General features: G+C 46.7%; 61 protein-coding genes and 1 pseudogene (1 of these 62 only partly in view). 19 read left to right on the forward strand and 43 right to left on the reverse strand.

The window, feature by feature from the left end; genetic code table 11:
- On the forward strand, positions 1-262 hold the 3' end of the coding sequence (locus ACY3LV_RS03290; RefSeq protein WP_464863389.1) for a TRAP transporter substrate-binding protein. Its footprint begins 791 nt before the window's first position; 262 of the gene's 1053 nt are visible here — the last part of the coding sequence; its start codon lies off the left edge, out of view; the stop codon is at positions 260-262.
- Positions 263-347: 85 nt separating this feature from the next.
- A complete protein-coding gene (locus ACY3LV_RS03295; RefSeq protein ID WP_087992980.1) occupies positions 348-1169 on the forward strand; it encodes a manganese catalase in 822 nt (273 codons plus the stop codon).
- A 41-nt stretch (positions 1170-1210) separates the two neighbouring features.
- Here the strand turns inward: ACY3LV_RS03295 and ACY3LV_RS03300 are convergent, their stop codons facing one another.
- The 5 genes from ACY3LV_RS03300 to ACY3LV_RS03320 all read right to left on the reverse strand — a co-directional run bounded on the left by ACY3LV_RS03300 (position 1211) and on the right by ACY3LV_RS03320 (position 3896).
- On the reverse strand, positions 1211-1597 hold the full coding sequence (locus ACY3LV_RS03300) for a VOC family protein (RefSeq protein WP_464863390.1): 387 nt from the start codon (positions 1595-1597) through the stop codon (positions 1211-1213).
- A gap of 138 nt (positions 1598-1735) precedes the next feature.
- The gene (locus tag ACY3LV_RS03305) at positions 1736-2095 is read right to left on the reverse strand and encodes a YdbC family protein (RefSeq protein ID WP_464863391.1); all 360 of its coding nucleotides are present in this window, start codon (positions 2093-2095) and stop codon (positions 1736-1738) included.
- The gene (locus ACY3LV_RS03310; RefSeq protein WP_148963041.1) at positions 2089-2430 is read right to left on the reverse strand and encodes a cupin domain-containing protein; all 342 of its coding nucleotides are present in this window, start codon (positions 2428-2430) and stop codon (positions 2089-2091) included. The genes ACY3LV_RS03305 and ACY3LV_RS03310 overlap by 7 nt, the downstream gene beginning before the upstream one ends.
- A 136-nt stretch (positions 2431-2566) precedes the next feature.
- Complete coding sequence (gsiB, locus tag ACY3LV_RS03315; RefSeq protein ID WP_252687358.1) at positions 2567-2938, reverse strand: glucose starvation-inducible protein GsiB; 372 nt, start codon at positions 2936-2938, stop codon at positions 2567-2569.
- Between the two features lie 139 nt (positions 2939-3077).
- Positions 3078-3896 (reverse strand): EcsC family protein, encoded by an 819-nt coding sequence (locus tag ACY3LV_RS03320; RefSeq protein ID WP_464863392.1) that lies wholly within the window; start codon positions 3894-3896, stop codon positions 3078-3080.
- Positions 3897-4012: 116 nt separating this feature from the next.
- Between ACY3LV_RS03320 and ACY3LV_RS03325 the strand changes: the two genes are divergently transcribed.
- The 4 genes from ACY3LV_RS03325 to ACY3LV_RS03340 all read left to right on the forward strand — a co-directional run bounded on the left by ACY3LV_RS03325 (position 4013) and on the right by ACY3LV_RS03340 (position 6676).
- Positions 4013-4465: a DUF2188 domain-containing protein gene (locus tag ACY3LV_RS03325; RefSeq protein ID WP_148963038.1), complete on the forward strand. Its 453-nt coding sequence runs from the start codon at positions 4013-4015 to the stop codon at positions 4463-4465.
- Positions 4466-4542: 77 nt separating this feature from the next.
- A complete protein-coding gene (locus tag ACY3LV_RS03330; protein ID WP_464863464.1) occupies positions 4543-4800 on the forward strand; it encodes a GlsB/YeaQ/YmgE family stress response membrane protein in 258 nt (85 codons plus the stop codon).
- A 227-nt stretch (positions 4801-5027) separates the two neighbouring features.
- The gene (locus tag ACY3LV_RS03335; RefSeq protein ID WP_464863393.1) at positions 5028-6305 is read left to right on the forward strand and encodes an Nramp family divalent metal transporter; all 1278 of its coding nucleotides are present in this window, start codon (positions 5028-5030) and stop codon (positions 6303-6305) included.
- A gap of 104 nt (positions 6306-6409) precedes the next feature.
- Positions 6410-6676 carry a hypothetical protein gene (locus ACY3LV_RS03340; RefSeq protein ID WP_087993072.1) on the forward strand — a complete coding sequence of 89 codons (267 nt, stop codon included), beginning with the start codon at positions 6410-6412 and terminating at the stop codon, positions 6674-6676.
- A gap of 299 nt (positions 6677-6975) precedes the next feature.
- On the opposite strand, the gene ACY3LV_RS03345 is transcribed toward ACY3LV_RS03340, so the two are convergent.
- The 10 genes from ACY3LV_RS03345 to lrpC form a co-directional block, all read right to left on the reverse strand.
- Positions 6976-8700: a pyruvate oxidase gene (locus ACY3LV_RS03345; RefSeq protein ID WP_333561184.1), complete on the reverse strand. Its 1725-nt coding sequence runs from the start codon at positions 8698-8700 to the stop codon at positions 6976-6978.
- Between the two features lie 66 nt (positions 8701-8766).
- On the reverse strand, positions 8767-9216 hold the full coding sequence (locus ACY3LV_RS03350) for an NUDIX hydrolase (protein ID WP_148963033.1): 450 nt from the start codon (positions 9214-9216) through the stop codon (positions 8767-8769).
- A 238-nt stretch (positions 9217-9454) separates the two neighbouring features.
- Complete coding sequence (locus ACY3LV_RS03355) at positions 9455-10297, reverse strand: manganese catalase (RefSeq protein ID WP_333561185.1); 843 nt, start codon at positions 10295-10297, stop codon at positions 9455-9457.
- Positions 10298-10438: 141 nt separating this feature from the next.
- Complete coding sequence (locus tag ACY3LV_RS03360) at positions 10439-12550, reverse strand: cellulose biosynthesis cyclic di-GMP-binding regulatory protein BcsB (protein ID WP_464863394.1); 2112 nt, start codon at positions 12548-12550, stop codon at positions 10439-10441.
- Positions 12551-12555: 5 nt separating this feature from the next.
- Positions 12556-13818 (reverse strand): glycosyltransferase family 2 protein, encoded by a 1263-nt coding sequence (locus ACY3LV_RS03365; protein ID WP_148963030.1) that lies wholly within the window; start codon positions 13816-13818, stop codon positions 12556-12558.
- The gene (locus ACY3LV_RS03370) at positions 13811-15520 is read right to left on the reverse strand and encodes a DUF2334 domain-containing protein (protein WP_464863465.1); all 1710 of its coding nucleotides are present in this window, start codon (positions 15518-15520) and stop codon (positions 13811-13813) included. Before ACY3LV_RS03370 ends, ACY3LV_RS03365 begins: the two co-directional genes overlap by 8 nt.
- Positions 15521-15530: 10 nt before the next feature.
- Positions 15531-16382: a diguanylate cyclase domain-containing protein gene (locus ACY3LV_RS03375; protein ID WP_464863395.1), complete on the reverse strand. Its 852-nt coding sequence runs from the start codon at positions 16380-16382 to the stop codon at positions 15531-15533.
- A complete protein-coding gene (locus tag ACY3LV_RS03380) occupies positions 16363-17451 on the reverse strand; it encodes a lipoprotein YdaJ (protein WP_464863396.1) in 1089 nt (362 codons plus the stop codon). The genes ACY3LV_RS03375 and ACY3LV_RS03380 overlap by 20 nt, the downstream gene beginning before the upstream one ends.
- Before the next feature lie 201 nt (positions 17452-17652).
- Positions 17653-19839: a DNA topoisomerase III gene (locus tag ACY3LV_RS03385; RefSeq protein ID WP_333561190.1), complete on the reverse strand. Its 2187-nt coding sequence runs from the start codon at positions 19837-19839 to the stop codon at positions 17653-17655.
- A gap of 64 nt (positions 19840-19903) precedes the next feature.
- Entirely contained in the window at positions 19904-20338 is a 435-nt protein-coding gene (gene lrpC, locus ACY3LV_RS03390; RefSeq protein WP_333561191.1) for a transcriptional regulator LrpC, read from the reverse strand.
- A gap of 152 nt (positions 20339-20490) precedes the next feature.
- Between lrpC and ACY3LV_RS03395 the strand changes: the two genes are divergently transcribed.
- From ACY3LV_RS03395 to ACY3LV_RS03405, 3 genes are all read left to right on the forward strand, one after another.
- Entirely contained in the window at positions 20491-20691 is a 201-nt protein-coding gene (locus tag ACY3LV_RS03395; RefSeq protein WP_148963026.1) for a helix-turn-helix transcriptional regulator, read from the forward strand.
- Positions 20691-21158 carry a DUF6773 family protein gene (locus ACY3LV_RS03400; RefSeq protein ID WP_333561192.1) on the forward strand — a complete coding sequence of 156 codons (468 nt, stop codon included), beginning with the start codon at positions 20691-20693 and terminating at the stop codon, positions 21156-21158. Before ACY3LV_RS03395 ends, ACY3LV_RS03400 begins: the two co-directional genes overlap by 1 nt.
- Before the next feature lie 102 nt (positions 21159-21260).
- Positions 21261-21551, forward strand: coding sequence for a DUF3817 domain-containing protein (locus ACY3LV_RS03405; protein WP_019257503.1), 291 nt, complete (start codon positions 21261-21263; stop codon positions 21549-21551).
- A 35-nt stretch (positions 21552-21586) separates the two neighbouring features.
- On the opposite strand, the gene amj is transcribed toward ACY3LV_RS03405, so the two are convergent.
- From amj to ACY3LV_RS03430, 5 genes are all read right to left on the reverse strand, one after another.
- A complete protein-coding gene (gene amj / locus ACY3LV_RS03410; protein ID WP_148963024.1) occupies positions 21587-22396 on the reverse strand; it encodes a lipid II flippase Amj in 810 nt (269 codons plus the stop codon).
- 503 nt (positions 22397-22899) lie between these two features.
- On the reverse strand, positions 22900-23322 hold the full coding sequence (locus tag ACY3LV_RS03415) for a pyridoxamine 5'-phosphate oxidase family protein (protein ID WP_087992998.1): 423 nt from the start codon (positions 23320-23322) through the stop codon (positions 22900-22902).
- A 77-nt stretch (positions 23323-23399) separates the two neighbouring features.
- Positions 23400-23951: a GNAT family protein gene (locus ACY3LV_RS03420; RefSeq protein ID WP_333561193.1), complete on the reverse strand. Its 552-nt coding sequence runs from the start codon at positions 23949-23951 to the stop codon at positions 23400-23402.
- 89 nt (positions 23952-24040) lie between these two features.
- On the reverse strand, positions 24041-24544 hold the full coding sequence (lyxE, locus tag ACY3LV_RS03425) for a D-lyxose ketol-isomerase (protein ID WP_333561194.1): 504 nt from the start codon (positions 24542-24544) through the stop codon (positions 24041-24043).
- Positions 24545-24559: 15 nt separating this feature from the next.
- Positions 24560-25420: an SDR family oxidoreductase gene (locus ACY3LV_RS03430; protein WP_148963021.1), complete on the reverse strand. Its 861-nt coding sequence runs from the start codon at positions 25418-25420 to the stop codon at positions 24560-24562.
- A gap of 150 nt (positions 25421-25570) precedes the next feature.
- Between ACY3LV_RS03430 and ACY3LV_RS03435 the strand changes: the two genes are divergently transcribed.
- Positions 25571-26167, forward strand: coding sequence for a class I SAM-dependent methyltransferase (locus ACY3LV_RS03435; RefSeq protein WP_333561195.1), 597 nt, complete (start codon positions 25571-25573; stop codon positions 26165-26167).
- Positions 26168-26186: 19 nt separating this feature from the next.
- Here ACY3LV_RS03435 and ACY3LV_RS03440 read toward each other — a convergent pair whose 3' ends face one another.
- The 4 genes and pseudogenes from ACY3LV_RS03440 to pbpC all read right to left on the reverse strand — a co-directional run bounded on the left by ACY3LV_RS03440 (position 26187) and on the right by pbpC (position 32378).
- Complete coding sequence (locus ACY3LV_RS03440) at positions 26187-27698, reverse strand: class I adenylate-forming enzyme family protein (protein WP_333561196.1); 1512 nt, start codon at positions 27696-27698, stop codon at positions 26187-26189.
- A 211-nt stretch (positions 27699-27909) separates the two neighbouring features.
- On the reverse strand, positions 27910-29994 hold the full coding sequence (gene mtlR / locus ACY3LV_RS03445; protein ID WP_333561197.1) for a mannitol operon transcriptional activator MtlR: 2085 nt from the start codon (positions 29992-29994) through the stop codon (positions 27910-27912).
- A gap of 189 nt (positions 29995-30183) precedes the next feature.
- Positions 30184-30282: pseudogene (locus ACY3LV_RS03450) on the reverse strand (aldo/keto reductase); the annotation flags it as partial.
- An 89-nt stretch (positions 30283-30371) separates the two neighbouring features.
- Positions 30372-32378, reverse strand: coding sequence for a penicillin-binding protein 3 (gene pbpC, locus ACY3LV_RS03455; protein WP_333561198.1), 2007 nt, complete (start codon positions 32376-32378; stop codon positions 30372-30374).
- 151 nt (positions 32379-32529) lie between these two features.
- Here pbpC and ACY3LV_RS03460 point away from each other — a divergent pair, with 151 nt between their 5' ends.
- A complete protein-coding gene (locus tag ACY3LV_RS03460; protein ID WP_087993005.1) occupies positions 32530-32817 on the forward strand; it encodes an antibiotic biosynthesis monooxygenase family protein in 288 nt (95 codons plus the stop codon).
- A gap of 5 nt (positions 32818-32822) precedes the next feature.
- On the opposite strand, the gene ACY3LV_RS03465 is transcribed toward ACY3LV_RS03460, so the two are convergent.
- The 9 genes from ACY3LV_RS03465 to ACY3LV_RS03505 all read right to left on the reverse strand — a co-directional run bounded on the left by ACY3LV_RS03465 (position 32823) and on the right by ACY3LV_RS03505 (position 40242).
- Entirely contained in the window at positions 32823-33068 is a 246-nt protein-coding gene (locus ACY3LV_RS03465; protein WP_087993006.1) for a YczI family protein, read from the reverse strand.
- A 173-nt stretch (positions 33069-33241) separates the two neighbouring features.
- Positions 33242-33883, reverse strand: coding sequence for an SGNH/GDSL hydrolase family protein (locus ACY3LV_RS03470; protein ID WP_333561199.1), 642 nt, complete (start codon positions 33881-33883; stop codon positions 33242-33244).
- Between the two features lie 63 nt (positions 33884-33946).
- Complete coding sequence (locus ACY3LV_RS03475) at positions 33947-34699, reverse strand: IclR family transcriptional regulator (RefSeq protein ID WP_333561200.1); 753 nt, start codon at positions 34697-34699, stop codon at positions 33947-33949.
- A 15-nt stretch (positions 34700-34714) separates the two neighbouring features.
- Positions 34715-35722 (reverse strand): biotin-dependent carboxyltransferase family protein, encoded by a 1008-nt coding sequence (locus tag ACY3LV_RS03480; RefSeq protein WP_333561343.1) that lies wholly within the window; start codon positions 35720-35722, stop codon positions 34715-34717.
- A gap of 2 nt (positions 35723-35724) precedes the next feature.
- Complete coding sequence (gene pxpB, locus ACY3LV_RS03485) at positions 35725-36447, reverse strand: 5-oxoprolinase subunit PxpB (protein WP_148963015.1); 723 nt, start codon at positions 36445-36447, stop codon at positions 35725-35727.
- Positions 36448-36491: 44 nt separating this feature from the next.
- Positions 36492-37283 carry a putative hydro-lyase gene (locus ACY3LV_RS03490; RefSeq protein WP_333561201.1) on the reverse strand — a complete coding sequence of 264 codons (792 nt, stop codon included), beginning with the start codon at positions 37281-37283 and terminating at the stop codon, positions 36492-36494.
- Between the two features lie 5 nt (positions 37284-37288).
- Positions 37289-38503: an NRAMP family divalent metal transporter gene (locus ACY3LV_RS03495; protein WP_087993010.1), complete on the reverse strand. Its 1215-nt coding sequence runs from the start codon at positions 38501-38503 to the stop codon at positions 37289-37291.
- Positions 38504-38517: 14 nt separating this feature from the next.
- The gene (pxpA, locus tag ACY3LV_RS03500) at positions 38518-39291 is read right to left on the reverse strand and encodes a 5-oxoprolinase subunit PpxA (RefSeq protein ID WP_333561202.1); all 774 of its coding nucleotides are present in this window, start codon (positions 39289-39291) and stop codon (positions 38518-38520) included.
- A 201-nt stretch (positions 39292-39492) separates the two neighbouring features.
- Positions 39493-40242 (reverse strand): Cof-type HAD-IIB family hydrolase, encoded by a 750-nt coding sequence (locus tag ACY3LV_RS03505; RefSeq protein ID WP_148963013.1) that lies wholly within the window; start codon positions 40240-40242, stop codon positions 39493-39495.
- Between the two features lie 132 nt (positions 40243-40374).
- Here ACY3LV_RS03505 and ACY3LV_RS03510 point away from each other — a divergent pair, with 132 nt between their 5' ends.
- Entirely contained in the window at positions 40375-40539 is a 165-nt protein-coding gene (locus ACY3LV_RS03510; protein WP_087993013.1) for a hypothetical protein, read from the forward strand.
- A gap of 35 nt (positions 40540-40574) precedes the next feature.
- Here the strand turns inward: ACY3LV_RS03510 and ACY3LV_RS03515 are convergent, their stop codons facing one another.
- A complete protein-coding gene (locus ACY3LV_RS03515) occupies positions 40575-40967 on the reverse strand; it encodes a 3-hydroxyacyl-ACP dehydratase FabZ family protein (RefSeq protein ID WP_148963012.1) in 393 nt (130 codons plus the stop codon).
- Between the two features lie 82 nt (positions 40968-41049).
- Between ACY3LV_RS03515 and ACY3LV_RS03520 the strand changes: the two genes are divergently transcribed.
- A complete protein-coding gene (locus tag ACY3LV_RS03520; protein WP_333561203.1) occupies positions 41050-41658 on the forward strand; it encodes a dienelactone hydrolase family protein in 609 nt (202 codons plus the stop codon).
- A 131-nt stretch (positions 41659-41789) separates the two neighbouring features.
- Here ACY3LV_RS03520 and ACY3LV_RS03525 read toward each other — a convergent pair whose 3' ends face one another.
- From ACY3LV_RS03525 to ACY3LV_RS03540, 4 genes are all read right to left on the reverse strand, one after another.
- The gene (locus tag ACY3LV_RS03525) at positions 41790-42911 is read right to left on the reverse strand and encodes a mannitol-1-phosphate 5-dehydrogenase (RefSeq protein WP_333561204.1); all 1122 of its coding nucleotides are present in this window, start codon (positions 42909-42911) and stop codon (positions 41790-41792) included.
- A gap of 1 nt (position 42912) precedes the next feature.
- A complete protein-coding gene (locus tag ACY3LV_RS03530) occupies positions 42913-43344 on the reverse strand; it encodes a PTS mannitol transporter subunit IIA (protein ID WP_333519225.1) in 432 nt (143 codons plus the stop codon).
- 24 nt (positions 43345-43368) lie between these two features.
- A complete protein-coding gene (locus tag ACY3LV_RS03535) occupies positions 43369-44799 on the reverse strand; it encodes a PTS mannitol transporter subunit IICB (protein WP_333561205.1) in 1431 nt (476 codons plus the stop codon).
- Positions 44800-44965: 166 nt separating this feature from the next.
- Positions 44966-45319 (reverse strand): hypothetical protein, encoded by a 354-nt coding sequence (locus tag ACY3LV_RS03540; RefSeq protein WP_289346471.1) that lies wholly within the window; start codon positions 45317-45319, stop codon positions 44966-44968.
- A gap of 164 nt (positions 45320-45483) precedes the next feature.
- On the opposite strand from ACY3LV_RS03540, the gene ycnK reads away from it, so the two are divergent.
- The 3 genes from ycnK to ACY3LV_RS03555 are packed head-to-tail and all read left to right on the forward strand — an operon-like array spanning position 45484 to position 48343.
- A complete protein-coding gene (ycnK, locus tag ACY3LV_RS03545) occupies positions 45484-46056 on the forward strand; it encodes a copper uptake transcriptional regulator YcnK (protein WP_464863397.1) in 573 nt (190 codons plus the stop codon).
- 35 nt (positions 46057-46091) lie between these two features.
- Entirely contained in the window at positions 46092-47714 is a 1623-nt protein-coding gene (locus ACY3LV_RS03550; RefSeq protein ID WP_333561207.1) for a copper resistance CopC/CopD family protein, read from the forward strand.
- 14 nt (positions 47715-47728) lie between these two features.
- Positions 47729-48343, forward strand: coding sequence for a YcnI family copper-binding membrane protein (locus tag ACY3LV_RS03555; protein WP_333519220.1), 615 nt, complete (start codon positions 47729-47731; stop codon positions 48341-48343).
- 45 nt (positions 48344-48388) lie between these two features.
- Here ACY3LV_RS03555 and gdh read toward each other — a convergent pair whose 3' ends face one another.
- From gdh to gabT, 4 genes are all read right to left on the reverse strand, one after another.
- Positions 48389-49174 (reverse strand): glucose 1-dehydrogenase, encoded by a 786-nt coding sequence (gdh, locus tag ACY3LV_RS03560; RefSeq protein WP_148963002.1) that lies wholly within the window; start codon positions 49172-49174, stop codon positions 48389-48391.
- 19 nt (positions 49175-49193) lie between these two features.
- Positions 49194-50057 carry a glucose uptake protein GlcU gene (gene glcU, locus ACY3LV_RS03565; protein WP_148963121.1) on the reverse strand — a complete coding sequence of 288 codons (864 nt, stop codon included), beginning with the start codon at positions 50055-50057 and terminating at the stop codon, positions 49194-49196.
- A 124-nt stretch (positions 50058-50181) separates the two neighbouring features.
- Positions 50182-51570: a succinate-semialdehyde dehydrogenase gene (gene gabD, locus ACY3LV_RS03570; protein WP_333561208.1), complete on the reverse strand. Its 1389-nt coding sequence runs from the start codon at positions 51568-51570 to the stop codon at positions 50182-50184.
- A gap of 69 nt (positions 51571-51639) precedes the next feature.
- A complete protein-coding gene (gabT, locus tag ACY3LV_RS03575; protein ID WP_333561209.1) occupies positions 51640-52950 on the reverse strand; it encodes a 4-aminobutyrate--2-oxoglutarate transaminase in 1311 nt (436 codons plus the stop codon).
- A 105-nt stretch (positions 52951-53055) separates the two neighbouring features.
- Between gabT and gabR the strand changes: the two genes are divergently transcribed.
- On the forward strand, positions 53056-54498 hold the full coding sequence (gene gabR, locus ACY3LV_RS03580; RefSeq protein WP_333561210.1) for a MocR-like transcriptional regulator GabR: 1443 nt from the start codon (positions 53056-53058) through the stop codon (positions 54496-54498).
- A 1-nt stretch (position 54499) separates the two neighbouring features.
- Here the strand turns inward: gabR and ACY3LV_RS03585 are convergent, their stop codons facing one another.
- Positions 54500-54814, reverse strand: coding sequence for an ArsR/SmtB family transcription factor (locus tag ACY3LV_RS03585; protein WP_087993028.1), 315 nt, complete (start codon positions 54812-54814; stop codon positions 54500-54502).
- Between the two features lie 140 nt (positions 54815-54954).
- Between ACY3LV_RS03585 and ACY3LV_RS03590 the strand changes: the two genes are divergently transcribed.
- Complete coding sequence (locus ACY3LV_RS03590) at positions 54955-55242, forward strand: putative quinol monooxygenase (RefSeq protein ID WP_333561211.1); 288 nt, start codon at positions 54955-54957, stop codon at positions 55240-55242.
- 16 nt (positions 55243-55258) lie between these two features.
- On the forward strand, positions 55259-56008 hold the full coding sequence (locus tag ACY3LV_RS03595; protein ID WP_148962997.1) for an NADPH-dependent oxidoreductase: 750 nt from the start codon (positions 55259-55261) through the stop codon (positions 56006-56008).
- Positions 56009-56124 lie beyond the last annotated feature (116 nt).

Here is a 56124-nt window from a genome sequence, read left to right on the forward strand (position 1 = left end):
GAACGCGCAAACACCGGAAACACGGCGCATTTTGACAGAAGCGATGAAGGAAACGACAGAGTGGAATGAAATGCATGCCGAACAAATGAACAAGGAGCAGCTGGAAGTCATCAAAATGAGTTCTTCTATTCACATCTACGAGCTGTCAGATAAAGAGAAAAAAGAATGGATGAAGCGCCTTGATCCTGTTTACCGGCAGTACGAGCCTATCTTCGGCCGGAAGCTGATTCAGGAGCTTTTAGAGCTGCGAAAGGATTCGTAATCTCTATCTCGATACGCTGTTTTTCGTTTATCTTTCAATTGATCGGAAATATAAAAAGGGATAAACGAAAAAAGGAGATGGAAACATGTTTAAGCACACGAAAATGCTGCAGCATCCTGCTAAACCAGATCGTCCAGATCCATTATTCGCGAAAAAAATGCAAGAAATTTTAGGCGGGCAATTTGGAGAAATTTCTGTTGCCATGCAGTACTTATTTCAAGGCTGGAATACAAGAGGAAATGAAAAATACAAGGATTTGCTGATGGATACGGCAACTGAGGAACTCGGGCATGTTGAAATGATCGCCACAATGATCGCCAGACTTCTTGAGGATGCCCCGCTCGATCAGCAGGAAAAAGCCGCTGAAGATCCGGTCATCGGCTCCATTCTGGGCGGCATGAACCCTCACCATGCGATTGTATCAGGACTTGGCGCCATGCCGGAAAACAGTACAGGCGTCCCTTGGAGCGGCGGCTATATCGTTGCAAGCGGAAACCTGCTGGCAGACTTCCGCGCCAATCTGAATGCGGAATCACAAGGCCGTCTGCAGGTCGCACGCCTGTTTGAAATGACAGATGACAAAGGCGTTAAAGATATGCTCAGCTTCCTGCTGGCGCGTGACACGATGCACCAAAATCAATGGCTCGCCGCCATTAAAGAATTAGAAGCACAAGAAGGCCCGATTGTGCCGGGAACATTCCCGAAAGCACTCGAAAAGCAAGAGTTCTCGCATCAGCTTATTAATTTCTCTGAAGGCGAAGAAAGCGCCGAGCAAACTTGGCTGAACGAAAAAGCGCCGGACGGAGAAGCCTTTGAATATGTAAAAGAAGCGAAAGCGTTTGGAGAAAAACCGGAATTAAAACCAGCACCGCCTTTTGTTCATGATACGCTTCCTGGACGCGAGTAAAGATACAATCATAAAAAGGATAGATCATCATCAACCGTGATCTATCCTTTTTTGCGCGTTTTCTGCCACTCAAGCATCTCAAGACGATTGCCAAATGGATCTAAAACATAGAATCTGTCCGCTCCCAGAAGTTTATTGTCCGCAACAATTCCAATTCCATTTAATTTCAAATGTTCTTTTAAGCCTTCTATATTCATAACCTCAAAGGCGGGGTGTGCTTTTTTAGCGGGAACAAAAGGTTCTACTATCCCGATATGCAATTGTCTATTCCCAAAAGTGAACCAGACCCCGCCTCGGGCTTTTAACTCATCAGGTTTTTCAATTTCCCGAAAGCCTAATATGCCGACGTAAAATTGTCTTGCAGCAGTTTCACAGCCTTTAGGAGCCGCAAGCTGAATATGATCAATTCCCTTAAAATGAAAAGTCATCTAAATCAATCCCCCTGATTCCCCAATTGAATTCCATTTTCTTCATTCTAATTCAATCAAAATAACAGGAGAATATCTACATTGTTATAATGAGTGATAAAATCAGCTTATCATCTTTTTTAAAACGACTTCCCTTAACTAAGCTTTTGTCACGGTCCATCCAGGCTCGTATTCAATTTCCTGGTTGCCAAACATGCAAGCGGCCTCCTCTGCATCAGCCTGAGTAAACGTCACTTCTATTGAATATAACGTAGCCTTTTGCCCGATTTCTTCATAGATAACGTCGTGTTCGTTCTCCATAAAAGCTTCATAAACTTCTCTGTCCTCCCAAACGCTGATGATCTCTGCGGTAAGCGGCCTGTCTGCTGATGTTCGCCAGCCGCCGGCCTGTTTGACAAAGCCGGCCACATGTGACAATGCCCCCCACTGTGACTGCGCTTTTGAAAATGCTTCGGCGTTTGCAGCATCTACTTCACATACAATCTTTTTGATTAGCATGGCAATTCCTCTATGATGACTGTTTTCGCCTGTGTATGCTCGACACAGAGATTCACCGTTCTGACGTAAGAGCGCGTGCGGTGAACCGTTCCTTTCGTGATGAGCAGGCTGTCATTCGCTTTGAGTACCACAGTTTCTTTGTCCTTAAAATCAATCAGCAGCTCACCTTCAAGAACAATGAACAATTCATCTGAGTCTGGGTGATGGTGCCAGTCATATTCTCCCGTAAACACTGCGAGGCGCACGCAATGGTCATTGACCTCTGAAATTGAAAAATTGGCGTGTTTTTCTTTGACTTCATTGGCGATGGCGAGCATGTTTTGGATCTCGGACATTAGTGAAAACCCCTTTTTCACTTATTGTATCGCAGCACCGTTTTAGATCAAGTTATTTCCAAAATAAAAAAGCGATCCAGCTGTTTCGCCGGATCGCTTTTTACCTTCTACAGGTTGTCTGCCTTCATGCTTTTGATTAGTCGTTGTTGCGGGCGTTTCCGCCTTTTGAGCCAATTTCTTGGTAGAATTCTTTATCATGATTTTTGCTTGTTGCCTCTCCGCCTTTACGGCCGATTTCTTGATAGAATTCTTTGTCATGATTTTCGCTAGTGGCTTCTCCGCCTTTTTCGCCAATTTCTTGATAGAATTCTTTGTCATGGTTTTGGCTAGTGGCTTCTCCGCCTTTTTCACCGATTTCTTGGTAGAATTCTTTGTCATGGTTTTCGCTAGTGGCTTCTCCGCCTTTTTGACCAATCTCTTGATAGAATTCTTTATCATGGTTTTTGCTTGTTGTTTCTCCGCCTTTTCTACCTGCTTCTTCTCTGCTCATTTTGTTATCGTCTGCCATTTTGAATTCCTCCTTTAATTGGTGTTGGTTGTTGTATTCCCGCTATCCATCCTTTTAAACAAACAAAACACATTGGGTGTGTTTCCACTAAAAAAAGCAGGCGGAGCGCGGTGTCCGTCTGCTTCGTCTGCTTTTTTTGTTATTCCATCTCTCGTTCTTTTTCTTTCAGCCGCTCAAGAATGCGGCGCTTTTTATACAACATCATGCCCGTTTCGGTAATGTCGTTTAATGTCGAGCGATTGGCTGACGCGCCAAAGACCATTCCCGCGACCGGCACCAGTTGAAAAAGCTTTTTCCAGCCAAACGTGTCGCGATAGCCTAAAACAACTTCACGCCAGCCTTGGATTTGAGAAGCGACATTCTTATATGTACGGTCTTGATCGTAGTCTTTTAATTCATTCAAAATCGATTTTTTGCCGACAACATCAGCCGAAGTCAGCTGCATACATTTTACGATGAAGACCCGCTCCTTTTTCTCCTTTGGGTCAAAGCCGTAAGCAACCGCGATATCCTGCAACGTTTTTAACGACAGGCCAAGCACGGCCGGAATGTCTGCCGCCAGCGTAAACACGCCGCCCACACCCGTTGTCGCGCCTTGAACAGTTGCGGCGTTAATCCTGTTTTTGCCCATTCCTTCCGCAATTTCATCCATGATAGGAAGAGGGGCTTGTTGTACGTCTTCAAGTGATTCGAAGGTCTCCTCCGGCAGTTTCTTTTGAAACATCTTGATAATCTGTTTTTCAGATGTCAGATACTGCCCTCCTGTTTGGACAAAGCTGCCGAGCTCATCCAAGAGCTTGCCGATCTTTTTCTGGATGAATTCCGGTGTCAGCTTGTCCAGTAGCTGAAACGGGAGACGGCTGAGTTTTTCCCAAAACCAGACTTTTTGCTGATCTTTTTCCCATTTCTCTATTTCTTTTAATTGCTGATGCAAGTCTTCTTTTCGTTCTGTTTTCACCCAACCCGCACTTCCCTTCTGTTTTTTCTACTGTATAGTATACCTTCATTTTCCGGAAACGTTTTTATTTTTCACCTGCGGGTACCATTTTTATAAAAGGAAAAGGAGTGATGGACATGCCTTGGTCGATGAAGGATTATCCCGCTTCATTGAAAAATCTTGAGAACCCGGTGAAGAAAAAAGCGATTGACATTGCAAATGCGATGATCGATGAGGGCTACGAGGACGGCCGCGCAATTCCGATTGCGACAAGCAAGGCAAAGGAATGGGCGGAAAACGCCTCGAAAAAAGAAATTGATGATTTCCTCAAGAATGGTGATGAGACAGAACACGATGAAGATCCAAGCAGCGGAAAAGGTTCTGAGCTCATGGATAAAGCAGAACATGTCATCAAGCATAAAAACGGCTGGGCGGTCAAAGCCGAGGATGCTAAACGTGTATCTGAGATCAAGGGTACAAAGAAAGAAGCAATTGAACGGGCAAAGGAGATCGCAGCGCATAAAGGCACTGAAGTGATTGTTCATTTAGCTGATGGCAGCGTGCAGAGAAAGATCAAAACAGGATCATAAAGCGATATGCTATTCGGTGTTTCGGGTTTGGCATGAGCGGTTATTGATTGATAAATCATTTATGAGGAGTGAGCATGATGCTTAGCTTTTTGGTTTCATTAGTTGTTGCTATCCTAATCGGATTAATCGGAAGCGCCATTGTGGGGAACCGGATGCCAGGAGGAATTTTCGGCTCAATGATTGCCGGGCTGGTGGGAGCATGGATCGGACACGGACTCTTTGGCACTTGGGGGCCGAGCCTCGGCGGCTTTGCCATTATCCCGGCAATTATCGGGGCCGCCATCCTCATGTTCTTACTGAGCCTCATATTCCGCGGGCTGCGGAAGGAAGCCTAGACTCATTTTGATACAGGAGGCATCGTTTCGATCTGAAACGATGTCTTTTTATGTGGGACTTTATTTGAATCTTTACATATCATGTGACATAACAGGGGAAAATTTGAAAGTGAATGAACGTTTTCGGTTGACAAGAAACCGGGATGGTCATATGATGTAGATAAAATAATTTGCATTAAGGAAACTCTTTGTTGTATGGCTAAAAACAATCAGAATTCAGGTGAGACATGATGAACAAAGACATCACAGCACAATCTCCCCGTTCCAAAGCAGTCCAAGAGGCGCTTGACGGGAAAACCAGAGGGTTTAGAGGACTGCTTCCTTTTCTAGGCCCTGCATTTATAGCAGCCATCGCCTATATTGATCCCGGCAACTTCGCAACGAATATATCAGCAGGTTCTAAATACGGGTATATGCTGCTATGGGTGATTTTATTTTCTAATATAATGGCGCTTTTAATTCAATCACTCTCCGCTAAACTCGGTATCGCGACAGGCAAAAACCTGCCCGAAGTTGCCCGTGAAGAATTCCCCAAGCCTGTCTCCATCGGATTATGGATTCAGGGCGAGCTGGTCATTATCGCGACTGATCTGGCGGAATTTATCGGAGCGGCTCTGGGACTGTATTTGCTGTTCGGCATCCCGATGCTTGAAGCGTCTATTATAGCGGCGATCGGCTCTTTCGCGATATTGGAGCTTCAGCGCCGCGGATATCGTTCACTTGAAGCCGGCATTACCGGCATGCTGTTTGTGGTGGTGATCGCCTTTGCGCTGCAGACCTTTTTCGCCAAGCCTGATGCCGTGTCAGTGATGAAGGGCCTTTTTGTTCCGGCATTTCAAGGCACTGACAGTGTGCTTCTCGCAGCGGGTATTCTCGGTGCAACCGTTATGCCGCACGCCATTTATTTACACTCAGCACTTACACAGCGGCGGGTTGTCGGGAAAACTGATACTGAACGGAAAAAAATCTTCAGATTTGAATTTATTGATATTTTAATAGCGATGCTGATCGCAGGTGCGATTAATGCGAGCATGCTGATCGTGGCTGCCGCATTATTCTTCAAAAACGGGCTGTTTGTCGAGGATCTTGATGTCGCCTTTCAGCAATTCGGACATCTTGTCAGCCCAATGTCAGCCGTTTTATTCGGGATCGGACTGCTCGTTGCCGGACTGTCCAGTTCGTCAGTCGGCACGCTTTCAGGTGACGTGATTATGCAGGGATTTATCAACTACCGCATTCCGCTGTATGTGCGGCGTTTTATCACAATCATTCCGCCGATCTTGATTATCGCATCAGGCGTCAACCCAACAACAGCTCTCGTCATGAGCCAGGTCGTGCTGTCCTTCGGGATTGCCTTCGCCTTAATCCCGCTTATTATGTTTACAAGCAATAAACGGATTATGGGAGCCCTGATCAACGCCAAATGGGTCACAGTGGTGTCTTGGCTGATCGCTGTATTGATCGTCGCTTTGAACGTGTTTTTAATTGTTGATACATTTCGTTAGAAAAAACCGGCTGCTAAGCCGGTTTTTGATATTGCGCAAAAGCTCATTGATACCCTTTTTGCCAGAAATTTGTTATGATAGAAGAAAAAATCGGAGTTTTGATGATGTCATTATTTATTCTGTTTTATTTATGGATTGTTCCTATTGTAATCGGCATTTTATGTTCTGCTGTTGCCTATAAATCCAAGGGGAAAATGAGAGTCGCGCCCGGCATCGCCATGATCGTGCTCAGTATCATTTCCTTGGTCACCGCGTTTACGGCCGGACACACCAATTTCCACGTGTTTATCGGCGGCATGTTTTTATTCGGAACGTTATTGGTTGGTTCTGCTTTTCCTTTCTTTTTTGGGCTTAAGAAGAAAGAGAAATAAACTTATAGAGACATGAACGCTGTAAGATTTGATAAAAATAAACATATGAAACATACAAGGACAAATGCGCTGATCTTTTTGTTTTGAAAGAAGATGCATTTGTCCTTTTGTCCGTTTTGAGCATGGCGAATATCGTGACAGGCTGCATAGATCATTCCTAGAGATCCCAATAAGTACACCGCTAATTTTATGGATTCAAACATGCTTTCCTCCTATCATTCAATATAATGCTATGATAACTTACAATCCATTTGTTTCCAACACCTAAAAAACAGGGGTCTCACGAGACCCCTGTTTTTTTAGAATAACCGTTTTAAACTTTTCTTCAGTGACGGCATTTCGATTTTTTGGTTTTCGAAGAAATTTTTCAGCATGTATTTGCTGAAGCCTTTTGCCTGCCCGTAGGTGATTTTTCCAGGCAGCGGCGGTTCGTTTCCGATCATAACGTCCACTACGACCGGTTGGTCAGCGTGCAGCGCCTCATGGAAAGCAGGCGCCAGTTCTTCCGTTCTGGTCACCTTGATGCCCTTCGCTCCGCAGCTTTCTGCAAATGCGGCATAGTCGACATTTTGAAGCTTGGTGACATAGTCGATATTGCCTTTGACCTGCTGCTCATACTCAATCATGCCGAGATTTTCGTTGTTTAAAATGACAACGGTAATGGGGAGCTTATATTTAACAGCGGTCGGAAGATCCTGCATGACCATGGAGAAGCCTCCGTCACCGCAGACGGCGATCGCTTGGCGCTCTGGTTCTGACAAGCTTGCGGCGATTGCTCCCGGCAGGCCGCAGCCCATTGTCGCAAGCCAGCTGGAAACGACGAAATCCTGGTTTGCTTTCATTTTGAAATGACGAGCCATCCAGACTGTCACAGTGCCGACATCTACAGAAAGCACTGCATCATCGGCTGCCGCTTCCTCAAGCCGCGCCACGACCTGCTGGGGTTTGAGCGGTGTTGCCGCCTCTGTCTCATCTTTTTCAATTTCGTTCCACCAATGCTGCATATGTTCAGTGCAGGCTTCCAGAAACCTTCTGTCTTCCTTCCGTTCAATAAACTCTGTCAATTCGCGCAGGCCGTGAGCCGAATCACAAACAAGACCCGCTGTCACCGGATAGCGTTTTCCGATTTTCGCCGGATCTGAATCAAGCTGGATCGCCGGCGTGTCATCAGGCAAATAATCGCGATATGGGAATGAAGTTCCGAGCATGATTAATAAATCACATTCCTCCATTGCCTCGTAAGCCGGCTTTGTGCCGATCTGCCCGAGGTTGCCGAGAAAATGCGGGTGCTTATCGGGAACAACGCCTTTTGCGGGGAGCGTGACAACGATCGGGGCCGCGGCTTTGTCCGCAAATTCCAGCAGCTCACGTTTCGCCTTTTTCATTCCCTGCCCCGCCAAAATAATCGGCTTCTTGGCGTTATTTATATATTGCGCGCAAGTGATGAGCTGTTCTTTTTTCGGTTCAAGGTTCCCTTCAATATACACTGGTGACGTGTATACGGGCTCACGTTTGATTTTCTCCGCGAACAAATCATCTGACACGCTCAATACCGCAACGCCTTTTTTGCTGCAGGCGGTGCGAATCGCCTGATTCAAGAGATCCGGCAGTGATTCCGCGCTATGTACCTCTCTGTTGAATACTGCCACGTCTTCAAACATTTGCTCAAGCTTGATCTCCTGAAAATAATCCCGTCCGACTTCGCCTGATGAAACCTGTCCTGCAATCGCCAGCACAGGGGCGCCGTCCGCTTTTGCATCATATAAACCATTTAATAAGTGCACCGCCCCCGGCCCTGCGATCGACAGGCAGACACCGATTTTGCCGGTGAGTTTTGCTTCAGCCGCGGCCGCCAGCGCAGCCACCTCTTCATGGCGGGTTTGAATGAATTTCAATTGATTTCTTTCGTGTCTTAATTCTTCAATAAACTCATTGATACTGTCTCCGGGGATGCCGTATACATGATCAACTCCCCATTGTTCAAGCAGTTCTGTCATTGCTTGTCCTGCAGTTTTGTGTGCCATGCCGTATCCTCCTTTTTCCTATTTTCAATACCACAGGATAGCTTCTTTAAAACCCGGAGACCTTTATCACTTGCCCAGTCTTCTTTTCAACAGGCCAATCGCCGCAAGCATGCCGCTGTCCTTGAGAGTGACGGTTGCGTCTAGAGAGCCGCTCATAAAATCTTTGATTTGCCTTTTTCGGTTCGGCACTATAAATAGCGGTAAACGCTGCGGAGAAAACCACTTCAAATCCGCTGTCTCCATGCCGCTCGTTATCGCTTGTCCGCCTGTTATGTATCCGGCAAACACATGCTGTTCATCTTGAAACTTCGGCCTTTGGTAGACACCTATTTTCGCAGAAAGCGCTGCGTTGTATCCCGTTTCTTCCAACACCTCCCGGACTGCCGCTGCCTCAGCCGTTTCCCCGGGATCGACCCTGCCGCCCGGCAGATCCCATAAAGGGACGTCCTTTCGTTTCACCAGCAGAATCTGATGTTTTTCGTTCGATACAATGACAAATGAACCTTGCGTATACATTGCCAATTCTCCTTTTCACGCAAAAAAGACCAAGGTCGTTTTCCCCTTGGTCATAGTTGCTTTCCTTTTTAAAATGATACGGCAGTGCGGCATTCATTATGTCCTTTTTTTCACAACAGCGGACTCTGAGAAAGAAGGCCGATTGGCTGTAAAGGATGGTATGCCAGCCCGTTTTTTTCAATCATCACGTTAGCAATAACCAGCTGCTAAGACATGGTTGGCAGCCCATAATGTTTCGTTAATGTTCCAGCGATGATGCGCCGTCGGCCGGCATTGTGCCGTGAACGTACGGAGGCGCCGGCTTGAGCATTGGTTTTTGGCCCATAGCCTCAGGCTCCCCAACATATTCGAAATTCCCTTTTCCATCCATACTAGTCCCTGACGCCCAGCGCCCGCTTTGGCTTTCAGTTCCTTTAGAGCAGTCCATGAATGAATAGGAAACTTCTTGTTTTTCGTATTCACGATTAAATGTACTTGGGACAACCACGCCTTCACGTTCCTCCAATTCTTGAATGGCCGCCAGCCATTGATTTTGATGCATCGTGTCCCTTGCAATCAGGAAGGACAGCATATCCCTCACACCTTTATCATCTGTCATTTCATATAGACGGACAGCTTGCAGCCTGCCTTGCGATTCAGCATTAAGGTTTGCACGGAAATCGGCGAGCAGATTTCCGCTTGCAATCGTATATCGGGCTGTCCAAGGGTATCCCACACTATCATCTGGTTTAGCCCCCAAACCTCCTACGATGGCATGATGAGGATTCATCCCTCCCATTACAGCTCCAATGACAGGATCTTTAGCCATTTGCTCTTGTTCTTCAATTGGCGCTTTATCAAGCAGCTGAGCTATCATCGTTGCCAGCATTTCCACATGGGCAATTTCTTCTGTGCCGATATCAAGAAGCATGTCACGGTACTTTTGATCAGCTCTGCAGTTCCAGCCTTGAAATAAATACTGCATCATGACAGAAATTTCACCGAACTGTCCGCCTAATATTTCTTGCAATTTTTTCGCGTAAACGGGGTCTGGCCGGTCAGGTTTGGCATTATATTGTAACTCTTTCACGTGGAAAAACATCTGCATCCCTCCAATTCATTTCATTAAGGTTTAGGATGGCTCTGTTTCCTGTTTTCATGTATAGGCCAAAAAAAATACAACACTCTGTATGAGTGTTGTACCAAATGAATGGAGAACGATAGAGACATCATTCTTCACGTGCTATCCCCTGTCTGCCTTTCTTTTTCTGCGTCGTACGGCAACCCAAATGAACACTGCCGCAATCACCATAATGAGTGCCAGCACACCAATATACAGCCATTTCTGGCCATTATCTTGTGATGGCTGCTCTTCACTGGAACTGTTTGCTTCTGATTTGAGCTGCTGGTGGTTTGTAAACACCTGCTGGCTGTTTGTTTCATTAACGACGGTTGCCGAGTCATCGGTGCTGTTGAGATAGTTGATGATTTCTTTCGTGACGGCCGCGCCTTTTCCTTTTGACGGTGCAAAGACAGCCATTGTGTAGCGTGTATCCCAAAGAGATGCTTGGGTAAATGCCACTTGTTTTGTTGTCTCATTCAGCATTTCAAAACCTGATACATCAAACGAACCGTTCTTCGCTTGCGGCACAAGCAGTTCTGATGATTTCTCCTTCAGAAGAGAAAATTGATTGATGCCCCCTAAGAAAATGAGGTTCCGTCCTTTGGCATCATTTGCTGTTACGTCAGAGGATTTCTTCACCGTATATGAATGCTGCGCTTCGCTGCCAAAGGACTCGGTTACGAGAGAAAGCTCCTCAAGCTTCGATTGGTTTAAGGTGTCAGGAATCACGATCAGCGTTGCCTGTTCCTGATTTCCGGCGTAAGGAAGCGGCCACTCTTGAAAATCCGCTGACGGAGACATGCCTTTGACGGTGTAAGACAATGTACTGTTTTTATCGATAAAGACCCACTTTTCTTCGTCAGCGGTGTTGCAAGGATTGTTTTCCTTTAACCCAGTTGTGACGAACTGAATATCAATGTAGCGGTTTTTCTGAAGCAGCTTAGGATCCACTTTTACCATGGCATGATAGAATCCGTTTTTATCTTCTTTTCCTAAATCATCAAGCCGGACCGAGTGCGGCTGGCCGTTGATCATGACTTTCAGTTCTGCAGCCTGAGCAGCCGATTCGTTTTCGGCCGTTGAAGCTTGAATCGTTTCGGACTTTTTCAGCTTAAGCGACAGCTTCGCTGATTGGTTTTCATCTAAAACCGCCGATGCAGGATAAAAATAATGTGCTGAAGATGTTTTGTCAGCTCCAATTGTGATATCATCCGCTCCAAAATTCTTGAGGGTCAGCCTATTGCTTTCTTTTTTTTCAGCCTGCTTAAGCTTGCTGATTGAGAGTGTATCGCCGCTGAGCTGGCCTGTATAAGTCTGATCCGTAATGACACTGATTTTTTCAGTGAGCACGTCATCGGATGCGGCTTGCGCAAACAGAACCGGCTGCTGCTTGCTCTCTGCTTTCAGCACCCGCTCTGCAAGCAGAAGTTTTTCTCCTTTTGCCTGTAAGCCGGCTTGTGTCATCAGCTTTTTCACCTTTCCGTTCCAATGCTTGTCCACTCCGATGAAAATCGTCGGCTTGTCGATTTTCTTCAGTTCAGATTCCGTGACATACGAAATGGTGACACTGCTGTCGGCCGTTTTCAAATAGCCTTCTGTTTTCACTGCTGCTTCAATTTCCGCCGAACTTGGGTCGTCCGGAATGACGATGGCAGTTTCCTCGGCTGTATTTCCCGATTGGGCGAAAGGATATGGATAATGGTCCAGCGTCGTTCCCTTTGCTTCACTGCTGTCCGCCAGCGTCAGGCGGCTGTCCGGATAAATTTTGATCCAGTTGCCGGACGTATCCTGTCTGACGCAGACGCCCTCTTTCATTACGCCGTAAAATTTCAGCGAGACGTTGTGATAGCCCTGGGCAGACTGGCTTTTATTCAGGTTAAGCTTCAATGTTTTCCGTTTGGAATCACCATTAAGCTTTACCGTTTTGACCGGTTCATCGTCAATGACAGCCGTTAACGATGATGGAGAAATTAAAAGATTTGAAGCCTCGTATTCAATCACCAATTGCTGATTGCCAGAAGAGGCGCCTGCCGGAATCTGATACGTCAGCTCCGCGCTGTCTTTTGATCCGTACAGTGTCATCAGGTCGCTTGTCAGCACCTGCTGTTTGGCTTGTTCTTGGCTGCTTTTTCCGAGAAGCGAACCGCTGACCTGCACCTCTTTGGCTAAAGCCGCTTGTCCGGTCATCGCCAGAAGCATGAAGCTTGTGAGAAAAATCATTATTTGTTTCAAAAAGGTCACCCGCTTTTATGTTGATTGTATCGTTCTGTTTTGTACCATTTGACCTCCTGCTTGAATAAACGGTGCTTGATTTCTACGAATAAAGAATAGATAACGAGCACAATCCATGCCTGCGAGTATGTAAAGTACATGAGAAATACGATAAAAAAGTTTTGCCTGTTCATTTCTGTTTTTTCAATGCTCAACGTAATCATGACCTCTGTCATAAATAAGAAGAACGCCAAGATCCAGAGGACCATTGCCAAAAATCCGACCGATAAATGCAAATCATAAAACAAATTGATGACAAATATCGTATTTGACATGATCACGCCAAAGAAAAACAGGAAATACGTAAAGAAAAAATAAAACAAATCAAAGATAATCCGTTTTCGTTTCAGTTTGAAAAACTGCGCCAAAAATTTCAGTACGACATATTGATTGCCGCGTGCCCATCTGGTGCGCTGGCGCCACCACACCTTCCACGTTTCCGGCTCCTGCTCCCAAGTGATGGCGGCAGGGAAAAAGCGGATGTGATAGCCGAGATTATACACCCGGATGGTCAGCTCGGTATCCTCAGCAAGCGCTTTGTCATCCCAGCCCCCGAGCTTTTCGATAATGCTTCTGCGGATCGCGAAGTTGGTGCCCGGGATCGTGGCGATTTTGAACCACTTCCATCTGCCTCCTTGGGCCATCCACTGAAAACAGATCGTTTCGATATTAATAAACTTCGTCAGCAGCGTTTTTGCCGCATTAATGACGCGGAATTTCCCAACCACGGCGCCTGCCTTTTCGTCATTCATCAGGCCGAGAACGAGGTAATACACGGCCATTTTCTCAGGCGTGTTGTCGGCGTCATATACACAGATCACATCGCCGTTCGATTCGGCAAAACCAGAGTTAAGCGCGGAGGATTTGCCTTTTCCTGCGTTTGGCGGCTTCGTGATCACCATTTTGATGAAATCGTATGTCTCGGAAAATTCATTGACGATATCACCCGTCCGGTCTGATGAATTGTCATTAACGACGATGATCTCCAGCCGGTCCTTCGGATAATAAAGGTTGACCATCGCCTTCAGCGTCTGCCGAATCACAACCTCTTCGTTATGCGCCGGAATAAGGACACTGACCTTTGGCAGCTCCTTCATGTTTTCTCTCCACTTCGGGATATTCCGTTCGAAGGTCATATAGTGGCGGAACCCGCCCTGCATGAGAAACATGTGGTAGAGAAGCATGACCCAAATTAAACTTAGTGAGATAAAGAACAGCGTATTACCCAAGGCTTCTTCTCTCCTTAAAAATTCGTTTTTTCAATGTGGCTCTCAAGTAAAACGTATAACTGAAAAACATGACGACAAATAAGAGCACGATCGCGGAGAGAATCCATAACGCCTTTTCCAGAGGAGTTTGCCGATGATGATCGAAAAACTCGTCAATGGCGCTTACGCCGTTTTTCACCTGAATCGTTCCGTCACCGCTTGTATGAATTTCAACTTTGTCTGTTTTGACGGTTTGTTTCGTTTTCTTTAAATCCAGCCATTCACTGTCTGGAATGCGTTCCATCTGATCAACCAGCTCCGGCAGATATTTCATTCCAAGATACGGGTGATAAAACCCGCCGGCTACTCCGCCTTCAAAATCAATCATCTGGGCGATGTGCTCTTCCATATCGCCGAGCGGGTTTTGTTTTGATGTATCGACAAAGCCGATCGTTTCCGGATACAGCGTCATTCCATCCAGCATCGAAGGAGTTGTCACATACGGAGACGCACCGGATGTTTTCCACGTTGTGCCGCTGAGCTGGACCTGCCCGAAAATGCTTGTAAAATACTGCGAGGCGATTTGATAGCCATATTCGGACATCGTGTAATGCGGCGCTTCAAACGCCAGCGGGTAGAGACCCGATGATGTCAAATCCTCAATCGCACGCGTCAGTTTTTGCTTTGTATACGTTTCTTCCTTTTCCCGAAATGGTGTCAAATAGCTGTTATAAGCTTGTTCGTTCGGAAAGTCCCGTTCTTTTTCCAGAATGGACGGGGTGGCTTCGGCATTTCCAGATGTAATCGGCTGATCCGCCTTTGCATCCCAGAATTCAAAGCCCTCGCCTGTTTCACTGTAGCGATAGGCGTGTGTATAGCCGTGAACAATGATACTGCCGCCCATGCTTTGCAGCTTTTTCAGCACCTTGACCATCTCCGGTTTATCAGACAAATACACTTTGTCGCCAGTTTCCGGATTCAAGTAAACCGGAATCACTGCCAGGATAAAAGGAACATGCCTCTTATGCAGATATGTACCGGCTTGAAGCAGCAATTTTTCATCAGACATCGGGCTGATATCCTCGAGACGCAAATACAATAACGTTGTCCCCGCTTCCTCTCCGAAAGCTTCTCTGAGCTGTTTCGCCACGATCAAATTGTCATTTAACAAATTCGTTAATCCAATGTACACATTCGCTTTTTTTGTTTTCCATATAAAAGAATGCGTTTTGCCGTCATCGGCTTTGAAGGTATAAAGCGACTTACCTTTCAGGCCTGATACGCTCAGCACGTTAAGCCCGCTCTCCAGAGACACATCGGCCTTTTCCGACCTGCTGTGAACCTGATATACATGTTCTTTGCTGATTAATGAAAGCCCGGAAAATTGGTTGATTTGGCCTGCGTTATAGCCGATGGCGACAACAGATGTTTTGACGCTGCTGATCAGAGACACCAGTTTTTTGCCGAGCTTTCTTTTCGTTTGGCCGTAATACATCACATGGTCTTTGCCTTTGAAATCGGACGCTTCCACATCCGAATCTTTTTTGACTGTCACATGGGATGTAAAGTGGCCCGCAAGCAAATCGAGCATTTTGACTTGAGATGACTCTTTGCCGTCCAAGGTTGAATAGATGATGAGAATGCCGGCATCCCGCTCCTTCGCTTGTGCGGAAACGGGAAAAGACGCAATAGCTGAAAGCAGAAGCATTGTGATGCAGAGCAGCGTGATTCCTTTATAGTTCATTCATCATCATCTCGTTTTCCAGTTCTTCTAAAAAGTGATCGGCTGTTTTGATATCTTTGCGGTAAGGCAAATGGCAGACGTGGAACGTGAGCGACACATACTTCCCATTTGCCAGCTGATACGTGTCCAATTGTTTTTTCAGCTTTGTCAGAACGGCCGGCATATGTTCAGCGGGCGTGTGCGTCAGCACAATCCCGATACGCTCGTCAGAGGGGCGGAACTTCTTATCCGTTTCCCGGACGCTTGTCTTAATTTGCTGACTGACATATTGGAAGAGGCGGTCCGTTTCTTTTTCACCGTACAAAGACTTAAACTCTTTGAAGTAATGCATATGAAGCAGCAAAAACACGAAAGAATTTCCGTAGCGTTCCGCCCGCTTGATTTCTTCTGAAAGTTCCAGCTTCATCCTCTGCTTGTTATCAAATCCGGTCACTCTGTCAACAGCGACAAAGCTTTTGATTTCGGCTTGAAGCCGTGCAACTGAATGCCTTAGCTCTGCGGCAATATCATGAATTCTTCCCGCTATAAAAGAAAACAACAAAAGCGCGATTCCCCACACGACAAGTATTCGCAGGCCTTCCTCAGCCGGAAACAGCGCAGCCTGTCCAGTCTGGAAAAACATCATTAAGGTGCCGAGAACAAAGAGGACGATTAAGGTCACCGCCAGCGCGTAAATCGGGCCGAACCATATGCCTGCGGCGATGACGACAAACGTGATGCAAAGGATCAGAGCGCCTTCCGATTGCTGGGCTGACACATAATAAATAAACAGAGACAGGGCTGCGACGAGCCCTGAAAAATAAGCAAATAATTTTTGTGATTTATTGAATGATATTTTCATTAAAAAGCTTCCTTTCGGCTAACAGCGGCAGCAGATTGTCAAAAGAATGCGTCTGAGCGCCGCTCATATAGCCTCCATAATACGATTTCACCGGATCAAGAATTTCAAAGTCATTCATTCTGTCATATATGGCTTTGGTGACTGAACTGTCTTCATATTGTTTTGTTAAAAACAATACGGCTAATGCGTATACGGATGGCGACTCATATTTGACGGCAGGCTCCTTCGTATCTGCCGAATATCGTCCGTACAGCTTTCCGTGTGTCTGAAATTCCTGCTTGATCCAGTCCGCTAAAACAGCGGCTTTTTCATCCCCTTCCGGCAAATGCCAAGCAGCGTACAGCTGATCTATCAGATTGATCTCACTATCATATGTGTATTCCTTTGTCTCCGAGCTGTATACCTTTGGCAGAAAGCCATTTTTTAAAGGAGCCGAATAGAGAACATTGGCATTCCGCTGTTCTGTTTCCTCGTCTATAATTCCATTCTTCTTTAAGACAGCTAACGCATCGGGCATGACGTATGAAAGCGTCACATCCTTTGAAGCGGCCTGTGAGTCGTAAAAGTCTGTAAATAACCCGTTGTTCATATTGTATGTCTTCAAAGCCGTGCCGATATCCCGGGCCGTTTGCGCGTAGTCACTGCGGCCCCATTTGGCGGCGGCTTGGTCAAGGGACAGCATAATTCTCATATCATCTATCAGCGCATTCGTTCCGCTCGCTTGGCCGTTTTGAATCTTCCACGTCACCAGGTGATTGCTCATCAGAAATGAATCAGTCAGATGCTGATATTGCTCCTGAAAATGCGGGGCGTCATTTTTGCTGACTAAAAACGCCATCCACAGGCCGAGTGATTCTGATAAATAAGAAGGCTGGTCTGAAAAATCGGTTTTGATCAGCCCTTGGCCATTCATTAGATTGTGATAAATGAAATACTCCGCCGGCTGAAGCGGGCTGGCGTTCACTTCTGACACTGACTGATTTTGGACGTTATTTCCAGCTTCAACACACCCTGCGGAAAGTCCGATAGATAAAAAGAATAAGATGACAGCTATTAACAAATGCCTCACAGGCAAATCCCCCTTTGTCGCCTGAAGCGAATCAGACGCTCACAAATATATATAGACGAAAGTATGACTGCCATGTTACAAATTACATTTACTATAAAAGAAAAAAATGCAGATTGCTAGCTTTTTTTTCCCTTTTTGAACATTGAAAAAACGGGTCCTAAGTCCAATAAAAAACCTGTGCGATATGCACAGGTTTTTCGGTTATTTGTCCAAACCGAGTTTCTTCAGCTGTTCTGCCAGCGCGTTGTTAATCGGCTCATCTTTATTATTTTGTTTTTTCATATAAGAGGAAACGTCCCGTTTGGAAGCGCGCCCTTTATCTTTGTTTTTTCGTTTTTCGAATACGGACAGCTTCTCACGATGCCCGCAAACACACGCGAAGGTCTGGCCCTCGCCTTGGCCGCGAAGCTCCATTTTTTTATGGCAGTTCGGGCAGCGCGCGTTTGTTTTTCGGGCAACCGTTTTTCTGCTTCCGCATTCACGGTCTTGGCACACAAGCATCGTGCCGCGTTTGCCGTTTACTTTCAGCATCATTTTGCCGCATTCCGGACATGCGGTTCCCGTGATGTTGTCGTGTCTGAAAGTCTGGCTGCTGTTTTTGATTTCTTTTACTGTTTGGTTAGCGTAAGCCTTCATGTCTTTAATAAAGACAGCCGATTTCAATTTCCCGGCGGCGATAGCTGACAGCTTTTGCTCCCATTCCCCCGTTAAGGCAGGTGATTTCAAATCCTCCGGAACAAGCTGCAGGAGCTGTTTTCCTTTAGAAGTAATAAAAATATCTTTGTCTTTTTTCTCTATTAAAAAGCTGTTGAACAGTTTTTCAATAATATCGGCACGCGTTGCCACCGTGCCGAGGCCGCCTGTTTCACCAAGCGTTTTGACGAGGCCTTTTTCTTCTCCCTGCATAAAGGCGCTTGGGTTTTCCATCGCTGACAGCAGGGTCCCTTCGTTAAAGCGGGCGGGCGGCTTCGTTTGGCCGCTTGTTTCAGTTAAGGCGCGCACGGCAAGAGTATCGCCTTTTTGAAGTGCAGGGAGTGTCTGATCTCTGTCATCCTCCTGCTCGTCATCCTCATCCGCCATATCATAAACGGCTTTCCACCCTTGCGACTGAATGGTTTTGCCTTTCGCCGTAAAGGTTTCTCCGCCGATTTCTGCGATGACCTTTGTTTCCTCATATTCGAATGCCGGCATTAACACAGCAAGGAAACGCTTCGCAATCAGGTCATACAGCTTTCGTTCTTTATCGCTTAGACTGCTGAGAACGAGCGGCTCCTCGGTCGGGATAATCGCGTGGTGATCTGACACCTTCGCGTCATTGACGTAGCCTTTATGGGATTTGATGCCGCGTTTTTTAATTCGGCTGACATATTGGGCATACGGTTTTACTTCCATACCTTCCAGACGGTCTTTTAACGTCGGAACGATATCTCCGGATAAAAATCTTGAGTCTGTCCGCGGATATGTGACGAGCTTATGCTGCTCATACAGCTTTTGCAGCACAGAAAGCGTTTCTTTGGCGGAAAATCCGAAGCGTTTGTGGGCGTCGCGCTGCAGCTCCGTTAAATCATAGAGCGCAGGCGCGAAGCTTTTTTTCGCTGTTTTTTTCAGCTCAGCAATGACCGCTTGCTTTCCGTCGAGGTCTTTTAGCAAACGGCTTGTTACGTCTTGATTGAACGTTCTCGTCTGCTTTGTTTTTTGATCCTGCCATGTCAGCGTCATGCCCTCAACCGTCGCGCGGATGCCATAATACGGAACCGGCGTAAACTTTTGAATGTCGGCTTCACGCTTTGCAATCATCGCAAGCGTCGGTGTCTGCACACGGCCGCAGGAGAGCTGGGCATTGAATTTTGTGGTGAGCGCACGGGTCGCGTTAATGCCCACAATCCAATCGGCTTCCGCTCTGGCGACGGCAGAATGATACAGGTTTTCATATTCTTTGCCGTTGCGCAGCTTTTGAAAGCCTTCCTTGATCGCTTTATCTGTCACAGATGAAATCCACAGCCGCTTGATCGGCTTTTTGACATTCGCTTTTTCAATGATCCAGCGCGCAACAAGCTCCCCTTCCCGGCCTGCATCGGTCGCGATGACAATCTGATTGACGTCTTTACGGGTAAGCTGCGATTTGACCGCGTTGAACTGTTTTCCGGTTTTTTTGATCACCACAAGCTTTAGGGGCTCAGGGATAATCGGCAGATCCTCTAGCCGCCATGATTGAAATTCTTTTCCATAGCCTTCCGGATCAGCTAGTGTTACCAAATGGCCTAAAGCCCATGTAACAATATATTGATCGCCTTCGAGATAACCGTTTCCTTTTTTATGGCACTTCAGCACCCGGGCCAAATCCCGGCCGACTGAAGGTTTTTCAGCTAATACAACTGTTTTTGACATGCTTGATCACTTCTCTTTCTTTCACGCTCATCCTTTTATTATAACAGACTTGAACAAGCACTCTCTAACCGCGCCCATTTTTCGTGTCGATTTCCGAGAAAACAACGTGAGTGACGGTTTGCGCGTATGGCGATGTTTTGTTTATAAAATCTTCTACCGCTTCAAGGCTTTCAGCGTTGATTTTCAGCATATAGCAGGCCGCGCCGGCAATCCGGTAGCAAAATTCGATATTCGGTAAAGTTTGAATATAGCTTTTGAATCGCTCGTAATCCGCGTTTTTGACAGTTGCTTCTACAATGCAGGAAACGGGAAGCCCCAGTTTTTTCTGATCGACCTCCAGTGTGTATTGCTTGATGATGCCGAACGATTCAAGCTGCCTCACCCGTTCTGTCACGGATGGCGGCGACAGCCTAATTTTCCTGCCTAATTCCCTCATCGACAAACGGCTGTCCTTCTTCAGCTCCTCAATGATATTCAGATCAATCTGGTCAAGTTTCATTTCAACATCCTTCTTTTATGATTTTGTTCACATTATCTCGGGTATTTTTGTAAATGACAAGTAAAAGATTTGGTTTTTATTGACTATATACAAAACAGAATGTAATATATAATTTACATTTAGTAATATATAAATTGCATCGAGGTGGGCAGATGACAAATCGGGTAAAACTGGCACGGGTGGAAAAGGGGTGGACCCAAGCTCAATTAGCACAACAGATTCAAGTAACCAGACAAACTATCGGATTAATTGAAAAAGGCAAGTACAATCCGACACTACAGCTCTGCATTGCTATTGCACAAGCGCTCGATAAGACACTGGATCAGTTATTTTGGGAAGGAGATGGCCATTAATGAAGCATTTTTTTTTCAATTTTAGAGATGAATATATCGAAAGAAAAATGAAACAATTTTATGGTGAAGCGGGATTTTTACTGGCCGCCTTAATGCTGGCAGATCTCATTATCAGAGGTTTTATTCTTCACCGTGAACCGATAGAGTATATGGTAAGCGGAATAGGATTTGCCCTCTTCGCAGGATATATCCTCATTCGCTATCTATTATCAGGGCTTGAGCACCCCGATATTGCCACTAAAGCAGCCTACCGAAAAAAAAGAAAAGAAATAATAGCAGTGAGTGTTACATCAGGTGTGATATTTTTGATCATCACTATCTTGTTTACAGACGTTCCTCGTACTCTTAACGAGTGGCTGGACGCTCTCATACTCACAGTTCTATTTTTCTTCTTTTATTTTATGCTCAACTTTTTAAGCCTTCGCAGATCTTTCCTTAAAAATAAAGATTTATCAGACGACAAGTAGGATAAAAATGAATGTTTTTCGAACATTCTCTGAAAGCCGCCATATGGCTCTCCGGATTGTTTATCATATAGTATGAAAACGTGTCCACAAGGAGGGCGATTTATGCTGCAAACACCGATCGGAAGACTTCGCACGATGGGTTTTATTGAAGGAATGTCACTCTTAATCCTGCTGTTCATCGCCATGCCGCTGAAATATTGGGCAGGCCTTCCGCTTGCGGTGACAATTGTCGGTTCGGTTCACGGCGGATTGTTCATTTTGTATTTGCTTGTCTTGGCGTATGCGGCCTTCTCTGTCAAATGGCCGCTGAAATGGTCAGCCGCCGGCTTTATCGCCGCTTTTGTCCCATTCGGAAACTTTTTGTACGACCGCGGGTTAAGGAAATATAAATAATTTAAGGCTGGATCTTTATGATCCAGCCTTTCTTATTAAAACCACTTTGTCAGCCACGCGATATAGTAGGCGCCCGGAATAAACATCAGCTGGGCGAGGAGTGTCCCCGCCACCCTTGATGTGACCATCGTGACAGAGGTCCATTTTAAATACGTATAGCTTCGTTTTCCCTTTGCCACATCATCTGCAAGGACGGAAACCTTAGGATCAACAAAAATCGCCAGCAGCATTGTCGCAATTCCGTTGATTAAGCCCGATGCCATGACGGCTGTCGTGCTGCGCTCCGGCGCCAGAAGTCCTGCATACAAAGCCGAAAGCACGCCGATCGTATATATGGATGTGATCAGCATGTTGATGACAAACAATCGCTTCGGTATCAAGCGGATATGAAATCCTTTTACATACGAAAGAGACGGCAGACGCAAATAGGAAAGGGCATTTTTGAATCCTTGCTTCGAGAAACCCTTTTGGAACACTTGTAAAACAGAGCCGCCGCCGCTCGCCAAGTGAATAATCGCCCGTGAAAATAAAGCGACAAAAGACGGGAGCAGGATAATGCCCAGAAGGGTGCCGACTGTCGATCCGAATATCAAGAAGCGGAACTGCCCGGCGACAATCGCCAGTGCGTTTTTTCCCGCATCATCAATTAAATGTCCGGTAAAGGGCTGCTGCACCATGTTCGACATTCTGGACACGATGACCATGACATTAAACAGGGAAAGCGCGGAGGCAATAAATCCAACGCGGGCTCCGGAAAGCCTGGTAGCGTAGGCTAAGGTTTCTATCGAGTGAATCAGTAATAAAAAACAGAAAATAAAAAGCACTTGTGTTGTCATGACATGCACGTTATTCTTCCTCCAATTTGATCCTAGAGATAAGACTGGAAAGAAGACGAGCAGGTTTCAATGCGATGTGCTTTTTATAATAAAAAAACCGCCGGCGTACGCCGAGCGGTTTGTCTTATTCTTTTCTATAGGCAAATAAAGATTATATGATCCGCCAAATCGGGCGGTTAGATTCATGAAGCATTGTTCCGTAGAATCATTCTGGAAAGTAAACACCATGGAATTTTCTTGAACACAAGACAACGAAAGCCCTACCTCTCAATCGTCACTGCGGCTCCGAAGCCGCGCCGGTGTGAATTGTAAAACAAAAAAGTCTTTTTTCCATCTCATCGTTAGGGGCGATTTGTTATGAAGGAAAAGAATAAGGGCAGCTGGTTTGCTGCTTGCGAAGCGGTAAAGCTTCTCTCTCAAACAGAAAAAAGAAGTTTACTTTCTTTTTTATTTGCTTATTATTCTTGCTTAGCAATTCATGATAACATATCGCCCCTGCAATTACAACCTTTTTATAATTCGAGTGAAACTGGCGTCTTCTCTCCGGCATTCATTAATCTAATAGCCTCCGGTTCAATTTCAAGAATCACCAGGTTCGGGTCATCCTTGCCGTCAAACCAGCGCTCTAATTTAGGATTCCAAATTTTATCCTTCAGTTCTGCCGAATTGTTGATCTTGGCTTTCCCGGAAACCTCGACATACGCGTCGCCAAAGCCTTCACAATCATAGCCTAATAAAATATGGACATTGGGGTTGTTCTCAATTTCTTCCGCTTTATGTGTTTCCTTGCTTGTGGGTGTGTAAATCTTCAGCCCATCATGGAAAAAAGTCATGTAGCGGGAATGCGGCTTGCCCTTTTGAACCGTTGCGAGCGAGCCTACTTTGTGATGATCTAGAACATCAAGCACCTTTTGTTTAATGTCTTGCTGATTCATCGTGAATCACTCCTTTTTAACGTCTCCGCTGTTACTTTTCCACATCCGGGGAAGATTTAAACAAGAAAATGCGCTCTTTATTTTGATTCTTTCCATTCACGCTTCAGCAAGCTGTAATAGACAAGGTCATGATACCTGCCGTTAACGAATAAGCCGTCCCGTGCCTTTCCTTCCTCTTGAAAGCCGAGCCGCTTAGGGACCGCTCTGCTTTTTTGGTTTCCGACAGCCGCACAGAGAGCAACGCGATTCAGCTCAAGCTCATCAAAAGCGTACGTGATGAGTGTTCGGCAAGCAGCGGTAACGATGCCTTTGCCTTCATATTCTTTGGCAATCCAGTATCCGATTTCCGCTTTTCGATTTACTTGATCAAGGTTATGCAGGCCGATCATGCCGCATAGGCTGCCGTCGTATAAAAGCCCCGCTTCGAGGCTGTTCAGGTCAGCATATTCCCGCCGCCAATCTGGAATGATCGTTTCTTTGTACGTTTCAACGTTGCTTGGGTTTTCCGCCCAAAATAGCCACTGGCCGAGCCGCTGCTGATTTTCGATAATAAGTTCGGCAAGCCGCTCCGCATCCTTTGGCTCCAATAATCGGATGGTGATGCGCTCATTTACCTTGCAGGTGAACATTCCCTCGCCCTCTTTCCTTTTTTACCCATTATAACGGTGATTCCGTTTTTTTCAAATACAAAAAAGGATGGGCTGTTTAAGCCTCATCCTTATATCCTTGGATCGGTAAAGATATCATGTTTGTCTGTGCTCGTCGAAGACATTTCCGTCACGACGGCACCTTCTTCCCCGGCTTGGAACCAGTGCTTCGTGTTCGGCGGAATCGTGTATTGCCCGCCCGGTTCAAGCTCAATTTCGCTCCAGACCGTATAGTGTTCTCTGTCCTCCTGCGGCGGGAGAACCTTTGGAAGCTGCGTTTTTTCTCCTTCTACGTAAAGATACACTTTTCCGTAGCGGCAGCGGAAAGTCTCCTGCTTGCCTTCTTGGCCGTCGACCGGCGGATGGCGGTGTTCCGGGCAAGTCTGTTCAGGAAACAGCACCAGTTCTTTTGAACAATAACGGTCTGTATTGACGTAGACGAAGAGCTGGAGCCCGACTTTTCTTTCTTTTCCTAAGCCGTAGTCCATTAGCTGGATTTGGTCTACTTCCTCATCCGTTAATACAATACCGGCTTTTTGATAATAGCTGTTTACTTCCTCTTTCGTGATGCTCATGTGTCTCACTCCCTCTTACGTCGTCACAAAATCTCCGCCGTTGACATGCAGCGTCTGGCCTGTCATGTAAGATGACTCATCTGAAGCCAGCAGCACATAACAGCCGACATGCTCAACAGGCTGACCCGGACGGCCCATCGGCGTATTTTGCCCAAATTGAGCGACTTTATCTTCAGAGAACGTAGACGGGATTAACGGTGTCCAGATTGGACCCGGTGCGACTGCGTTGACGCGGATGCCGTCTTTGACAAGCGCCTGCGCCATTGTTCTTGTAAAGGCATTGATCGCCCCTTTTGTCGCTGTATAATCAATCAGCGACGGGTTCCCCCGATACGGGTTGATGGATGTCGTGTTGATGATGGCGCTGCCCGGTTTCAAGTAATCAATTGCTTTTTTAGTCAAATAAAATTGAGAATAAAAGTTTGTTTTGAATGTGCGGTGAAGCTGTTCGCTCGTAATATCTTTGATGCTTTCCTTCGGATGCTGTTCACCGGCATTGTTTACAAGGATGTCAACGCCGCCAAGTTCTTTGACCGTTTTTTCAACCGCTTCATTGCAGAAATCCTCTTCGCCTACATCACCAGCGATCAGCAGGCATTTTACGCCTTCTTGCTCTACACGCTTCTTCGTCTCTTCGGCATCCCCATGCTCATCCTTATACACAATGGCGATATTAGCGCCTTCCTTTGCGTATGCGACGGATACCGCGCGTCCGATCCCACTGTCGCCGCCTGTAATGAGCGCTGTTTTTCCTTTTAATTTATCCGCTCCTTTATAATCCTCGTACTCATACACCGGACTTGGATTCATTTCACTTTCAATTCCCGGCTGGCGATTTTGGGTTTGAGCCGGCAGTTCTTTTGGATAATTGGCCATGATGATTCTCCTCCTTTGTTTTCATGTCTATTTGTTTTGTACCTCAGACAGCCTTTGGATAAACATGGATTGGCATCTTCACATTGCTTTATCAGAAAAATGTTTCACATGAAACGCAAGGAGGAAATAACTTGAAAAGGAGGTTACTGAATGATGAACATGCTTTCTAAAACATTCAGCAGGCCAAAGGGCGTAATCGGTATGATTGCCGGGTACATCATGGCTGTTGAAAATCAGACACTGAATCAGTGGACAATAAATCAGCTGGGAATCACACGGGGGGACAGTATTTTAGAAGTCGGATTCGGACCGGGATACTGCATGCAGCAGATGCTGAAACGCGAAAAGGACGTTCAGCTCCATGGGATTGATGTGTCAGAGACGATGCTGAAGCTGGCCGCCCGCAGAGTAAAATCGAAAGGTGTGCGCTTAATGCAGGGAAGCATCGAGACATTTCCTCTCACCGCCTCGTTTTATGATAAAGTGATTTCTGTTAACAACTACACCATTTGGAATGACCAGACAAAAGGCGTGAAACAGATTTATCGGGCGCTAAAGCCCGGGGGCAGAGCAGCGATTACGATGCAGCCGCGGGAAGCGGACGCCAGCCCTGAGAGAACCAAATCATTTGCAAAACAGATGATTGCTGACTTCAAAGCAGCCGGCTTCGAAGACATTGAGTTACAATTTAAACACATTAAGCCTGAGCTTTCTGTCTGTGCAACAGCAAAGAAGCCCGCCACATAATGAAGTGACGGGCTTTCTATTACGAATGCACGGCCTGCTTGCGCAAGACGTCTTTTTTCACCTTGCCGAGGTTATTTTTCGGCAGTTCGTTAACGAACTCAACTTCGGGTATTTTGTAAGCGGACAGGCGTTCTTTACAATATGTGATGACTTCCTCTTCCGTTAGACGCTGGCCGCCGTTTGTCACAATAAACGCTTTTGGTTTTTCCCCGTACAGCGGGTCTGGTATACCGACCACCGCTGTTTCAAGGATTCCCGGGACCTGCTGGATGACTTCTTCAACCTGATCCGGATAGACGTTATCGCCTCCGTAAATAATGACATCCTTGTAGCGTCCAGTAATGAAAATAAAACCATCTTCATCTACATAGCCTGAATCTCCGGTTTTGAACCAGCCGTTTTGCAGCACTTTCGCCGTCGCTTCAGGATTGTCTTCATAGCCTTTAAATAAAAATGGAGTGTGAACAACGATTTCGCCGATTTCCCCTTGAGGGAGTTCTTCTCCCGTCTGAGGATCTTCCACTTTGACTTTAACACCTTCCACAGGTTTCCCCGCAGATGCGGCTTTATCCATTCCCATTTCAGGCATCCATGTGCTGATTCCCCAAGCCTCAGTGCTTCCATAGCCGTGGGCGAGCGGGATGCCGATATCAAGATAGCGGCGAATCAGGCTGCTCGGCACTTTTGTTCCGCCAGTCATTAAAATAACAAGCGAAGATAGGTCGGTTTGGTGTGTTTCCCATGCTTCAAGCAAATACGTGTAAAACACGGGAAGAGCCATCACGGTTTGAATCTTTTCTTCTTCAATGATTTTCAGCATATCAACAGGATCTTGATCCTTCGTAAAAATAAAGGTTGTTCCTGCAAAAGTTCCCAGCATGATGCAAATGAGCGCACTCGTATGATAAATCGGATGGCACGCGAGAAAACGCAGGCCCTTCATACGTGTTGTTGAACTTTTGGCCCCTGTTACGTATCTATATATGCCGCCATGTGTGATCATGCATCTTTTCGGGTTTCCGGTTGTGCCGGACGTAAACATCAGAAGCGCTGTATCATCAGGGGAAACCATTTCAGTTTCAGGCAAATGATCAGGACCGGCAAACAGAGCTTCAAATTCAGCAGACGTTTCGTAAGCTGTTCCAGTTGCCATCGTTACAGACAATGAGGACAGTTCAGGAAGAACTTCTTCCAGTTTCTCTTTAAACTCCGCTCCGTAAAACAGCGCTTTCGGTTCACTAGCTTTTAAAATGCCTGTCATTTCATATGGTTTGAGCTGCCAGCTGACAGGTACGACAACAGCACCTATTTCAAGCGCGGCGAACATAATAGTTGAGGCGGGATGTCCGTTTTTGCAAAGCAATGCAACACGGTCGCCTTTTTGAATTCCTTTTTGCAGCAGGGCATTCGCCAGCTGATTAATCCGTTTGCGGTAACCTGCATATGTCAGTGTATGGCCTCCGCTTTTTACAGCCTCTATTTCTTCGCTATTCGGCATGTCATGCAGAATCAGATGCTGTAATGTTTCCATATTGTCATCTCCTATATTCTCTTGAATCTTCAATAATTTGTTAGGTTTTCTTCCTCACCTCACCCATTTTAACCCAAAAAAGATAACTTGTAAAACTATTTCATTTTGGAACTATTCCATTAATGAATGATAAAATAGTCCCGCATTTTATCATTTTGTACACCATCCACATAAAAACACACGCCAATTTTTTGACGTGTGCCATGCGGGATTACAGTATGTTTTTTTCTTTCATCCATGTGAAGAATATGCGGTTTAATCGTTGATACAGTCCTTGTTCTCCCTCTCCCTGAAACCCCGCCATGCTTTCTCCGCTTTCGATAATGGCGGAGCTGATCGCGCTTAAAATCTCCGATCCTTCAGCAGATAATGAGCCAGGCGCCATCATCACGAGAATGCGTGTCATGCTGAGGGTATTTCCGTCCATGCCATTCACTTCATAAGAGGTGCTGAGATCATACATTTTGAAAAAAGGCAGGACGATTTCATCATTTTTGAGATGATAAAGCGCCATGTTGGTCCCCGGAATTCCCAATCCCCCTTGTTTCTCCCGCTCCGCCAAGCAAACCGCGGCTTTTTTCGGATCACGGATCAAGCCATCCTCCTTCAGCTGTTGAAAAAGCTCTGACAGAAGCTTGCTATGATCCGAGTTTATTTTGAGTTGATTAAGTGTAAAGTGGCGCAGAACATCTTGAATGACGGCCATGTACCGCCCCATGCTTTCCGATGCTGCCAGCATGTCAGGCACGTCAGCTTGCTGCGCCTCTTCCTTAGGCGTTCTTTTTTTCTCAAGAATGAGCGGAATTTTCCGTTTGATATACTGTTTTACCTGATTTGTGTCTTCCTCATTTAAAAGCGGACTAACCATAATATAATCGATGTTTTCGTAAGGAATCGGAACGGTGGAAACAATCATATCGTAGGCTTGAACTTTCCTGCCCTTCAGCTCGATCAAGGATGACATATCAAACGATTCAATTTCCGGCAGCTCTTTCTTCAGTCTGGAAGCAAGCATTTTCGAAGAGCCGATCCCGCTTGAGCAGACGACAAGCGCTTTCACTTTGGCTTCTTCTTTTTTGATTTCAAGGGCCGAGCCGAAGTGAAGGACGATAAAAGCGATCTCATCATCAGAAAAGGACATGCCCGGAAAATACTTTTCCACGCCTTCTTCGATCGCCATATAAAGCAGAAAATAATCGCGTTTGATCTGTTCCTTCATCGGATTGTATATCTCGATATTTTCTTTTATGCGGCTGACAGCCGGCTCCAAATGGGCAATCAGTCCTTCATATAAAGAATAGTTTTTCGTAAGATCCATTCTGATTTTGTCTGAAATAAAAGCAATGAGCCGCTTTGTATGCAGGGCTGTTTCCAGTTCGATTTCCTGCGCTTTGTATTCTGTTTTGTATTTTCGATTAGCGCTTCGAAGGTGGATTGTAATATAGCCCACCTCCGCCTCGGGAATCGTCACGCCGAAGGCATGTTCAAGTTCGCCCGCGATCTCAAGAGCTGAGCTGTATTCCTTCGCATTCTTCAGTTCCTCAAGCTCATTTTGCTCCATGGCAATGGTTTCCCCAAGCTTAATCCGCTCGATTGCATACGTCAGATGGACGACGAGTGCTATATAAGAGCTGTCGGACAATGAAAAGGCGATTTCTTCTTTCAGCTGAAATAGGATACGCTCCATTTTTAACAGCTCGCCTTTGCTGACTACGCCGAACATTTTCTCTGAAGAATCAGCTTTACCTTTGATGTTTAATTCAACCGCTTCCAAAAACATTTGGATGTCGAGGCGGTTCACAATCAGGTTGCCGACAATTTTACGTTTCGCATTCTCCGGCCCTATGAGCTGAATGCCAATGCCTCTTTTACGAATCAGTGTCAATCTAAAGGGAGAAATCCATTTCTCCAGCTCGTCTAAGTCGTAGCTGACCGTGGCATTCGTCACCTGCAGGTCATGGGCAAGCGTGTACAGCTTGACGGGCTCCTGAGACTCTAATAGCGAACAGAGAATGAGCAGCTTTCGTTCATCCGCGCTGTATTCATGCTGTTCATATGTTAAGTCGGTAAGCAGCTTTTGTTTATTCTCGGGACTTCCCACTGCCTTCAACCCTTTACCAGGCTGTTTATCGAGCGTAAGCCCGACGGGTTCCATCAACGGCTTAATTGATTTGAGCTCCCTGTGAATGGTTCTCGTGCTGACTTCCATCAGCTCAGCAAGCTCGGTTACGGTTACATACCGGTTTTGTAATAATAAGTGCTTTAAAAGCTTTTGTTCTCTGGCAGTCATATACATCAAAAAGGCCTCCTAGACAGTCGTGATGTGCGGATGAAGTCGCAAGGAGATACAGGAGAGGAATAAGAGAGGTTTTCTTTATAATATAAAACGCTTTCAAACGAGATTCAATCACTTATAAATGGGAATTTGGCATCAAGCGGTGTGACAATATTGAAAAAGCACCAGCTGCTAAGCTGATGCTTTTTGTTAAGGTATATCGCAACCCTGTGCGGCTGTAAAAATACGGAACCACTGATCCTGATCAAACTTGTATGCCAGCGTATTTACCGCGAAGGAAATCCGTTCGCAAAATCCCTCTTTTCTGTGTATAAACTGGATTTTTAGTTCATTCGGCTTCAGATTCCCTTTTTCCTTCGCTCTTGTTAAAAGAGTTTTTAATTTGATTGAAATTGCTTTTTCGCTTTCTCAACAACATAGTGGCTGCCGCCGCGGTCCTGCACATTTTGGATCATCATGGCGACAAGCAGGTCTTTGTTTTCGTAATCGTAGCCGACGAACCAGCCATTTTCCGTGCCGTCTTTATCATCTTTTGATGTTTTCAGCTCGGCTGTTCCTGTTTTTCCGGCAACGGTGATTCCTTTCACGACAGGCTGATACGCTGATCCGCGCGTGTCTTCCACAACGCCTTTCAAACCTTTCGTAATGTCTGCCGCTCCTTCCTTCGTGACCACTTGCTTGTGCCAGACATCAGCTGTTTGTGAGTCTTTTTTGATCAGCGTCGGTTTGACGAGATCTCCGTTGTCGACAAATGGCGTGTAAGCAGCTGCCAAGTGAAGCGGAGACATTTGCATTTGCCCTTGTCCGTATCCTGTATCCGCAAGCAAAATGTCTGAATCGAGCTTGTCATTTGCGATAGACGATTGCTGGATCGGGAATTCATATGGAATGTCCTCTGAAAAGCCGAACGTTTTTAAGCCTTTTGTAAAGTTGTCTGCTCCCAAATCAAGCGCGTTCTGTGCGAAATAAATATTATCCGATGTAATGAGGGCATTTTCCAGATCGACTTGCTGAAGGCGCTCAGACACACGTGTCACTGAATAGCCGCCCCAGCTCGAATCTTTTTGCCACTCTTTTCCTTTGATTGTTTTCTTCTCATCCGCTTTTAGGGTGCCGTTTTTAATTCCGATGGCAGCCGCAATCGGTTTAATTGTCGAGCCCGGTGCGTATGTCTTGTTGAATTTCGCTGAAAACGGATTGTTCTTATCGTCGTTTAGTTTTTTCCATTCCTTATCGCTCCAGCCGAAAATAAATCCGTTTGGATCGTAAGAAGGCGCGCTGACAAGCGCGAGTGTTTCGCCTGTCTTCGGCTGAAGCGCAACTGCCGCCCCGCTGTCGTCCTTCAATTCATCATATAGCTTCGTTTGCGTCTTGATATCAATGGTGAGGTGAAGATCCTCGCCGTCCTTCGCTTTCTTTTCAGCGATGACTTCTCCGGTTTGCGGAACGTAGATTTTCCATCCAGTTGCGCCTCTTAGTTTGTCTTCATACACATTTTCAAGTCCGGTGATGCCGATGTTAGACGTATCGCTGTATGCTCCGTCTTTCTTTTTCTTCAGCTCTTCCGCAGTAATGGCGCGGACATAGCCTGTCAAATGGGCTGTCTTTTCGCCATACGGATAATAGCGGGAGCTGACATTCGTTCTCGTTACACCTTTTAATGACGTCGCCTCAGACACTAACTTTTCTTGGTCCGGCTTGACCTTTTTGACCGGCACAAACGAATCGTCTTTCACCCAGCCTTGATCCAGCTTTTTCTTGATGTCTTCTTCAGTCAAATCAAGTTTTTTCGCGAGTTCTTTTATGACTTTTTCTTTTTTGTCGCCAAGCTCTCCGGGAACAATGCCGATTTCCGGCACATCTGTATTGATGGCTAAACCTTTCCCGTTTTTATCGTAGATTTGGCCGCGTTTTGGTTCCACGCTGGCGATTTGCACTGTTTTGTCATCAGCCAGCTGCTTGAAAATAAACGATGGGTCCCAATCTATATTCCATGACTCCTCGTCATCAGTTTTTTCTTTTTTCAGCACTGCGGTATTTTTGAAACTGACTTTGCCCGCATTTGTGTCCATGCTGACTTTATACGGGATGTGCTTCATCGTCTTGTTATCTTTGTCGCCCTCATCCACTTCTCCCGCAGTGACTTTCAGATTTTTTACGCCTGCCTGCTCATAGATTGTTTTATATCTGCTGACGAAATCTTTTTTGGAGATTTCTTTTTTGACATCTTTGGCCAGGCTCTGATACATGTCATCGAATTGCTGATCGTTCCACTGTTTCACGAATGCTTCCATGCGATCCTCTGGTGAATCTGTCTTGGAGCATCCGATTAACCCAATCAATCCGACGCATAGAAATACTAGTAGAATACACTTTTTTAACATGACTTTCCCCTGCCTTCCACTTGTTATTTTCTCTTATATGAATTGGTGCGCGCAAGATTTTTTTGAAAATGAAGGAAAAGGTTCACCGATTTTGCAGAAATCTCCTGTCGTTTGCTGTAGACTATTTGAAAAGAAGGAAAGAAGGGATGACATGGTCAGAGAGGCAGCGATACTTCACATTAAAGAGGGGCTTGAACAAGAGTTTGAGGAGGCGTTCCGGCAAGCGGCGCCGATTATTTCCGGCATGAAGGGCTATATCACGCACTCGTTATCAAAATGCATGGAAGAAACACATAAATATCTGCTGCTTGTGGAGTGGGAAACACTCGAGGACCACACGGAAGGCTTTCGCGGTTCTTCAGAGTATCAAGAGTGGAAAGCCTTGCTTCATCGGTTCTATACCCCGTTCCCGACGGTCGAGCATTTTCAGGATGTGTAATAGACTTATATAATATGAAGAGTAAAACCGATGAGAGAGACAGACCATACGAAAACGGCGGTATAAATATTAAACGCACCTGAGCCATCGTTTTCTTTTTTACGCTCTTCAAGCCCCTGCATAAACATGACTGCGCCAAGAAAGACAAGCATGACCGATTGGATAACAGAGGTGTGTTCCGTATAGTTAAAAGCAACGAGCGCCAGAATAATAATGATAACCGCAAAAGACATTTTAAAAATCCGAAACAAAAGGACCATCCTTCCTTATATACGAAATATTGAACGTTATGGCTATATTTGCCTACGTCCTCCATTATTCTAGCGCACTTTTTTTGTCTGTAGAACAGGAGACAGGGAATTTTAAGTTTCTTTTAATGTTTCAATCACATATAAAAAAACGCGCTCTGTCATAAGGCGCGTTTCTATGAAACTGGCAATTCTTTATAACCCAGCTTGTGAACGGCTTGAGCCATTGCTTGATAGCCTTTTCTGTTCGGATGGACACCGTCAAACGACAGATATTCCTGCTCTTTTCCTTTGAAAATGCTATAGGCATCCGCGATTTTGACATGGGGCGCCGCCGCCAGTGTTTCTAAATGCGAATTAAAAGATGTGATCCATTTGCCAGCGATGTCAATGCCGGGAAACGGATTGTATAAGTTGAACACACGGATGGCGTACGGAGACGGGTTTTCTCCTTTGATTTCGGCGATTTTGGCAATCATCTTTTCAAAATTCTCATGGCAATGAGCGGATGCTCGGCTGAAAGTCGTTTCATCTTTAGACGTTTGGTAAGCAAAGACTGAATCAATAAGATCATTTCCGCACCCTGTGATCGTTATCATGTCTGAGCCCTTAATACATGTTTGCACAAAGGGAAATGACAGGAGCCCCAGAATTTCTTCTGTATTAAGGCCTGATTTGGCAAAGATGGATATTGCCGTTTTTGTTTTCAAATCGGATTCCATCATGTCTCCGAAGCGATGGACGAATCCGGGGGAAAACAGCCCGGCTCCTCTCCCTGTCGTCAAAGAATCCCCCAGTGCTGTATATTGAAGCACCATGTTTTTTCCTCCACTCCTGAACGTCGATACGTTAATGTACGCAGCGGGGAAAAGATCGGCTACTCAAGAATACCCTATTTTTCTGGAAATCTGTATAGCGGCATCCTTCACCTTTTCTGTTAAATAAGGAAGCCTGTCTTCTGTAAATCTCGCTTCCAAGCCTGCAATGCTGATGCCTGCTGCCACTTGCCGCTTATGGTTAAAGATCGGGGCGCCGATGGCCGCGGTATAGTTTTCGAGCTCTGAATAGCTGACGGTATAGCCATTTTGCACGGAGGCATCAATCTCCTGCAACAGCTTTTCCGGATCAGTAATCGTCCCGGCGCCAATTGAAATGAGCTCTGTTTGTTTGATGTATGTTTCGATTTCTTCACGGGGAAGAAAGGACAAAATGCTTCTCGCGCACGCTCCCGCATATAGAGGCGAACGCCTGCCGATCGCCGTGTACAGCCGCACAGTCTGCGTCCCTTCGATTTTCTCAACGTATATCGCTTCATTGCCGTCCCTCATGATCAATTGCACGGCCTCATCCACTTCCCGGCACAGCTCTTCCATCACCGGTTTCGCTATTTTTCTGATATCCAGCCTGTCAGCGACAAGCTGCCCAAATTCAAGAAACACCAGTCCCAGCGAATAAGCGCCGGACGAATCCCGATTGAGGAACCCCATTTCCTCCAAAGAGCTGACCATCCGGTGAACAGAGGTTTTCGGCATTTTTGACAGCGACACCAGTTCACTTAAGGTAAGGCTTGGTTCATGCAAAAACAAATTAAGCAGAGCCATAGATTTGACTACGGTTTTGTTTTTATTCTGCATCATTGATCTCCTTTATTACGTCAGCCATTCCATCTTCATTCTCGTTTTCAGTTCTTTTATATGCTGTTCCCGTTCTATCGCAAGCGCTTCCGCTTCTTGAAGGGATACAGGCTCAAACTGGACGTGCTCGCCCGGCATGATTTGGGAGACAATCGGAAGATCAGCGGATATGATGTGTGCGATCCTCGGATAGCCGCCGGTCGTTTGCCGGTCTGCAAGCAGGATAATCGGGTTGCCGTCAGGCGGCACCTGAACAGTTCCAAACGAAACCGCTTCCGACATCATCTCAAGCGGCGCCTTCAGTTCGAGCGGTTCTCCTTTGAGCCTGTAACCCATACGGTCGGACTGCGGCGTGACCCGAAACGTTTCTGCATAAAAACGCGTTTTCGATTCTTCTGTGAAAAAGCCGAATTGTTTTCCTTCCAGTACACGAATAATGGGATTCTTTTTTAATGGCAGAAACCTGCCGCGGCTAACCGACCATTTCGGTGCTGCAAATTCCCGCTTTCCAAGCTGGAGGTTTAATTGGGAAAGGATGGTTTGCGAAAGAGATAATATTTCTCCAATGGACAGTTCATCTTCCTTCTGAAGCGCTCTGCCATGAAGTCCGCCGATTCCTGCTCTGACGTACGTGCTTTTGCTTTCCATGACGTCAGGCACATCGAAACCGCCGGCCGCCGCTAAATAAGCACGGCTGCCAAGTTTACAGGGACCAAAACTGACTGTGCTGTTTTCCTTGACGAGCACAGGCTTCCATAAAGGTGCTTCCTCGTCATTAATACGTAGCGTGAAGTCCGCTCCTGTCACCGCAATCAGCGTCTTTTTTGTAAAATAAAACGACGGACCGGGCCCCATCAGCGTAATTTCAAGACCGGCTTCATTTTCGCTGTTGCCGATCAGCAGATTGGCAATGCGCAGCGAAACCGTGTCCATTGCTCCGCTTGCCAGTACACCGTATTTTTGATAACCCGTTCTGCCTATATCCTGAACCGTTGTGAGCAGTCCGGGCTTTAACACTTTCATGCTCAATTGGACTCCTCCTTATAGGCGTGATAGTCTTCTTCTGAGATGCGCACGAATTTCACAGTGTCTCCCGCCCGCAGTAATGTCGGCGGGTTTTCCTGAGGCCGGAAAAGAGCCAGCGGCGTTTTGCCGATCAGCTGCCAGCCGCCCGGCGTCGAAATCGGGTAAACGCCTGTCTGCAATCCCGCAATTCCTACCGAACCTGCGGGAATCGAAGGTCTTGGCGATGATTTTCTTGGAGCGGCAATGCGTTTGGACATCCCGCCTAAAAAAGGAAAACCAGGAGCAAAACCAAGCATATACACCACATATTCGCCGCTTGTATGAATCTCAATGACTTCCTCCGGAGAGAGCTGATTGATCTTCGCCACCTCTTCTAAATCGGGCCCGAATTCACCGCCATAGCATACGGGAATTTCTACAATACGGCGGCTATTTTCATAGTCTTTAGCTATTTCCTTCAGCCCCTCTTCGACATCAAGTTTTACCTTCTCAAAAGGTGAGCTTATGCCTTTAGGCAAATGCTTGTACACTTCATACATATCATAAAATACCGTTAGACTTGTAAAAGCCGGGATACACTCAATGAACCCCGGAAATGGCTGTTCTTCTATATAAGCGGCCGCGGCATGGACAAAACCGTTGACCTGTTCGTTTATTTCTTCTCCGAATCGGATCATCATTGCAGAATCACCGAGCTGTTCGATTTGACATCGTACAGTCATCTTTCTCACCTCTTTTATTTCTCGTTCATCAGGAGGACGAGAGGTTACAGCACCGCAAGCGACTCGTCTCGAATATCTGTGATGAGCATATGCCCCGGCGCATGTGTGATGACCATTTCAGGTTTTACATTCATAGCCACGGCTTGCGGGGTCACACCACATGCCCAAAAAACAGGAACCTCGCCTTCACGAATGGGAACGGCATCTCCGAAATCCGGTTTGTCCGCATCAACAATGCCGATTGCTCCCGGATTGCCGATATGAATCGGCCCTCCGTGCACTGCCGGAAAACGCGAGGTCACTTGTGCAGCGCGTACAGCCAGCCGTTCTGGAACGGGTCTCATGCTGACAACCATCTTTCCTTGAAACACCCCCGCTGAAACACAATCAATATTCGTTTTATACATCGGAACGTTCGTCCCCTCATCAATATGCCGGACAGCTATTCCATTATTGATCAGCGCCTGTTCAAAGGAGAAACTGCATCCGATCAGAAAGCCGACAAAGTCATCCTCCCAGTATGGCGTGATATCAAATACTTCTTCCGTCAAGATACCATGCCTGTAAATACGGTATTTCGGAAAGTCCGTTCTGATATCGGCATCCGGCGCTGCCAGAAACGGCACAGGCGAACCCGCTTCTGTCACATCCAGCACAGGGCATGGCTTTTGATTCCGTTGGCAAAACAGCAGGAAGTCAAACGCAAGGTCTTTCTTCAAGATCACAAGATTCGCTTGGGCATAGCCGCCGGACATTCCTGCGGTCGGCCCGTTTATTTTTCCTTCTCGTATCAGGGCGCGCACATCCTGCGGCGCCATTTTATTTAATTGCTCCACCTTTATCAGCTCCACAATTGAGGAAGTTGTGTAAATAACATGTAGACACCCATCACAGCCATTACGACCACCACAAGTGAACCTGAAACGGTCAGCCAAAGCGGATGCTTATAATCACCGATAATCTTTTTCTTATATGCGGCAATCAGCAGCGTTCCGAGCGCAATCGGCAGAATTAAGCCATTCAGCGAACCGACAAGCACGAGGATTTTCGCAGGCTGTCCGATTGTGACAAAAGCTAACGTGGAAATCACGATAAACCCGATAATAATGCCGCGTGAATTTTTTTCAATTTTCGGAGAAAAGGTTTTAAAGAACGAAACAGACGTGTAAGCTGCTCCGATGACAGAGGTGATGGCCGCAGACCACATGATCAATCCGAAAATTTTATAACCGACATTTCCAGCAGCCAGCTTGAAAACAGAAGCCGCCGGGTTGCTTTCATCGATATGCAGGCCTTTTGAAACAACGCCAAGCACCGCGAGGAAAAGAGCAATACGCATGACAGATGTAATTAAAATGCCGACAACCGAACTTTTTGTCACCTGCGGGATGGATTCCTTCCCTTTGATCCCGGCATCCAGCAAGCGGTGTCCTCCGGCAAATGTGATATAACCGCCGACGGTTCCGCCCACAAGCGTGACAATAGCAAAAATGCTGATTTGCTCCGGCGCAATCGTATTCGCCACAGCCTCTCCAACAGGCGGAGCTGTCGTGATCGCGACATACAAAGTTAAAAGGATCATGACAAAACCGGCAATTTGCGTAAAACGGTCCATCGCTTTTCCCGCTTCTTTAATTAAAAAGATTAAAATGGCAACGGCAGCACTGATCAAAGCGCCTGTTGTTGGTGTAATGCCAAACAATACCTGAAGCCCCAGTCCGGCACCTCCGATATTCCCGATATTAAAAGCCAATCCGCCAAGCACGACGAGAATGGCGATGAAATAACCCAATCCCGGAAGCACCATATTCGCAATTTCCTGACCGCGTTTTCCAGAAACCGCTATGATGCGCCATACGTTGGTTTGGGCGAAAATATCCAAAATAATAGATATGATAATGACAAAACCAAAGCTTGCCGCGAGTGTGTTTGTGAATGTTGCGGTTTGTGTCAGGAATCCCGGGCCGACCGCTGATGTCGCCATTAAAAAGGCGGCCCCCATCAGCAATGACCAGCTGCCCGCTTTTTTTCCTGCTGTTTTTTTCTGCTGCTCCATCTATTGTTCCTCCTTTATGTTGACTTCTGTGCTGAAATAGCGGCCACTTCAATTCCCGCCGCTTTGAGCTCTTTTCTGATTTTCTGCGCAAATGTCAGCGCATGGGCTCCGTCTCCATGAATGCAAACCGTGTCCGCTTTTAATGACACATCATGGCCTTGCTGAGATTTGACCGCCCCTTCTTTCACCATTTTGATCACCTGGGTGACGGCGGCATCATCGCTTTCAATGAGTGCGTCCGGCTGGGATCGCGGCGTCAGTGTGCCGTCCGCTTGGTATGTTCTGTCGGCGAACACTTCACTTGCTGTTTGCAGTCCGATCCGTTCTCCCGCTTTTACGAGCTCGCTCTCAGCAAGACCGAAAAGAACCAGGCCGGGATCAACCTTGCAGACAGCTTTCGCGATGGCGTCAGACAGCTTTTGATCGACTGCCGCCATATTGTATAAAGCGCCATGCGGCTTGACGTGCTGCATGCGAAGTCCTTCTGCTTTTAAAAAACCAGAGAGCGCGCCAATTTGATAGACGACAAGATCATACGCTTCCTCAGGTGAAATTGCCATATTGCGGCGGCCGAAACCGAGTAAATCCGGCAAACCCGGATGCGCGCCGATTTTTACGCCTTTTTCTGCCGCAAGCGCGACGGTTTTCCGCATGATACCGGGGTCTCCTGCATGAAATCCGCATGCGATGTTCGCTGATGTGACATACTCTAAAATATCTTGGTCAAGGCCAATCGTGTAGGCTCCGAAGCTTTCTCCTAAATCACAGTTCAAATCAACCTGAAACACAGAATCCCTCCAGCCAAAGCAAACAATATGCTTTATGTTATCATTGTTCCGAAATTCGGAACGACTATTCCGAATTTTTGAACTTTGCTTTATTATAATTCAAACCTATCAGTTTGTGAAATCCTTTTGTCAGAAAACCTCCCATGGTCCCAGAAGAAAACCTCCCAAACTAAAAAAGAGTCCATCTTAGGACTCCTTTTTTTATAGTACCCAATGGCGAATCGCTTTAGCGACACCATCCTCAATATTTGTATCCGTGGTCCAATCAGCCGTTTCTTTCACGACGTCTTGCGCATTTCCCATCGCAACACCCAGACCCGCTTCTTTGATCATCGCTATGTCATTGAGGCTGTCACCCATCGACATCACATTCTCCATCGTAAAGCCGAGTTTTTCAGAAACCTTCGCAAGAGCCGCGGCTTTGTTGATGCCCAGCGCGTTGACCTCAATGTTTGTCGGGCTTGAATTGGTGATTTCAAGCTCTTTGTTTTTCCTCAGCTCCTCTAGCACTTCGTTTCGGATGTCGTCATCCTCAATGTCAAAGCCGAATTTGAGCCATTCATGATCCGTAATGTTTTCCGGAAACTCGCCTCTCCATACTTTATTTACGGTAGAAGCCCAGAAATTAGTGTTGTGCTTATTCCGCAAATCCCACATCATTTGAATGTGATCCGTATGGAGCAGCTTGCGTTCCACCAAATTAAAATTCGAATCCCAAATTTCGCTGCCATTTGCCGTGATTAAAAAGGATGACAGCTTCAGCGATTCCGCCAGCTCCCGGCAGGTCATCAGCGTCCGGCCCGTGCTGATCACCACGGACACGCCTTTATCCTCGGCTTCACGAATGGCTTTACGGTTTTCATCGGAGATCAGCTGCTCGTCATTCAGCAGCGTCCCATCCATATCAATTGCGATCAGCTTGATATCTACATCTTCTCTTTGAACAGACATATATGTACCTCTCTTTATCTTTTAATTGTGCATCTTTCTATTCTAATACATTATACCCATTGGAACAAAAAAGCGATTTCACATGTTTGAGGCGTCCTGATAAGAGGAAAACAAACGGTGAGGTGATCAAAGATGACAGAAAGAAAACAGCAAAACAAACCAAATGAAAATCCTGAACACAATGACTTAACCGATCCGATTCCGAATGAAGAGCTGAAGGAAAACATGAAGGATGAAAAACACAAACGGCAGCAAAGAGATGACTCACAAAGCGAACGGGATTACGATACGAAGTAATAGAACCCCTCACAAATCGTTGTGAAGGGTTTTTTTCATTTTTCGATATAAATGCCGATTTCAGCTTCAGCAACAGGCTGTCCGCCCACTGACGCCTTGGCATGCCCGAACACAAACCCGCGTCGGTTGCGCGTAACTTCAAACGTAAGATCAAGCCGGTCACCGGGCACGGCCGCGCCCAGTTTTTCCGCTTTCTTCACGGAAGACAATAAGCCCAAGCTGTTCTCATCTGTAATCCCTGTAAAAGCCGCGGTTTGCGCAAGTGCTTCAATCACAAGTGAAAACGGCATTTCTGTTTGCGTATCAGTGATAAACCAGTCGTTCTCACTGATCAGCTTATAAGCGGCTGCATGTTTGCCGGGCTCGCTTTCCGTCACGCCATCAATAAACAAAAACGGATAGCGATGAGGCAAAAATAATGAGTTCATTCTATTTCTCCTTTTTTGACTATTATATATCAGCCAAAAGCTGAACGATAGGATATAATGGAAAAAAGCAAAGGAGACCGTTATGCCCCCAAAACCGCTCGTCATTCTCGCACACGAAATATACGGTGTTAACAGCCATATGAAAAAGATGGCCCGGCTGATAAAAATGGCTGGATATGATGTGGTGACGCCTAACCTTCTCGGGGATGGTGAAGTCTACACATTGCAAGAGGAAAAAACCGCATACGATCAATTTACAAAACACGAACGGCTGAAAACAGGAGAAACCATCATTCAGAGCTTGATCAGGCAAAACACCGGACGGCGCATCTTTGTGGTTGGATTCAGCGCGGGCGCAACGATCGCATGGAAATGCAGCAGTATGCCTGAGGTGAGCGGAGCTGTTTGCTATTACGGTTCCCGGATACGCGATTCTCTTCATCACGTGCCAGTCTGCCCGGTCCTATTGTTTTTCCCTTCATTTGAACCGTCGTTTGATGTTGCGCTTCTCATCAAAAAACTGCGGGAAAAACAGCATCCCGATTTGGAGATTTATCAATTTGAAGCTCTTCACGGCTTTGCCAACCCTGACTCTGATACTTTCGACAGGGCTCTCTTCTTCAAAGCGCTTTCCATCATAAAAAACGAGGCAGAAAAACCGCCCCGCCCTGATTTATCAGATTGTTCTTAAACGCGCACAAATGGTCGTCAGTGACCACAGCCGTGACTCGTTCCATAAGATTTTTATTTTGCTTGTCTCATCTCACTATTATCATTAGGAAATATGGCAAAAAAAGCCCGTGACATGCTGTCACAGGTTGGTTATTGGTTGAGTTTCTTTAAAATGATGGCATGCAGCGGTTCATGGGACTGAATGCCGCACACCTCTTGAAGCACGCCGCTGTATCCTTTTTCTTCGATCAGCTCTTGCAGTTCCACCGCTTCAGGGTCACCGGTGAAATTGAAGCGCAGTGCCGCGGCGATCCCTTCCGCCAGTGCATTCGGCTCTTTTATTTTCTTTGCAGGACCTACGAGTCTATCATTTTCTCCCAGCTTTCTGAGAGGCGATCTCGCCACGCGGGTCACATCGTCCGTAATGAATGGATTTTCAAAGCGTCCGATGATTTTTTTGATATATTGTTCGTGTTCGGTTTGCTTAAAGCCATACGTTTTGATGAGATAGTCACCGGTTTCAAGCAGCGCCGAGTGAACGACACGGCGGATTTCCGGGTGATCGATTGCTTCTTTTACGGTTTTTAATCCGCGCTGATAGCCGACATAGGCTGTCACTGCGTGGCCGGTATTGACGGTAAACAGCTTGCGTTCGATATACGGCGTTAAATGATCAACAAACAGCGCGCCGTTTATGGCCGGTGTATCCCCTTTAAAGCCTGATTCATCAATGACCCATTCAAAAAACGGTTCAACCGATACTTTGAGCGGATCTTCATGATGCTGAACTGGCACGATCCGGTCAACAGCCGAGTTCGGAAAACCGACCGTTTCACTGATGAACTCTTGCTCTGCTTCCGTTAAATGGCTGTATATCTCTTTCTTCAGGAAGCTGCTGCCGCCGATCATATTTTCGCAGGCAATGATATTCAGTATGTTTGCAGCTTTTCTTCGTCTTAAACCTTCTGCGATAGACGGAGCAATCAGCTTCAGCACATTCGGGCCGACCGCTGTTGTGATGAGCGACGCTTCATTAATCAGCCGATACAGCTCCTCCGTCTGGCTCCCGCTGTTAATGGCGCTGACCGGGCCAATGACCTCTGATGAGTGGCCCTCTTCTGCCAGCTCCACGGTGTATTCCCGTTTTTCATTAAGGAGGCTGACCATCGTATCGTTCACATCCGCAAACACCACATCATAACCGGAGTGGTGAAGCAGCGCGCCGATAAACCCTCTTCCGATATTTCCCGCACCGAAATGTAAGACGATCATGTCAGTTCACCTCGTTGAAAATGGCGATCAAATCTTCTTCGCTTTTAGCAGAGATCAGGCGTTCAATGTTTTCTTCTTCTGAGCAAATGATGGCGATGTTAGACAACATGTCTAAATGTTCATTATTTTTGCCCGCAATGCCGAATACCACTTTTGCCGTGTTGCCTGCGCCGTACTCGACACCGTCTGGAATCTGTATGATTGAGATTCCAGAGTGAAGCACCTCGCTTTTCGCCTCTTCTGTGCCGTGTGGTATGGCTATGAAATTGCCCATAAAAGTAGATGATGTTTCTTCACGTTCAAACATTTTGCCAATGTAATCTTCTGTCACATAGCCGTTGTCAATTAGCGTCTGGCCTGCCATTTTGATGGCTTCTTCCTTTGATGATGCCGTTTGATTGAGTTTAATATTTTCCTTTGCGAGTACTTGCATGGGTATCACTCTCTTTCTATGAGATTACTTTTTAAGCTTTTCAAGAAGCTCGTCATATTTCGGACTGTTTAAGAAGTTATCCACTGATATGTGTGTCGCGTTCGGCAGCTTCGCTTTCGCGCGATCTGTTAAATCTTTGTGGGTGATGACAATGTCCGCATCGCTTGGCAGATTGTTAATGGCCGTGTTGGCCACACTGATATCAAGCTCCGCTTTTTTCACTTTGTTTCTTAAAATCGATGCTCCCATCGCGCTTGAGCCCATTCCCGCATCACACGCGAAGATGATTTTGTTTACGCTTTCAGAAGACAGCTCAGACGCTTCCTCAGCTTTCGTTTGCTCCGCTTCTAAAACAGAGGCTGCTTGGCTTTTCTTCCCCTTCATGGACTGCATTTTTTCTGTTGCGGCAGCGAGGTCTTCTTCGCTTGCTTTTGAAGATTTCAGGATCACCGCTGAGACGATGAACGAAACAGCTGCTGCGACCAATACACCCGCCAATACGCCGAAGTAGCCGCCTCTTGGCGTCATCGCCGTCAATGCGATAATGCTGCCCGGTGACGCTGCTGCGACAAGTCCTGCATTAAAGATCGTGAATGTTAACAGTCCGCTTGCTCCGCCGGCAATGGCCGCCAGAATCAGGGCCGGTTTCATCAAAATGTATGGGAAGTAAATCTCGTGAATCCCGCCGAAGAAATGAATGATCGCCGCTCCGGGAGCCGTTGATTTTGAAGAACCTTTTCCAAAGAACATGTACGCCAGCAAAATGCCGAGCCCTGGCCCAGGGTTTGCTTCTACTAAAAACAGAATCGATTTTCCCGTTTGGGCTGCTTGCTCGATTCCGATTGGACTTAAGATTCCATGGTTAATGGCGTTGTTGAGGAACAACACTTTCGCCGGTTCCACAAAAACGCTGGCTACAGGCAGTAAATTAGCGTGTACAATGACTTCCACACCTGCCGCCAGCAATTTATTTAACGTCAGGACAACCGGACCGATGGCGTAAAACGCGAGAATCGTTAAAGCCGCGCCGACAATCCCCGCCGTAAAGTTGTTGATCAGCATTTCAAAGCCTTGTTTGACTTTATCCTTGAACAATTTATCAGTCTGTTTAATGAGGTATCCGCCAAGCGGCCCCATGATCATTGCACCTAAAAACATTGGAATATCCGACCCGACAATCACCCCGATTGCCGCTGTCGCCCCGACGACTCCGCCGCGGTGGTCGTAAATCATTTTTCCGCCTGTATACGCTATCAAAAGCGGCAGTAAATATGTGATCATCGGGCTGACAAGTGTATTCAGCTGTTCATTCGGAACCCATCCCGCCGGTATAAACAGCGCGGTAATGATGCCCCACGCGATAAACGCGCCGATATTCGGCATAATCATTCCGCTCAAATAACTGCCGAAGCGCTGCACTTTCACTTTCATGCCGCCTTGCTGTTCTTGCTGCATATATAAACCCTCCTTGTTGTCGCTGTAAGCTATAAAAATAGATTCAGAGAATTTTGCTTCCCTTTGACTCTATGTTAAAACGCTTACAGTCCCTATACAATCGAAAGTAAAGAGGACTTTGGCACATGGGTGTGACATTTTTTTAAAATTGAAAAGGCTCCTGGTATCAGGAGCCTTTTCTCTTACCTCTATAAATAATGTTGCCGTTTTGGATCACGTACTTTGCGATCATCCGTTCACTTACAATAAAAACAGGATACGCGCACACAAGCGCAAAAACAGCCATCGGGACGTGCTGTACCGCCGGCAGCATTGACCCTGCCGCATTGCGGAGGAGCAGCAACAGATAAATGAGCAGCACGATGACCGCTAGTGACACCAGCATCATCGGAGCTGATACTTTATATTCGTAAAGCCGTTCCCGGCAGTGTCCGCAGCGAAATTGGCAAGGCACATTGGATGATCTGACCATGTCGCCTGTCAAAGGTTTGCCGCAATTGGGGCATAGAGTTTCTTTCATAGGGTATTCCTCACTTTCCATTCCATATGTCTATTATACCAGAGTCCCTTCTGTTTCGTTTTGTTGCTGTTCAACACATTTTCACATTTTTTATCATCAGCTTACTTGTCTCTGTCTCTAAAATCCTCTACGCTTAAATAGATCTTAATGGAGGGGATGTATGAATGCTTCCGATTAATAGACAGCAACACATACTGAAGTGGCTGAAAGAAGAAGGCGCGCTCAAAATTACTGATATCAGCGCACGGTTCGGCGTTTCGGAAATGACGGTATACAGAGATGTCAATCAGCTCGTACAGTCAAATCAGGTCATCAAAACGGCCGGCGGCATCACGCTCCCAGCCCTAACACCTCAAGCGGATCATATGTGCAGCTATTGCCTAAAACCGGTCAATCAGGTCCATTCGGTTCAGCTGATTACGGTAAACCAAGACATTGAACAGCTGTGCTGCGCACATTGTGCGTTTTTGCGTTACGCAGATAAAACGGAAGAGATTTCACACTTGATTTGCCGAGATTTTCTGTTACACACAACCGTCAGTGCCGGTTCGGCTTATTTTGTGGTAAATGCTGAATTAAACCTGCACTGCTGCCAGCCGCAGGCGATTCCGTTTGCGACACTCGATCATGCCGAACGGTTTCAAAAAGGATTCGGCGGAGCCGTCAGCACCTTCGATCAGGCGCTGGAAGATATGCTTCAGGATAGAAAAAAGCGCTGCACCTGCACCAAGAAATAAACACAACATATACAGCGGAAGGTGGTGTCTGAGTGATGAAGCGAAACAGATGGTGGATCTTCTTTCTGCTTTTTCTTGTTTTCCTGCCGAAAACAAGCTTTGCTCACGCCTATATCGTCAAATCTTCACCTAGTGAAAACAGCGAATTAAAAAGCGCCCCTGCACATGCAGAAATCGAATTTAATGAACCGGTAGAAGAAGGGTTTCATTACATTAAAGTCTATAATTCAAACGGCGAACGGGTGGATAACGGCAAGACTGAAATCAAAAAAGATAACAATCACATCATGACAGTGAAGCTGAAAAAGAATCTGCCGCATGATGTGTACAGAGCGGAATGGAATGCCGTGTCCGCGGACGGGCATCCGGTCTCCGGCGTCATACCGTTCAGTATCGGGAAAGCGGAAGGCGGATTCAGCAGCCAAAAAGCAGCCGGTTCACCGCTGAACCCCGAAACAGCAGCAGACCGAGCGATGCTGTATACAGCCTTATCTTTGTTTATCGGGACGGTTTTCTTCCATCTCTTCTGGTATAAAGGGGATTCAGAACAACTCGCCAAACGGACGAGACGCATCTTGATCGTCTCGATTACCGCATTGGGCCTGGCGCTTTTGCTTCAGCTTCCGATTCAGACAAAAGCAAACGCGGGCGGCTGGGGCAGCGCCTTCCAGCCGATCTATATCAGAGAGACACTGTTTGAGACAGCAGGCGGCACCATTTGGATCATACAGGCCACGCTGTTCGTGCTGCTAGCACTGTCTGTGATCCCTGTAATACGAAAAAACCGCTATTCGTCCTTTGGCTATTGGACAGCGCCGCTCATTTTCTTTTTCGGTCTCCTGCTTGCCAAAGCGTTTACCGGCCATGCTGCTGTCGTTGAAGAAAAAGCGGTCGGCATTTTGATGGATTTCCTTCATTTATCATCCGCTTCCATCTGGGTCGGCGGAATAGCGGCACTCGTTTTGCTGCTCGCAAACGAATGGAAGCAGCCTGACAAAACGCTCGCATGGGAAACGGTAAGCCGCTTCTCACCGTGGGCGCTTACTGCAGTCGGCGTCATTTTGTTTTCAGGTTTGCTTAATGGATTTTTCATCATTCGTTCGATGGATTCACTGTTCCACACAGCGTACGGGCAAGCTCTTTTAGTAAAAAGCGGATTGTTTGTTTTGATGCTGGTCTTAGGCGCGCTTCATTTTCTGCTCACCAGAAAGCAGCGCCGCGGAGGAATCAGCCGGACGGTGAAAGCGGAATGGGCAATCGGCATCGCTGTATTGATCACAGCTGCCGTGTTTACCAGCCTGCCGAGCCCGCCTGAGCCGGTGCCGGAACCGTTCTACCAAACCAAAGCGATTGAGAATGGGCAAAGCGTTTCTCTCAGCATCAGCCCGAACCAGCCCGGCAAAAATGTATTTGAGCTGCGAGTCACCGACCATAACGGCGACCCGGTGAAAAACATCCAGCAAATCACGTTAACCGTTTATAAAACAGGTCTGTCAGGCAGCGAAAACAAAAACGCCTTCCAATTAAAAGAGAAAGCAAAAGGCGTCTTCCAGGATGAAAACCTGTCCATTAACGAAAAAGGAAACTGGAAGATCAAAGTCCACGGTTTGACCGGTGACTTTAACGAAATCAATATGATGTTTACAAAAACCAATTAAAGGAGTGTTTTACATTGTTAAAAAAAATCGCATGTACACTATGTCCAGCTATTGTCGGCTCTCTTTTATTCTTTACGGCCCCTGCCAGCGCACACGTTACTGTAAAGCCTGCTGAATCCGCTGCAGGCTCATGGGAAACCTATACGATGAAAGTTCCTTCTGAGAAAAATCTGCCGACAACAAAGGTTGTCCTCAAAATGCCGAAGGATGTTGAATTCCAGCAGTACGAGCCTATTCCGGGCTGGAAGATATCCACCCAGAAACACGATGATCAATCAGTTTCCGTCACATGGGAGGCGACTGACGGCGGCATTCAGGAAGGACAGTTCCAGCGGTTTACCTTTGTTGCCAAAAACCCTGACAAAGCGGAGGAAGCCGCTTGGGACGCATACCAATATTACAAGGACGGCAGCATTGTCGAATGGACAGGTGACGAGGATGCGGATACGCCTCATTCCATTACAAACATCACTGCTGCAAAACAAGTGACAGATGAGCACGGCGCCACGAAAACGGAAGACGATTCCGAAGACACAGGCTCTTCAGCTCTCGACATCACAGCGATTGTGCTGTCTGCCGCAGCCATTATTTTGTCTGTAGCAGCGCTTGTAAAGAAAAAGCGCGCATAATGAAAAAAGCGATCCAGAAGACATATCTGGGTCGCTTTTTTTGATTTATCCGCGTCCTGCCTGGAAGGAAGGGTATTGTGTCATACCGCCGTCCGCGAATAACGTGATGCCTGTGACGTAGCTGGCTTCCTTCGAAGCAAGCCATACCGCTACTGCTGCGATTTCCTCCGGTTCGCCGATATATCCCATCGGAATCATGCTTTCAACATCTGCTTTCTGTTTAGGGTCAGCGAATTTTTCAGCATTGATTGGCGTGTTGATCGCGCCTGGCCCAATATTATTGACGCGAATGCCCTTCGGCGCGTACTCCAGCGCTAATGTTTCCGTCATCAGTTTAATCCCGCCTTTACTAGCCGCATAGTGGACAAATAACGGCCACGGAATCACTTCATGCACACTGGACATGTTGATGACATTTCCCTTGATATCGTTATCTACGAAATATTTAATCGCTTCCCGGCTTCCTAAAAAAGCGCCCGTTAAGTTCGTGCTGATGACTTTATCCCAATCCTTCAGCGGCATTTCGTGAGACGCCACAGGATTTTCAAGTCCGGCATTATTTATCATAATATCGAGTGTGCCGAACTCTTTAATCGCAGTTTGTACAATGTTTTTTACATCTTCCTCTTTCGTAACATCTCCTTGGACGATAACGGCTTCACCGCCCGCCTTGACGACGGCTTCTTTGACCTCGTTCGGATTCTGTTTTTCGCTAAAGTAGTTGATCACCACTTTCGCCTGCTCCTTGCCGAAGCGAATGGCCATGGCTTTCCCAAGGCCTGATGCGGCTCCTGTAATGGCGACGACTTTTCCTTTTAAATCCGGATACATATATATCCTCCTCCAATTGTTATGAATTTGTTTTGGCGATTCCTAAAAATATGGCTGCCGCGATAATCAGCGCAATCCCAATCCCAATCCCAATAAGCTGGCGTTTTGATTTCTTTTCACGCAGGATGAATATGCCGCCAAGCGTAGAAATGACAATTCCCATTTGTGAGAGGGAAAAGCTTGTCGCGACGCCGACCTTCGGCTGAGAAATAAACAAAAACATATTTCCTCCTGCCCAGATTAAGCCGGGGAGGATATTTCTGATTGCATATTTGTTAAAGGGTTTGTGTTTATAGGTTAAAGCAAGTCCCCCGATTACCATCCCGATCGCCTGCGGCAAAAGAGCCGACCAGCCAGACACATTAAACAATCTGGCAACGACGACATACACCAAATAACCGAACGTCGAGACAAGAAGAATCAATATGCCTTTTTTAAAGTTGCTTGGCTCACCCTCTTTCTTGTCTTTCTTATCTTCCAATGATGCGAGAATGATTCCCACGATGATAAAGATCAGAGCGAGAATGCCAAGCGTAATCGCAATCGGTGTAGACCATTCACGAAACACAATCACACCGAACAGTGAGGTTGAAACGAGCTGCATTCCAGTGGAAATCGGCATTGTTTTGGACACACCCATCAATTCAATGCTTTTCAGCTGGTTGCTCTGTCCAAGGGACCAAAATAAGCCGGATACGATGCCGACAATAAAAATGCGCAATGACAGAGCGGGCTGAACAAAAAAATAAATCACGATAGACACAATGAGCGCCCCGATCGTCGTTCCGAGTGTCTGGCTGTACGGCCCGCCGCCTAATTTCACATTGAAGAGAACAATGCTCCCCCAAAACAAAGCCGGGAGAAGAGCCAATAATAAATCCATTGTTGGGGAACCTTCTTTCAAAATGTATTTGCTGTTATTTTGGCTGGAATGGTTGGGTTTATTCGCCGGAAACACAAAAAGAGCTGCCGGAAGATCCGGCAGCTCTTTAGGAGCTTGCATTCTTTTACAAACCAATGGACATATATTTCGTTTCAAGGTACGGCTCAATGCCTTCCGAACCGCCTTCGCGGCCGACACCGCTTTCTTTCATTCCGCCGAATGGCGCTTGAACCGCTGACGGTCCGCCGTCATTCCAGCCAATAATGCCGTACTCAAGATTCTCGGAAATATAGATGCCGCGGCGGTAGTTTTCTGTGAAGAAGTAAGCAGCCAAGCCGTACGGCGTATCGTTGGCAAGCTGAATCGCTTCATCAATATCAGAAAACGTGATGATCGGTGCAACCGGGCCGAAAGTTTCCTCGTGCATGATATTCATGGACGTATCGACATCGGCGAGCACTGTCGGATTGACAAAGTAGCAGCCTTTGTCATCGTTTCGGTCATACGTGCCCCCTGCAAGAACCTTCGCGCCTTTTTCAACGGCATCATCGATTTGGCTGACGATTTTTTCGAAACCTCTTTTATTGATAATCGGGCCGACATTGACGCCATCTTCAAGCCCATTTCCGACTTTGAGCTTAGACACTTGCTCGCTTAGTTTCGCGGCAAATTCGTCTTTAATCGACTCGTGAACGATGAGACGGTTTGCACAAACACAAGTCTGTCCGGCGTTTCTGTATTTAGACGCCATCGCCTGTTCAACGGCAAGGTCCATATTTGCATCTTCATCCACAATCAGCGGGGCATGGCCGCCGAGCTCCATAGAGACATGTTTCACGGTGTCCGCACTGTTTTTCATGAGGATTTTCCCTACCGGCGTTGATCCTGTGAAGGTGATTTTGCGGATTTTCGGACTGCTTGTGAAGACATTTCCGATCTCTTCGCCGTCGCCGATCACAACCTGAAGGACGTCCTTCGGAATGCCCGCCTCATATGCGAGGCGCGCAAGCTCATAGGCAGACAGCGGTGTGTCCGGTGCCGGCTTGATAATAAACGTGCAGCCGGCAGCAAGAGCAGGCGCCGCTTTGCGGGTAATCATCGCATTCGGGAAATTCCAAGGCGTGATGGCAGCAACAGGGCCGACTGGCTGGCGTGTGACGACAATTCGTTTGCCGGTTGTCGGAGCAGGGACCGTTCTTCCGTACACACGCTTCGCTTCCTCTGCGAACCATTCGATATAGCCTGCGCCGTATAGTACCTCACCGACCGCTTCCTGATACGGTTTTCCGTTTTCCTTTGTAATTAAATCTGCAAGTTCTTCTTTATGTTCAACAATCAGCTCATACCATTTTTTCAAGAGAGACGCTCTTTCATTCGCTGATGTTTTAGACCACGTTTTAAACGCCTGATGTGAACGTTCAATGGCTTCTTCTACTTCTTTGGCTGATTGCTGAGGAATCGTTTTGATCTCCTCGCCCGTAGCCGGGTTGTAGACCGTTAATTGATCTGGCATATTGAACATTCCTTTCTGTTTTATGATTACTTAAAATGATAGCAGACCCCGCCGTTTTCTTTCCAATGATTACGCTCGCAGGCCCGCCTCCAAGATGCTGAACCCTTCATTCAGAAGGCTGTCTGAGATGACGAGCGGCGTCAGAAAGCGAATGATATTGCCGTTGATTCCCGCTGTCAGCAAAAGCAATCCGTTTTGATTCGCATACGCCGCAATCGCTGCCGCTTTCGCCTTATCAGGCTCTCGCGTGTCGGGGTCCTTGACGATTTCGATGGCCGCCATTGCCCCGAGTCTGCGGATGTCACCGATGAACGGGAATTCTTGTTTCCACTCATACGCCTTCTCTTCAATGATTTTTCCAATTTCTTCAGAACGGTCATTCAATCCTTCTTCTTCAATGATATCCAACACAGCCAAAGCCGCAGCGCACCCGAGCGGGCTGCCTGCATACGTGCCGCCCAGCTCCCCGGGCCCCGCCGCATCAAGCAGTTCCGCACGGCCGATCACACCGCTTAACGGCAAGCCCGCCGCAAGTGATTTAGAAACCGTGATCAGGTCAGGCACTACATCAAAATGCTCAATCGCGAAATAAGCACCAGTTCTAGCAAAACCCGTTTGAATTTCATCAGCGACAAAGACAATGCCGTGTTCTTTGCAAAATGACGCAACGTGCTGCACAAACCTTTTCGATGGGATAATGAAGCCGCCTTCTCCCTGCACCGGCTCCATCACGACACACGCCACCGTTTCCGGCGCGACGGAAGCGATAAAGAAATCATTAAACGCTTGGATGATCATGTCGTCATAGCTTTCATCACTCATGCCCGCCGGCTTTTGATAATAATAGGGGAACGGTGCTTGATAAACCTCTGAAGCAAAAGGTCCGAATCCGAATTTATAAGGTTTTACCTTACTCGTCATGCTCATCGTCATATTCGTCCGCCCGTGAAACCCTCGTGTAAACGAAACAACCCCTTGGCGCTTTGTATATTTTCTGGCGATTTTCACAGCGTTTTCAACCGCTTCCGCCCCCGAGTTCAGAAAGATCGCTTTTTTCTCATAGCTGCCCGGTGCAATGCCGCACAGTTTTTCGGCTAATTCGATATAAGACGGGTACATCATGACATTGAACCCCGGGTGAATGAGCTCCTCCGCCTGCCGCTTTACAGCCTCAACCACCTTCGGATGTGAGTGTCCGACGTTTACCGTTCCGATGGCGCCTGCAAAATCAATAAACCTCCGGCCGTCCAAATCGTACAGCTCAGCCCCTTCTCCTTTGGCCGCCAGACTGCGGTTGCCGTTGCTCACACCTTTTGATACGAATTGATCCCGTTTTTCCTGCCACTGGGCAGTCGTGATGCTTGCTGTTGTTTCACTCATGTGAATGTCCCCCTGTCGCTATTTTCTTATCATTCTGACTACTTTTTGGTATGATGAAAAGTACCAATTATAACTTTTTGATGGTATCAGAAGGAGACACCGCAAATGGATATCACAATTACACTTGATCGCTCAGAACAAGCCGATTATATCTATCAGCAAATTTATCAAAAGCTGAAAAAAGAGATCCTCAGCCGCAATCTGCTGCCCCACTCGAAGGTTCCCTCCAAACGGGAGCTGGCAGAGAAGCTGAAGGTCAGCGTCAACTCAGTGAATGCAGCCTATCAGCAGCTGCTGGCTGAGGGATATTTATACGCCATTGAGCGAAAGGGTTTTTTCGTGGAGAAGCTGGACATGTTTTCAGCCGAGGAGCACCCTCGGTTTGCACTGCCGGATGATCTGAAAGAGGTTCACCAAGATCAGAGCGATTGGATCTCGTTTTCACACATGAGTGCCGATACAGACCATTTTCCGATCAAAAGCTGGTTTCGCTGCGAGCAAAAAGCGGCCTCCCGCTCATACCGCACGCTCGGTGATATGTCGCATCCGCAAGGGATATATGAAGTGAGAGCGGCCGTTACCAGGCTCATTTCTTTGACGCGGGGTGTAAAATGCCAGCCGGAACAAATCGTTATAGGGGCAGGAACACAGATGCTCATGCAGCTATTGACTGAGCTTTTGCCCAAGAAAGCGGTGTATGCCATGGAGGAGCCCGGTTACAGGCGCATGTACCAGCTTTTAAAGCATGCGGGAAAACAGGTGAAGACCATTATGCTTGATGACAAAGGCATGTCGATTGCTGAAATCAGCAGACAGCAGCCTGATGTGCTGGTAATGACTCCGTCTCATCAATTCCCAACCGGTACAATTATGCCTGTATCCAGAAGAATTCAGCTGCTGAACTGGGCAGCCGAAAAGCCGTACCGTTTTATTATTGAAGACGATTATGATAGTGAATTTACATATGATGTCGATAGTATTCCGGCGCTGCAAAGCCTCGATCGTTTTCAACATGTCATCTATATGGGCACCTTTTCAAAGTCCCTTCTCCCAGGCTTGCGGATCAGCTATATGGTTTTGCCACCGGAGCTATTGCGGACATACAAACAGCGGGGCTATGATTTGCAGACATGCTCATCGCTTACGCAGCTCGCCCTGCAAGAATTTATCGAATCCGGAGAATATCAGAAGCATATTAAAAAAATGAAGCAGCATTATAAAGAAAAGAGAGAGCGCCTGATCACCGCTTTAGAAACAAAGTTCAGAGGAGAGATTTCCGTAAAAGGGGCAAATGCGGGACTGCATTTCGTCACCGAATTTCATACAAGCCGCTCCGAACAAGACATTCTGGCACACGCAGCCGGCCAGCAGCTCGAAATCTTCGGAATGAGCCGATTTGACTTGGAGGAAAAAAACAAGCGGCAAACAGGCCGGCCCGCTCTCATTATCGGCTTCGCGCGGCTGAAGGAAGAAGACATTCAGGAGGGTGTCGAGAGGCTTTTCCGTGCTGTTTACGGACATAAAAAAATCCCCGGTACAGGGGATTGATTCACCAGCGATCCTGGTCCACATTCAGTATGGCTTCAAGCAGGCCGGGAAACGCCTTTTCAAGGTCTTCAGCGCGAAGCGAATAATACCGGCGCTTTCCTTCTATCCGAACTTGAGCGATGCCTGATTCTCTCAGTACTTTAAAATGATGCGACAAGGTCGATTTGGCAACCTGTACATCCGCACAGGTGCCGCATGTTTTTTCTTTCGCTTCAGCTAATTGCTTTACCAGCTCTAAACGAAGCGGATCACTTAGTGCGTGAAGAACCTTTGTCAGCTGCAACGTTTCTGTTTCTGGATGGTTTGGAATGTTCATGACACAAATGTATCACACAACAATTAGAATGACAACTTTACTATTTGAGGGTTTTTCCTTTACCTCATTTTGAATACATGATACAGTTAGTTCGATTAAATTCGAACAATAAAATCAGCATAACGATGGAGGAGATTGACATGATCGTATTACAAGCTTACATCAAAGTAAAACCAGAAAAACGCGAGGAATTTCTGAGCGAGGCACAATCGCTTGTTCAGCACTCAAGAGCTGAGGAAGGCAACGCGCAATACGACCTATTTGAAAAAGTAGGCGAAGACAATACATTTGTGATGCTTGAGCAATGGAAAGATGAAGCGGCGATGAAATCACACAATGAAACTGCGCATTTCCAAGGGTTTGTCGCAAAAGCAAAAGAACTGCTGAGCGCTCCTCTTGACGTTGTCCGCACAGAGCTTAGCGAGTAAGGAAAGGGTGTCCCATATGAATGAAGTCATCAAATCATTAACAGACCACCGCTCGATTCGCAGCTATACGGATCAACCTGTAGCACAGGAACAATTGGACCACATCATTCAAGCGGTGCAAGCAGCCCCCACTTCTATCAACGGGCAGCAAGTGACTGTGATCACAGTGCAGGATAAAGAGCGCAAAAAGAAAATCTCCGAGCTGGCTGGCGGTCAGCCTTGGATTGATCAGGCTCCTGTTTTCTTGCTATTCTGCGCAGACTTCAACCGGGCCAAAATCGCGCTTGAAGATCTGCATGATTTCAATATGGAAATCACAAACGGATTGGAGTCCGTTCTTGTTGGCGCTGTAGACGCTGGTATCGCCCTCGGCACAGCGACAGCAGCGGCCGAATCCCTCGGACTGGGCACGGTTCCGATTGGCGCGGTTCGCGGAAACCCTCAAGAGTTGATCGAACTGCTTGAGCTTCCGAAATACGTGTTCCCTGTTTCCGGCCTTGTCATCGGGCATCCAGCTGACCGTTCAGCGAAGAAACCGCGTCTTCCGCAGGAAGCAGTCAATCATCAGGAAACCTATTTGAATCAAGATGAGCTGACGTCCCACATACAGGCATATGATGAGACGATGTCTGAGTACATGAATGAGCGGACAAAAGGAAAAGAAACAAGAAACTGGTCACAGGGCATCGCTTCCTATTATGAGCGCCTATACTATCCGCATATCCGTGAAATGCTTGAGAAACAAGGATTTAAAGTTGAAAAATAAGCCTCACCCGGCCTGTCGGATTTTCCGGCGGGCCTTTCGATTGTCCGGTTAAAATCCATTGACTTCTATTTAGTTTATTTGGTAAAATTTTTTCATTGTTACTCATTGGTTTTCTG

Source organism: Bacillus sp. 11C, assembly GCF_055486375.1.

Coding starts and splice junctions, on each gene's coding strand:
- ACY3LV_RS03295 (WP_087992980.1), top strand. CDS start 348: ATGTTTAAGCACACGAAAATGCTGCAGCATCCTGCTAAACCAGATCGT.
- ACY3LV_RS03300 (WP_464863390.1), bottom strand. CDS start 1,597: ATGACTTTTCATTTTAAGGGAATTGATCATATTCAGCTTGCGGCTCCT.
- ACY3LV_RS03305 (WP_464863391.1), bottom strand. CDS start 2,095: ATGCTAATCAAAAAGATTGTATGTGAAGTAGATGCTGCAAACGCCGAA.
- ACY3LV_RS03310 (WP_148963041.1), bottom strand. CDS start 2,430: ATGTCCGAGATCCAAAACATGCTCGCCATCGCCAATGAAGTCAAAGAA.
- gsiB (WP_252687358.1), bottom strand. CDS start 2,938: ATGGCAGACGATAACAAAATGAGCAGAGAAGAAGCAGGTAGAAAAGGC.
- ACY3LV_RS03325 (WP_148963038.1), top strand. CDS start 4,013: ATGCCTTGGTCGATGAAGGATTATCCCGCTTCATTGAAAAATCTTGAG.
- ACY3LV_RS03330 (WP_464863464.1), top strand. CDS start 4,543: ATGCTTAGCTTTTTGGTTTCATTAGTTGTTGCTATCCTAATCGGATTA.
- ACY3LV_RS03335 (WP_464863393.1), top strand. CDS start 5,028: ATGATGAACAAAGACATCACAGCACAATCTCCCCGTTCCAAAGCAGTC.
- ACY3LV_RS03340 (WP_087993072.1), top strand. CDS start 6,410: ATGTCATTATTTATTCTGTTTTATTTATGGATTGTTCCTATTGTAATC.
- ACY3LV_RS03345 (WP_333561184.1), bottom strand. CDS start 8,700: ATGGCACACAAAACTGCAGGACAAGCAATGACAGAACTGCTTGAACAA.
- ACY3LV_RS03350 (WP_148963033.1), bottom strand. CDS start 9,216: ATGTATACGCAAGGTTCATTTGTCATTGTATCGAACGAAAAACATCAG.
- ACY3LV_RS03355 (WP_333561185.1), bottom strand. CDS start 10,297: ATGTTTTTCCACGTGAAAGAGTTACAATATAATGCCAAACCTGACCGG.
- ACY3LV_RS03375 (WP_464863395.1), bottom strand. CDS start 16,382: ATGAAAATATCATTCAATAAATCACAAAAATTATTTGCTTATTTTTCA.
- ACY3LV_RS03385 (WP_333561190.1), bottom strand. CDS start 19,839: ATGTCAAAAACAGTTGTATTAGCTGAAAAACCTTCAGTCGGCCGGGAT.
- lrpC (WP_333561191.1), bottom strand. CDS start 20,338: ATGAAACTTGACCAGATTGATCTGAATATCATTGAGGAGCTGAAGAAG.
- ACY3LV_RS03395 (WP_148963026.1), top strand. CDS start 20,491: ATGACAAATCGGGTAAAACTGGCACGGGTGGAAAAGGGGTGGACCCAA.
- ACY3LV_RS03400 (WP_333561192.1), top strand. CDS start 20,691: ATGAAGCATTTTTTTTTCAATTTTAGAGATGAATATATCGAAAGAAAA.
- ACY3LV_RS03405 (WP_019257503.1), top strand. CDS start 21,261: ATGCTGCAAACACCGATCGGAAGACTTCGCACGATGGGTTTTATTGAA.
- ACY3LV_RS03415 (WP_087992998.1), bottom strand. CDS start 23,322: ATGAATCAGCAAGACATTAAACAAAAGGTGCTTGATGTTCTAGATCAT.
- ACY3LV_RS03420 (WP_333561193.1), bottom strand. CDS start 23,951: ATGTTCACCTGCAAGGTAAATGAGCGCATCACCATCCGATTATTGGAG.
- lyxE (WP_333561194.1), bottom strand. CDS start 24,544: ATGAGCATCACGAAAGAGGAAGTAAACAGCTATTATCAAAAAGCCGGT.
- ACY3LV_RS03430 (WP_148963021.1), bottom strand. CDS start 25,420: ATGGCCAATTATCCAAAAGAACTGCCGGCTCAAACCCAAAATCGCCAG.
- ACY3LV_RS03435 (WP_333561195.1), top strand. CDS start 25,571: ATGATGAACATGCTTTCTAAAACATTCAGCAGGCCAAAGGGCGTAATC.
- ACY3LV_RS03440 (WP_333561196.1), bottom strand. CDS start 27,698: ATGGAAACATTACAGCATCTGATTCTGCATGACATGCCGAATAGCGAA.
- mtlR (WP_333561197.1), bottom strand. CDS start 29,994: ATGTATATGACTGCCAGAGAACAAAAGCTTTTAAAGCACTTATTATTA.
- pbpC (WP_333561198.1), bottom strand. CDS start 32,378: ATGTTAAAAAAGTGTATTCTACTAGTATTTCTATGCGTCGGATTGATT.
- ACY3LV_RS03460 (WP_087993005.1), top strand. CDS start 32,530: ATGGTCAGAGAGGCAGCGATACTTCACATTAAAGAGGGGCTTGAACAA.
- ACY3LV_RS03470 (WP_333561199.1), bottom strand. CDS start 33,883: ATGGTGCTTCAATATACAGCACTGGGGGATTCTTTGACGACAGGGAGA.
- ACY3LV_RS03475 (WP_333561200.1), bottom strand. CDS start 34,699: ATGCAGAATAAAAACAAAACCGTAGTCAAATCTATGGCTCTGCTTAAT.
- ACY3LV_RS03480 (WP_333561343.1), bottom strand. CDS start 35,722: ATGAAAGTGTTAAAGCCCGGACTGCTCACAACGGTTCAGGATATAGGC.
- pxpB (WP_148963015.1), bottom strand. CDS start 36,447: ATGACTGTACGATGTCAAATCGAACAGCTCGGTGATTCTGCAATGATG.
- ACY3LV_RS03495 (WP_087993010.1), bottom strand. CDS start 38,503: ATGGAGCAGCAGAAAAAAACAGCAGGAAAAAAAGCGGGCAGCTGGTCA.
- ACY3LV_RS03505 (WP_148963013.1), bottom strand. CDS start 40,242: ATGTCTGTTCAAAGAGAAGATGTAGATATCAAGCTGATCGCAATTGAT.
- ACY3LV_RS03510 (WP_087993013.1), top strand. CDS start 40,375: ATGACAGAAAGAAAACAGCAAAACAAACCAAATGAAAATCCTGAACAC.
- ACY3LV_RS03515 (WP_148963012.1), bottom strand. CDS start 40,967: ATGAACTCATTATTTTTGCCTCATCGCTATCCGTTTTTGTTTATTGAT.
- ACY3LV_RS03520 (WP_333561203.1), top strand. CDS start 41,050: ATGCCCCCAAAACCGCTCGTCATTCTCGCACACGAAATATACGGTGTT.
- ACY3LV_RS03525 (WP_333561204.1), bottom strand. CDS start 42,911: ATGATCGTCTTACATTTCGGTGCGGGAAATATCGGAAGAGGGTTTATC.
- ACY3LV_RS03530 (WP_333519225.1), bottom strand. CDS start 43,344: ATGCAAGTACTCGCAAAGGAAAATATTAAACTCAATCAAACGGCATCA.
- ACY3LV_RS03535 (WP_333561205.1), bottom strand. CDS start 44,799: ATGCAGCAAGAACAGCAAGGCGGCATGAAAGTGAAAGTGCAGCGCTTC.
- ACY3LV_RS03540 (WP_289346471.1), bottom strand. CDS start 45,319: ATGAAAGAAACTCTATGCCCCAATTGCGGCAAACCTTTGACAGGCGAC.
- ycnK (WP_464863397.1), top strand. CDS start 45,484: ATGCTTCCGATTAATAGACAGCAACACATACTGAAGTGGCTGAAAGAA.
- ACY3LV_RS03550 (WP_333561207.1), top strand. CDS start 46,092: ATGAAGCGAAACAGATGGTGGATCTTCTTTCTGCTTTTTCTTGTTTTC.
- gdh (WP_148963002.1), bottom strand. CDS start 49,174: ATGTATCCGGATTTAAAAGGAAAAGTCGTCGCCATTACAGGAGCCGCA.
- glcU (WP_148963121.1), bottom strand. CDS start 50,057: ATGGATTTATTATTGGCTCTTCTCCCGGCTTTGTTTTGGGGGAGCATT.
- gabD (WP_333561208.1), bottom strand. CDS start 51,570: ATGCCAGATCAATTAACGGTCTACAACCCGGCTACGGGCGAGGAGATC.
- gabT (WP_333561209.1), bottom strand. CDS start 52,950: ATGAGTGAAACAACAGCAAGCATCACGACTGCCCAGTGGCAGGAAAAA.
- gabR (WP_333561210.1), top strand. CDS start 53,056: ATGGATATCACAATTACACTTGATCGCTCAGAACAAGCCGATTATATC.
- ACY3LV_RS03585 (WP_087993028.1), bottom strand. CDS start 54,814: ATGAACATTCCAAACCATCCAGAAACAGAAACGTTGCAGCTGACAAAG.
- ACY3LV_RS03590 (WP_333561211.1), top strand. CDS start 54,955: ATGATCGTATTACAAGCTTACATCAAAGTAAAACCAGAAAAACGCGAG.
- ACY3LV_RS03595 (WP_148962997.1), top strand. CDS start 55,259: ATGAATGAAGTCATCAAATCATTAACAGACCACCGCTCGATTCGCAGC.